Origin of the sequence: Micromonospora sp. C51, from assembly GCF_018070435.1 — a bacterium.
Classification (GTDB): Bacteria; Actinomycetota; Actinomycetes; order Mycobacteriales; family Micromonosporaceae; genus Micromonospora; species Micromonospora sediminimaris.
The window spans coordinates 230132-286877 of the sequence record NZ_JAGPXQ010000002.1; the positions used below are offsets into that span (position 1 = coordinate 230132).

Genomic DNA, 56746 nt, shown 5'->3' on the forward strand with positions numbered 1-56746 from the left:
CAGGACGATGACCGGCACCTGGACGCTGACGACGAGCGCGAGGCAGAGCCGTGGCCGGACCCGACGCAGGCACAGCAGCATCGCCTGCCCGCTGCACAGGGCGATGACCAGCCAGACCCGCGCCGGGCCGAAGGTGAGCCCCTGCGCCGGTGCCACGAACCGGAACAACAGCGTCATGACCAGGAACGTCAGCACGGTGAGCAGCGCCGCGAGCAGGCAGTCCCGCGCGAACCGACCGGTCACCCCGACCCGGGTCAGCCGCTCGTCGAACCAGCGGGTCAGCCGGGGCGGGCCCGGGACGTCGACGGCGTCCGTGACGGTGCCGCTGTGGTCGGACATGCGATGGCCGTCCTCGCTCCGGTTCGTTTCGGTCAGTAGGAGATGCTAGGGGCCAGCAGCATGAACTCGACGGCGAACCAACCCGTGCCGGCCAGCGCGAGCAGCACCGCCACGCTGCCGGTGATCCGGTGCCAGCCGGTCCGGCGTCGGATGTCGTCGATCAGCCGGACGGCGGCGGGCAGCACCCCGAGCAGGCCGATCAGCTGCATCAGCTGCACCACCCGCAGGCTGGTCGCGGAGACATCCCGCAGGCCCATGATGCTGACCAGGCTCACCGTCCAGCCGGCGAGGGCGAGCAACGTGCCGGCGACGGCGACCCGGGTGAGGATCCGCGCGGTTCGGCCGGCCCGATCCCGGGGCGCGCGGCCGAGGCGGCGGCGGACGATGGCGCGTACCGGCCACGAGAGGGCCACGAGCAGCAGGACCGCGGTGGATGCGACGAGCACCGTCAGCACCAGTGCCGAGTCGCGTTCGGCCGGCACCGGCAGCAGCGCGAACGCGGAGTCGAAGCTGATCGCCTCCACCTGTCCGTCGGTCACCCGCATCGCCACGGTGCGCTGCCCGCCGACCTCGCGCCACACCCACGGCGAGACCTCCTCGTACAGCGCGGGGGAGTCGGACAGCGGCGCGGGCTCGAACAGCAGCCGGTCGCCGTCGGTGACGCTGACCGTGGTACGCCCGGTCAGACCCATCATGGTCAGGAAGTTGCTCCGCACCGCCCGCGAACTCTCGTACGTCCCGGCGGCCAGCGCGGCGTGCTCGGCGGCGGTGGCCGGGTCGACACCTGCGACCGGTTGCGTGCCCGCGACCTGTTGCGTGGCCTCGGCGGGGAAGTAGCGGTCGGCGAAGCCGTTCAACACGGCCTGCCGGAGTTCGTGACTGTCCAGCGCACCCTCCCCGGTGCTGTTCAGCGAGAGGTAGATGCCGGTCCGGTCGTCGGGGTAGAGCTGGAGGTGGGAGTGGAAGTAGAGGGTGTCGCCGCCGTGGCCGAGGATGCGGTGCCCGTTGCGGCTCTCGTCGAAGTAGCCGAGGGTCATCCGAGGGCCCTCGGCGAGCGTGCCGAGTGACGTGGCGTCGAGTGCCGGGCGCTGCATGAGTTCCCGCGTGGGCGCGTCGAGCAGCGGTGCCTCACCCACCTGCTCGCCCAGTTGGGCGAGCATGAACCGGGCCATGTCCGTCGCCGGGGCACTGAGCGCGCCGGCCGGGGGAGTGCTCACGATCTCGAACGGCGCTGCGGGCGCCCCGGCGCGTTCGTACCCGTTGGACATTCGATCGCTCAGGTGCGCGGGCAACGGCTGCTCGAAGGTGGACGATGCCATGCCGGCGCGGGCCAGCACGTTGCTGGCGACGTACTCCTCGAAACGGATGCCGCTGGCCCGCTCGACGAGGTAGCCGGCGAGCGCGTTGCCGTAGTTGGAGTAGGCCGGCACCGTGCCCGGCTCGTAGATCTGCTCCGGTGGGTCGTTGATCAGGGCGGTCCGCAGGTCGACGTCGGTCCCGGTGGTGCCGATGAGGCCGGCGATCCGCTCCTCGAACCCGGCGGTGTGGGTGAGCAGGTGCCGGAGGGTGACGTCCCGCGGGTAGCGGCGGGGCACGGTGAAATCGAGGTACTCGCCGATGTCGGTGTCCAGCTGGAGCTTGCCGCTCTGCACGAGTTGCAGTGCCGCGGTGGCGGTGACCAGCTTGGATACCGATCCCACCCGGAACAGGTGCCGGTCGGGATCGACCGGGACCGCATCCGCGTCACCGCCACCGGTGTCGGCGTGTCCATATCCCCGGGCGGTGAGAGTCTCGCCGTCCCGGACCACGGCGACGCTCGCGCCGGCTACGCCGGTACGCGCCAGTGCGGCCGGCAGCAGCCCGTCGAGCCAGGCGTTGACGTTCGCGCCGGTCAAGGCGGCGGGCTCGGCCGATGTACCCGGGACGGCCGAGCCGGGTGGTGCCGGGTCGCTCTGCGACGTGCCGCACCCCGCCACCGTCGCGGCGACGGCGACCGCCGTGGCCAGGGCCGCGCCGACTCGTACGCGGCGCGATTGGGATCGGGTCGAGCGAGGTCGGGTAACGGTTTTGTGGATCATGGTCCGCAGCCACCTTTCGGGCCGCACGGGTGTCCGGAATGCTTCCGTACGGCGTCACCCGGGGCCTGGTGCCAGCCTGCGTGAGCGCCGTCGGCGCGACATCTGGCGCAGGACGGCATTCGACTTACGGCCTGAGTCGCAACCCGGGGCGCTGCCGCATACCCGTGCGGCCCGCCGGGTACGTCGATCAACGAGGACGGCCAGGGGACGGTGTGCCGACCGTACGGCCAGGATGGGGAGCGGGAAATGTCGATGCGAAAGTGGTCTGCCGGAGTGGGGCTGGCGGCGCTGGCCGTGGGGGTCGCAGGTTGCGGTGGTACCAGTGCCACCGACGAGGTGTCCGCGTCGCCGACGGCCACCAGGACGCCGATCGCCGAGGCCACCACCGGGGAGGTGCCCATGCCCACGGCGTCGGTGCCGGCCAGCCCGGTGCCGACCGCCACCCCGGCGGTGTTGTCCGGTACCCGCCAGGTCACCATCACCCGGGTCGACGGCTTCGAGGCGGGACTGTCGTTGACCGACGACGGCCGCCTGGCCGAGGTGGACGACGACAGCGGTCGGCAGTTGTTCGTGCCGACCCCACTGAGCGGGCAGAACTTTCTGATCCGGTCCTATCGGGGTGCGGGCGGCGGCCCGGGCACCGGTGAGCCGGTCTGCTGGCAGGTCCGCAACCCGGGCGGCAGCCGACCGCTGGTGGTGGAGGGTGCCGCCTGCCGCGAGGACGAGCCGCGACAGCAGTTCACCATCTCCGCCGCGGACGCGGACGAGGGGTTTTTGATCAGCAACAACTCGGCGTACCTGCGGACGTCGCGGGAGTCCGGGTTGATTCTGGAGGAGTTGGGCGACGCGCCACCGACAAGCAGCTTCCGGTTCAACGACAACGGGCCGGCACCCGACCGAGATTGATCACCCTGCCGGGCGGCTCCGCGCCGCGTCCGCGCGATTCCCACCTCCGTCAGGGTCGCTGCGGAGGCGGTCCAACTCGGCGAGGTACATCGCCTGCATCCGGTCGTAGTGCCGAACCAGTAGGCCGACCTCCTCGACGCTGTACCCCTCGACGAGCCGCTCCGCCCGTTCGGCGAACCGCTCGTACGGTCGCGCCAGCTCGGCGATCCGCTCGGGCCGCAGGGCGACGATCACCCGCCGCCGGTCCGCCGGATCGCGCTCGGCCGTCACGTAGCCCGCCTGCTGGAGCCGGCGGAGCATGCTGGTCACCGCTCCGGTGGTGAGGTTGGTCCGCTCGGCGACCTGACCTGCGGTGGCGGAGCCGACGTCCGCCAGGTAGTCCAGGCACTCCAGGTCGCTCACGGTGAGGCCCAGCCGTTCCGCGATGGCGTACCGGAACACCATGGACAGCCGCGACGTCTCCCGCCCGGCGCGCATGAGGTCGGCGATCGCGGCGGCACGGGCCGGCTCGTGGGACACGACTGTCATCATGCCTCCGGCACGGTGACCCGGTGCAACCGAGGTAACACCCGGGTCAGCACCCAGTGCGGTGCGGCGGCGCCCCCGGTCAGGCGGCGCATCAGCCGAGCGGCGGTGTCGACGGCGCGGAAGGCGTACGGCACCATCTCGTTCTGGTACCTGGCGATCGCCACCTCCACCGGGGTGCCGTTCGTCCGAGCCTCGACCAGCCGCCGACCGAGCAGGGCGGCGTCGCGCAGCGCGGTGTTGCCGCCCTGCGCACCGAACGGCGGCATGGTGTGCACCGCGTCGCCCATCATCGTCGCCCGGGGTACCGCCCACTGGTGCGGGCGCTGGCCGGTGGCGAAGAGGTTGAGCACCGTGGCGTCCAACTCGGCCGTGTCGACCAGCCGCCGGACGAGCGGGTGGAAGTCGGCACTCATCTGGGCGGCCAGTCTCCACAGCGTCGGCAGGTGTCCGCGCACGCCGATGGGCACCTCCTCCCGCCGCAGCAGCAGTGCCCACATGACGTAGTCGTCGCCGGTGGGGGCGTAGCTGCCCGGGGCCAGTCGGGCGAAAGCCTCGCGCGGGCGTTCTCCGAACCGCATGGGGGTGAAGAAGAAGGCGCAGCCGGGCCGGTCGGCGATGGCCAGGACCCCGCTGGTGCGCAGCGCGTCCGGGATGACGCTCTCGCCGTTGTGCCGCAGGGGCGACCGGCCGTAGATGCCCACCATCGGGGTGTCGGTCGGGTGCGCGTCCGGCATGAGCTGCGCGCGCAGCGCCGAGCCGACGCCGTCCGCGCCCACCACGACGGTCGCCGGGGCGGTCCCGCCGTCGGAGAACCGCAGCCGTAGCCGGGCCGGGTCGTCGCTGTCCACCGCGACGGCCGTCTTGCCGTAGTGGATGCGCCCGTCCAGCCCGGACTGCAGGATCGACCGCAGGGTCAGCCGGTCGACCTGGCGGGTCGCGTACGGCTCGTCCTTGAAGGTGATGGTGAACGCGTCGCGCAGCCGGCTGTCGGTGAAGCGCAGCTGCCCGCCGGGTTCGTCGCCGGTGGACAGCGCCAGGCGGTACAGCGGGCGGGGCAGGCTCTCGCGCAGGGCCGCCAGCCCGTACCGGTCGAGGATGATCCGGTAGCCCTGCCGCCGGACGAAGGGGCCCGTGTCCTGCTCGTAGACGTGCACGTCGACGCCGGCGCGCATCAGGTACTGGGCGAGGCAGAGGCCGGAGAGGCCGGCGCCGGCGATCGCCACCGAGAAGTCAGTCGATCCGCTCATGCCATTATCTTAATGACTAAGATAATTTGGGCAAGGGCTGCCGGTCTGCGGTGCCCGCTGCGTCAGTGACCGATCAGCTCGACGGTGACGGCGGCGGTGTCGCCCGGGTCGAGATCCGCGGCGGCGCGGACGGCACGCTTGACCGGCAGCACGTAACAGCCGCGCGCGCTGTCGACGCCTGTCATCACACCCGGGACCGGCAGCGCCCTGTTCCAGCGCCCCCGGACGGACGGCTGCGGCGACAGCCGTCCTCACCGCATCGGGTGGCGTTCGGCGAACCGCCACACGATCTCGCTGGCGTCGGGACCCGCGTGATCGGTGTACCTGCCGTCGCCCTCCGGGCCCGGCCAGGCGTGCCCCATGCCCTGGACGAGGTACGACTCGACGATCGACGAGCCGTCCGACGCGGTGATCGTCGTATGCGTGTACGCGTGTCGTCCCGCGGCGGCCGGCACGGACGTGGTCTCCTCGGTTCGGCCGAGGCTGTCGTTGGGCTGCCCGTCGTCGATGAGATCACCCACCGCGGTCCAGTGCGCGGCGAGTCGGGTGGCGACCAGGGGCGGCACGACATCGTCCTGCTCGCCCTGGATGATCAGCAGCGGCACCCGCCGGGCCCGCTCGCCCATCTGCGCCCACGCCTGCCGCGCCGTGTCCAGCGGTGAGGTCGAGTCCGGGTCGTCCGGGTCGACCTGGTTGAGCCCGTACTCGCCGCCGGCGACCGAGGTCACCGTGGCGAAGACGTCGGGATAGGTCGCGCCGAGGATGACGGCGGTGCCCGCCCCGGAGGACGCGCCGGCCACGTGCACCTGCGCCGGATCCGCGTCGTACTTCTCGACCACCTCGCGGGCGACACCGGCCAGCAGCGCGGGTTCTCCGGTGTGCCGCTGCTGCTGGCGAGGGTCGGCCGAGTTCCAGCAGGCGATCACGTTGCGAGTGATCAACTGCGTGGGGTAGACGACGATGAAGCCTTCCCGGTCGGCCAGGCTGTTGAACTGCGTGGTGGCCTTCATCGAGTTCCACCCGTAGCCGGTCATCGCGCAACCGTGGATCGCCATGACGACCGGCAGCCGGGCGGTCCCGTCATGCTGGGGCGGGAGATGAACCTGGTAACGCTGCGAACCAGCGGGGCCCTGGTAGACGTGGTTGCGGTCGCCCTCGCCCATCTGCCAGGGCAGGCCGAGCTGGAGAGCGGCGACGCCGAGACTGACGACGGCCACGACGGTGACGAAGATGCTGGAGACGATCCCCAGCCACCGCCGCCGGGGACGACGAGAATCGGCGTCGGCATTCGTCGCGGCCTCGTTGGCAGGCGTGATGGACATGTACCCAGCAAAGCGCGGACGCGGCCAACATGTCAGTGGCGTGGTGTCATGACCGCATGTGACACAGCGTCACTGGTCGTGGCCGCTGGACGATCACGACGACGCGCAGCAGCCCGCCGTGATCGGCCTCGGTGTCCGGTTCGTGTCCATCAGTGCCACCTGAGGCCACCTCGGTCACCGTCGCTGGCGGGGGGCGGTTCGACGGCAGGTCGCAGTCCGTCACTCGCTGGCGTCGCGCTCGTCGGGCGCGCCGGCCAGGCGTCGCTTGTCGGGCTTGCCGGCGGCCGTGACCGGTGCCTCGGCGATGAAGGTGATCTTCCGGGGGCTGCTGGGCTCGCCGAGCTGCTGGCGGACCAACTCGCGCAGCACGTCCGGATCCGGCTGCCGGCCCTGGGCGGGGACCACGAAGGCGTGCACCGCCTCGCCGGTCTCCTCGTCGGGTGCGGCCACCACGTACGCCTCGGCGACGTCGTCGCAGCTGGCCAGGACACGTTCGATCGGGCCGGCGTACTGGAGGTCGGCGTTGACGATGATGACGTCCCGGGCCCGTCCCAGCAGGTAGAGGTAGCCGTCGCGGTCCAGCCGGCCGAGGTCACGGGTGCGTACCCAGCCGTCGGTGAAGACCTCGGCGGTCTCTGCCGGGTCGTTCCAGTAACCACTGGCCTGGGACGGGGTGCGGACGAAGACCTCCCCTTCGACCCCGGCCGTGACCGGCCGGCCGTCGGTGTCGCGGACCTGCACCTCGACGGCGGTTGGTGGACGACCCACCGAGGCGAGCAGGGCCGGTACGGCGAGCATCTCCGCCGGAGTCAGCATGGAGATCATGCCGGTCTCGGTCTGGCCGTAGCCGTGGTAGACGACCGGCCCGAGCACGGAGAGCGCCTCGGCGAGTCGGGCCGGATGCAGGGGGGCGCCGGAGACCAGCAGGGCGCGTAGCGTGCCGAGGTCGGCCGGTGCGGCGCGCTGGGCGGCGACCAGCTGCGCCAGCCGGGGCACGGTGATCACGCTGGCGGTCGCCCGGTGCCGGACCAGCGCGTCGGGGAAGAACGGCGCACCGGCACGAGGTGGCTCGGCGATCACCATGGTGCCGCCGGCGGCCAGGGTGAGAACGCCGTACTCCAGCATCACCTGGCTGTTCAGCGAGCCGAAGACCAGGTAGCGGTCGAGGTGGCCGGCGAGGTCGCGGACCGCCGGCGGCCACCGGTCCGGGTGCGCCGCCCAGGCGGCGTCGAGGGACCCGTACGTCTGGAGGCAGCCCTTGGGGTTGCCGGTGCTGCCGCTGGTGTAGACGACCCGGGCGATGTGGTCCGGATGCCCGGCCGGGACCGGTGGTGTGACGTCGGCCCGGGTGGCGGTCAGGTCGGGTGTCCCGTCGACCGGGCCGATGCCGAGCAGGGCAAGGTCGGCGCTGGCCGACCGCAGCTGCGGGGTCGCGGTCGAGCGGTCGACGAGCACCGCGGCGATCCGGTGGCCGAGCAGGTGCCGGAGGTGATCGGGGGGGAGTCCGGGGCGGACCCCGGCGACCCGGGCACCGACCACCTGGGCCGCGACGATGGCGGCGAACGCCTCCGGCGACACGTCGAGCGCCACCGCCACCCCAGCGCCCGGGCCGATTCCCGCCGCCTGTAGACCTGCGGCGATCCGGGCGATCAGCTCGGACATCTCGTCGGCGCCGACGGTGCGCGGGCCGTGTTCGAAGACCGGCCGGGCCCGCCCGCTGCCCAGCAGGTCGAGGATCGCCTGCGGATAGCCCGGTCCGGCTCCCGCCGTCACCCGGCTGCTCCGGCGGCCGGAGCGACGCCGGCCAGGGACTCCTTGACGAAGACCGCCAGCGGCTGCTGGTGCACGGTGGGCAGGTTCCACTCGTTCTCCAGGTTCTCCGCCAGGTGGTGCACGGCCACCACCTCCCCGTCCCGGTAGTGCCGCACGACCGGGTGCAGGTACGTGGCCCGGTGCGCGGCATGGGCGTCGTTCTCCGCCACCCGGGTCACCGAGATGTCGAACGGGTCGACGGAATCGTGGTCCGGCCCGTACTCGAGGGTGACGGCGAGCGCCCCGCCGCCGCCCAGCCCGCCGTCGGCGAGGTACGCCATCGGCACCTCCTCGTGGTAGTAGGCGGTGTCGTCGCGTACCGTCACCACGTCGCCGAGCACCCCGAACTGCTGCCAGAGCGCCGAGGAACGGTTGACCCGGGCGATGATCGCGTCGGTGATCGCCTCGGGGGTCGCCTCCAGTCGGGCGGTCGGCCACTGCGTGTCGTGGTAGCGGGAGGCGAGGATGCGGTGCAGCGCCCGTACCCCGTACCGGAAACCGTGGATGAAGCCGCTCGTCGATCGTTTGAAGTCGCGCTGCTGGGTGAGGGTGCCGGCGAAGTAGAGGTCGGAGACCGTGGTCGACTCGTACGCCGGGGTCTGCTCCGGGAAGCGGTCGTCGATCACCAGCCGGGGCCGGCAGCTCTCGTCGAAGATGCTCGCGTCGAAACGGAATCCGGTGCAGGCGATCACCCGGTCGTAGTGGATCTCCCGGATCGCCTCGACGGAGCGGGCGTACCGGAAGCGGACCAGGTAGCCGCCCTCGGGCCGGCGGTGGATGCTTTCCACCGTGCCGTCCAGCACGGCGTTCTGCGACTTCAACTGGTAGCTGTCGAGGAAGTTGTTGTTCACCGCCCGTAGGTGCCCGACGTAGTGTGACTGCCAGGCGAACCGGACCGAGCGGGGCCCGGCCAGGTGCACCACGGCGGCGGTCTCCATCAGCGCGTCGGCGGTCTCGAAGCCGGAGTTTCCCTTACCGATGATCATGACGCGTTGGTTGACGAAGTCGGCCGGGTCGACACTGACCGTGTCGTACCGTTCGGCGTTTTCGATCCCGTCGATGGCCGGCACGTACAGCTGCGAGACACCGGTTGCGACGACCAGCCGGCGTCCCCGCCAGGTGTGGCCGTCGGCGTCGAGGGCGTGGAAGCCGTCGCCGTCGCGGCCGATGCGGACCACCCGGGTCTGGTAGCGGACCCGCACCCCGGTCGCCGTGGCGAAGTCGGCGAGGTAGCGCAGCAGGTCGTCGGCGGCCGGGAAGTACCGCTGGCTGTACCGGCTGAACAGCAGCTCCGGATCGTCGCTGAGCAGCGAGTTCCAGTCCATCCGCAGGTTGAACTCCGGATCGTCGGAGCCGGTGTGAATCTTGTTGATGGAGATCAGCTTGCGGTGTCGCGGATAGCTGCGGAAGAAGGAGCCGGGCGCGTTACCGGCTTCCAGGACGACGTAGTCATGACCGTCGCGTTCGAGCAACGCGCCGAGTTGCAGTCCCGCCGGCCCCGCACCGATGATCAGATAATCGTGCGTCATGTGCCCGGACGGTAGCGACGGGTCATCAGAGATAACTCAGACCGCTCTGAGAATCCGCGGCTACGGTCGGCCCGATGACGACCCACACCGCGCCCGACGCGGTCAGCCCGATCGACCTGGACCGCCCGCTGCGGGTGGCCGACCTGCGCCGGGCCGCCACCGAGGTCACCGTGGACATCGCCGCCGAGGTACGCGACCGGGTACGGCGCTCCCGCGACCACCTGCGCGCGGTCCTCGGTGACAACCGTCAGGTCTACGGTGCCACCACCGGGTTCGGCGCGCTCGTCGGGTTCGCCGGCCGGGACGACGACGCGGACCAGTGCGACAACACCCTCGCCCACCTCGGCGCCGGCCAGGGCCCGGACATCGACCCGGAGGTGGTCCGGGCGGCGATGCTGGTCCGGGTGTGGTCGTTGGGCCAGGGCACCTCCGGCGTCTCGCTGCGGGTCGTCGAGGGACTCGCCGCGATGTTCGGTACGACGTTCGTGCCGGCGATGCCCCGTCTCGGGTCGGTCGGGGCCAGCGGTGACCTCATCCCGCTCGCCTACGCCACCCAGTCGCTGCGGGGCCGGGGCTGGGCCTATCTGGACGGTGACCGGAGGCCCGCCGCCGAGGCGCTCGCCACGGCCGGGCTGACACCGCTCCTCCTGGACGGACGCGACGCGCTCGCGCTGGTGAACGGCACCTCGCTGACCACCGCCGCCACCGCGCTCGCGCTGGACGACATCCGCCGCGCGCACCGGGCCGCCCAACTGTTGAGCTGCCTCCTCGTCGACGTGCTCGGCTGCGACCCCGGCCAGTTCCTGCATCCCCGGCTGCTGGCCGCGTACGGGCATCCCGGCGCGGTGGACGTCGGCGTCCGGATGCGGGAGTGCCTTGCCGGCGCGGTGCCGTCGGGTGGACGCCCGCTCCAGGAGGCGTACAGCATCCGCTGCACCCCGCAGCTGCTCGGCGCGGCTGAGGACGCGTTGCGGTACGTCGACGGCGTGGTGGAGTCGGATCTGCGCAGCGTCAGCGACAACCCGCTGTTCTTCCCCGACGACGATCTGGTGCTGCACGGCGGCAACTTCTTCGGCCAGCCGGCGGCCTTCGCCGCCGACGTCCTGGCGACCGTGGCGGCCCAGCTCGGCAACCTCGTCGAGCGCCAGCTCGACCTCCTGGTCGACCCGGTCCGCAACGGCGGGCTGCCGCCGATGCTCGCGGCCGGTCCGGGACGGCAGCACGGGCTACAGGGCGCCCAGCTCGCCGCGACCGCGATGGTCGCGGAGATCCGCCGGCAGGCCACCCCGGCCGGGATGCAGAGCCTGCCAACGAATCTGCACAATCAGGACGTCGTGCCGTTCGGCACCCAGGCCGCGCTGCGCGCCGTGGACCAGGCGCGGTTGCTGCGGCTGATCTGCGGAACGCTTGCGGTCGGGCTGCGTCAGGCGGTCCACGTCGGTGCGCGTACCCCGACCGCACCGGCCTGCGGCGCGGTGCTGGAGCGGCTCGCGGAGATCGTGCCGGCGATCGACCCGGACCGGCCGCTCGACGCCGATGTCCGCCGCGCCGCCGACCTGCTCGACCTGCTGACCGAGCCACCACAGTGACCGGCATCGGCGGCGTCGCCGGCCCGGATCGTCGGCTGATTTTTCTCTGAGTTCGCCTTCGTACCGTCGCCTGGTGACCGCAGAGATGCTCGACTATCTGATCATCGGGGCGGGGCCGGCCGGACTTCAGCTGGGGGCGCTCCTCGAACGGGACGGCCGGCGGGACTACCTGGTGCTGGAGTCAGCCGACATCCCCGGTGCCTTCTTCACCCGATTCCCCCGACACCGTCAACTCATCTCGATCAACAAGCCGCACACCGGATCCGACGATCCGGAGCTGAACCTGCGGCTGGACTGGAACTCGCTGCTCAGCGACGACCCGGAGCTGCGGTTCACCCGCTACACCGAGCGCTACTTCCCGGACGCCGAGGTGATGGTCCGCTACCTCGCCGACTACGCGGCGGCCACCGGGGTTCGGGTCCGCTACCGCAGCCGGGTGGTCCGGGTCGCCCGGTCCGACGACGGTGGCTTCGCGGTCACCGACCAGGAGGGTACGACCTACCGGGCGCGTCGGGTCGTCGTGGCGACCGGTGTCTCGCAGCCGTACGTCGCGCCGATTCCCGGCATCGAGCTGGTGGAGCGGTACGACGAGATGCCGGTCGATCCGCACGACTTCCTCGACCAGCGGGTGCTGATCATCGGCAAGGGCAACTCCGCTTTCGAGACCGCGGACAGCCTGATGGAGACCACCACCCTGGTCCACGTGGCCGGGCCGAGTCCGGTCCGGATGGCGTGGCGGACCCACTACGTCGGGCACCTGCGCGCGGTGAACAACAACTTCCTGGACACCTACCAGCTCAAGTCGGCGAACGCGATCCTGGACGGGCACGTGCGCGCCATCGAGCGGGACGGCGACGGCTACCGGGTGACCTTCGGCTTCTCCCGAGCCAACGAGGTCACCAAGGAGTTGCGCTACGACCGGGTGCTGGCCTGCACCGGATTCCGCTTCGACGCGTCGATCTTCGCCGACGACTGTCGACCGACGCTGGTGATCAACGATCGCTTCCCGGCCCAGACCCCCGCCTTCGAGTCGGTGAACGTTCCGGGTCTGTTCTTCGCCGGCACGCTGACTCAGGAGCGCGACTTCAAGAAGTCGACGAACGGCTTCATCCACGGTTTCCGGTACGGCGTCCGGGCACTGCACCGCATCCTGGAACACCGCTACCACGACAATCCGTGGCCGGTGGAGAAGCTCGACGCCACCGCCGAGGCGGCGGCCGACGCGATCATCGAGCGGGTCAACCGTTCCTCCGGCCTCTGGCAGCAGTTCGCGGTGCTCGCCGATGTGCTCACCGTGGCCGGGTCGGGTGCCCGCTACCACGAGGAACTGCCCGTCGACTACATCGGGCAGGCCGGGCTGGCCACCACCGATCATCCGGTCGAGCACACTTTCGTCGTCACCCTTGAGTACGGCCCCGACCACGACCAGGTCGACCCGTTCGACATCTCGGTCAGCCGGATCGCCCAGGATGTGCCCGGCCAGGCCCACGACGCGGCGTACCTGCATCCGGTGGTGCGCCACCACCGCGGCGGCCAGCTGACGGCGGTGCACCACCTGGCGGAGAACCTGGAGAACCAGTGGGACAAGCCGCAGGTGCACCGGGCGCCGCTGGTCGCCTTCCTGCGCCGCTGCCTGACGACCGCTGTGGGCTGACGCGATGCCATCGGTGCCTGCGCAGGTGACCCCGTCGCGCACCGCAATGGCCGACCCGGGCCCCCTGCACCGTCTCGGCGACCTGGAAGCCGAGGCGCGGCTGCGGCTCGATCCGGTGCACCGGGACTTCTTCGCCGGCGGCGCCGGGGACGAGCGGACCCTACGGGCCAACGAGACGGCCTTCGACGCGTACCGGCTCCTGCCCCGGGTGCTGCGGGGCGGCGGTGAGCGCGACCTGCGGACCGAGCTGCTCGGCGAGACCCTGCCCATGCCGGTGCTGGTCGCTCCGACCGCCTTTCACCGGCTGGCGCACCCGGAGGGGGAAGTGGCGACGGCCCGGGCGGTGGGGGCGGTCGGCACCGTACTGGTGGTGAGCATGGCCTCCACCACGCCGATCGAGGCGGTGGCCGACGCGATCGAGCCGTCGGACCGGTCGGCGCGGCTGTGGTTCCAGCTCTATCCACAGCCGGATCTCGGCTTCACCGCCTCGGTGGTCAGCCGGGCGGAGGCGGCCGGATGTCGCGCCCTGGTGGTCACGGTCGACTCGCCGGTCTTCGGCCGCCGCGACCGCGACCTGCGCAACGGCTTCCTCGACCTGCCGCCCGGCTACGTCTGCGAGAACATGCGCGATCCGGAGACCGGTCGGGTCCGGGACATCGTCATGGACGCCACCCTCGACTGGGCCCGGATCGACTGGCTGCGGGCGACGACCCGGCTGCCCATCGTGCTGAAGGGGATCCTGCACCCCGCCGACGCCCGCCTCGCGGTCGCGCACGGCGTGGACGCCGTGCTGGTCTCCAACCACGGCGGGCGGCAGCTCGACGGGGTGCCGGCGAGCATCGACGCCCTGCCGGCGGTCGTGGAGGCGGTCGAGGGTCGCATACCCGTCCTGCTCGACGGCGGGATCCGCCGGGGGACCGACATCCTCACCGCGCTGGCGCTCGGGGCGGTCGCGGTCGGGGTCGGTCGACCGGTGCTCTGGGCGCTGGCGGCCCGGGGCGAGCGCGGCGTCAGACAGCTGCTCGACCTGCTCCGCGCCGAGTTGGCCCGGGCCATGACGCTCGCCGGTGCGGTCCGTCCCGCCGACCTCACCCGCGAAATGATCCTCGACCGGGTGCCGCGATGACCCACCCGCTGGTGCTGCTGGGCTGCCTGGCCGGCCTGCTGGCCGTGGGATGGCTGCTGCCGCGGCGGTTACCACCGGCGGTGATCCGGCTCCGCGAGTGGATCTTCAAGCGGGTGAACGGCGCCGAGGGAATTCCGGTGCCCGGCCCCCGGATCGGGCCCGAGCACTTCGCTCGGATCTACTCCCATCCGGCGGCCAGCGGGCGCAGCCGGGGCGCCGGCATCTCCGACCTCTTCTGGTACTGGCTGGCACCCGGCCCGCAGATGCATCAGGAACACCTGGAGCCGGGGGAGCGTTACCGCACGGTCGCCCGGACGACCAGGCGGGTGGTCGCGGTGTCGCATCGACGCTCGACCGAGTTGGCCGGTGCGGCGACTCGACGGATCCTCGACGAACTGCCGGCCGGTCGGATCCGCCATGTCCGGCTGCGGGACCTGATGATGCCGATCTGGGCGGAGGTCTACTACGAACTCGTCTTCGGCGCCGCGTGCCCGCCGGACGTCCGGGCGCTGATCGTGGCCAACGCCGACGACGTCGTCACCGCGCTCAAGTGCTGCGGGCTTCGGCACCTGGACCGGCGCGATCGGCTCACCCGCTATCTGCGAGCCCGGGTCGAGGCCGGTAGCGCACCGGTGACGCTGCCGGAGCCCTTCACCGCCGAGGAGACCGCGTGGTATCTCCAGGGCACCTTCTTCAACACCGCGGTGGTGCAGATGTCGGAGGCGATGGCGCATCTCCTGCTCGCCGTGGCGCAACACCCGACGGTGCAGCGGGAACTGGTCGCCGCCCTCGACGACTCCGACGGTGACGCCGCCCTGGACCGGGTGATCGACGAGACACTGCGGGTGCATCCGCTGTTCGGGGTGGCGCACCGGATCACGTCCGGCCCGATCGAGGTGGACGCCGGGCTCACCATCCCGCCCGGCTCGGTGCTGCTCTTCAACTACCTGGCCTACCAGCGCAGCGGACCGGCGGCCGACGACACCTTCGCGCCGGATCGCTGGCTCACCCTGGAGCGCGGCGACGCGCACTTCGTCCCGTTCGGTGTCACCGCCAACCGGGCATGCCCGGCCCGCGGCGTCGCGCCGGTGATGATGCGCGCGGTGACCCGGGAGGTGCTGCGCCGGTACGCCCTGGTCTCCACCGTGCGCCACACCCGGTCGCTGCCGAACCGCGGACCCTGCTTCCTCGTCCCGACCGACGCTCGACCGCCGGCCCGGGCCCGACTGTCGGTGATGCGGTGGGGCGACCGCTGGTCCGACGTGGGGCGCAGCCTCGTCCAACTGGCGCTCGGCACCTGGATGGTGCTCGACGCCCGACGTCAGCGCCTCTGCGCGACCTACTTCGAGCAGGTCCGGCGATGACCACGGATGGTCGATCGGGCTGGCTGCGATCGCCGATCGAGACAACATAGAGACATTGATCACAATCGATGCCGAGGATCGGTGTGGGATTCTCGACATGTGCTACAGGTAAGCGGGGTATCACCAGACGTACACCGGCTGCTTCTGGTCGAGGACGACGCGGAACTCGCGGACATGCTCACCGAGGTACTTGCCGACGAGGGATACCAGGTCGACGTGGCTCGGGACGGACAACGGGGGTTGCACCTCGGGCTCACCCGACCCTACGACGTGATGGTGATCGATCGGCTGCTGCCGGCGCTCGACGGGCTCAACCTGCTGACCCGGCTGCGCTCCCGCGCGATCGGTGCCCGCGCGTTGCTGCTCACCGCGCTCGGCACCGTCGACGACCGGGTGGCCGGCCTGAACGCGGGTGCCGACGACTACCTGATCAAGCCGTTCGACCTGGACGAACTGAGTGCCCGGCTCCGGGCGCTCTGCAGACGTACCTCGGACGGCGCCGAGGCGCTGCCGATCGGCAGCGGTCGGCTCGACCTCGGCCTGCGTGACGTGGTGCTGGCGGACGGCACCCGGGTGGCGCTCTCCGCCCGGGAGTTCGAACTGCTCCGCGTGCTCGCCCTACGCCCCCGGGCGGTGCACACGCGCGCCGAGCTGCGTCGCCGGGTCTTCGACGAGGCGGCGGCGACCTCCATCGTCGACACCTATGTGTACTACCTGCGGCGCAAGCTCGGCCGGACGGCGGTCCGCACCGTGCACGGCCTCGGCTACCGGATCGGTGAGCTGTGACGCCGTGGCGGAGGCTGCGCCGGCCGGCGCAGCCTGGCCTCTCCTGGATGGCGGCCGAGCGCGTTGTGGTGGCCCGGGCCCGTCGCCGGGTCGGCGTGCTGGTCGGGCTCGCGGTGACCGTCCTGGTCACGGCGGTCGGCGTGCTCGCCTACGGCATGCTGGTCCGTGACCAGGAGCGCCAGATCAAACGCGAACTCGCCTACACCGCCAGCCGTAGCGACCCGTCCGGTCCACCCGGCTGCACCTGGCTGTTCCTGCTCCGCGACGGCGAGATCAGCGGCGGTACGGTGCCGGCGCCGCCCGGGTTCCCGCTGGCGACGGCGATGACCACCACGGCCAGCACCGGAGTCCCGGCGGAAACCACGATCACGCGCAACGGCACGGTCTACTTCGTCCTGACCGAGACCCGCGGCGAGGACGTCGTGCAGGCGATCTTCGACGCCCGGTACCAACTCGCCGACCGGCGTCACCTGCTCGTCGCGCTCACCGTCGCGGAACTGCTCGGGCTGGTCGTCGCCGTCGCCAGCGGTTGCGTGGTGGGCCGGCTCGCCGTCGCGCCGCTGGCCGACTCCCTCGCCCGGCAGCGCCGATTCATCGCCGACGTCAGCCACGAACTGCGTACGCCCATCGCGCAGGTGCACACCCGGGCGCAACTGCTGGCGCGGCGGGCCGGCGCCGCGGGCATGCCCGTCGAGTACCAGTCGGAGCTGAACCGCCTGACCGGCACCACCAGACGACTCGGCGAGGTCGTCAACGACCTGCTGCTCTCCGCCCGGCTGGCTGCCACCCCGGGTGACCGGCCGGCCGCCGACCCGGTGGACCTGGCCACTCTCGCCGAGGCCGCGGTGCTCGCCGAGAACGACCGGGCCGGCGAACAGGGGGTGGCGCTCACCCTCAGCCGCCCGGACGTGCCGGTGCCGGTAGCCGGGGTGGAGTCGGCGCTGCGGCGGGTGATCAGCGAACTGCTGACCAACGCCCTCACCCACACCCCGGCCGGCGGACGGATCGACGTGACGGTGCGTCTGCCCGCCCCCGACGTGGCGGAGTTGATCGTCGCCGACACCGGCAACGGCTTCGACCCGGCCGACCGCATCTTCGACCGGTTCTACAGCGGCGCGGGCCCGGAGAAGCGGCACACCGGGCTCGGCCTGGCGCTGCTTCGGGAGGTGGTCACCGGGCACGGGGGCAGCATCGACGCCCGCAGCCATCCCGGTCGGGGCGCCCGGTTCGCCGTCCGGCTGCCGGCCGGGACGAGCCCGCAACCGGCCGTGTCGACGCTCGCGTCGGTCTCCGGCGACGCCTGAGCGGGGAGGGCCTGTGACGCGGTCGGGACGTGCGGAGCGAGAGCTGACCGGCCGGTGTCACTGGGGGCGCGCGGTGGCCTCCGGGGTCTCGGCGATCTGCCGGGTCACGTGGCAGGCAACCTCGCGCAGGACGTCGATCTGGTTCGCGGTGAGGCCGTCGATGACAAAGTGACGGACGGCGGCGACGTGTCCGGGGGCTGCGGCCACGACAAGATCCCACCCGTCGTCGGTGAGCGTGGCCACGGTGTAGCGGGGGCTGTCCGGGTCGGGTGCGCGGCGGAGCAGTCCCCGCTGTTCGAGCCGCTTGACGACGTTCGACAGTCGGGACAGCGAGCAGCTGATCTGGCTGGCCAGGTCACTGAGCCGCAGGGTGCGTTCGGGCGCCATGGACAGGCCGCTGAGCACGAAGTAGTCGAACAGCGTGAGGTGGTTGTCGCGCAGGAGTTGGGCGTCGAGGACGCTCGGCAGATTGAACATGAGTTTGGCCAGGGCAAGCCAGGCGTCGCGCTCGTGGTCGGTCAACCACCGAGGTTCCTCAGCCATCCCACAAGCGTACGTCCCGGCCCGACCTGCCCGAGTGGGGGACGTCCCAGCTCAGCCGGTTGACTCGGGGGCGTCGGTGTCGAGCAGGGGAGCGAGGGTCTCCCAGTTGGCGCGGGTGGCCTCCGCCGCACCGGCGACATCTCCGGCCTCGCACCGGGCGATGATCAGGTCGTGCTGTGCGACCGACTCTCGGCCGCTGAGTGAGGAGAAACGCAGTCGTTCCAGGCGACGCAGCACCGGGGTGAACTGTTCGAGCACGTCGCGTAGGGCCTGGTTGGCGCTGGCCTGCACGGCAACGGCGTGGAAGTCGTCGTCGTCGGCGATGGCCGCGTCCACGTCGTTGCGCCGCAGCGCCTCGGCGAACCGGGCGTTGGCCGCGCGCATGACGTCGATCTCGTCGGCGGAGAGGTTGGGCAGGGCCTCGCGGACGGCCAGTTCGTGCATGGCGGCGGTGACCGACTGGGCGTTTCGGGCGGCGCGGACGTCCAGCGGGCTGACCATCGTGTATCGGCCGGGTCTGGTCTGCACCAGACCTGCCTGCTCCAGGCGGGCCAGGGCCTCCCGGACCGGGGTGCGGCTCACGCCGAGCCACTCGACCAGGTCGTTGTCGTGGAGGCGTTCGCCGGGGGCCAGCGTGCCGCCGACGATGGCGTCGCGGATCGCCCGGTAGGCCTCGTCGCGAAGAAGTGACCGGGGAGCGAGCCCGGGCCCCCGTGGAACAGGCATGCAATATGTTGCACACCGGCTGCTTTCGCTGTCAACCGGGCCCGCCTCGCACGCTCCGCCTCCGACAATCGGTACCTTCCTCGCCGAAGCCGGCCGGTGGTCACCGGGTCGTCACGCCCCGGTCGATGAACTGGGCGCGGACCCGGTCGAGTAGTTCGGGCGTGGGTGGCTCGGTGTCGGCGCAGGCAAACGGCAGCCCCAACTCGCGGTACTTGTGCGCGCCGAGCCGGTGGAACGGCAGCACCTCCACCCGCTGCACGGTGGGCAGCGTGGCGACGAAGTCGGCGACGCCGGCCACGTTGGCCGGGTCGTCGGTGAGGCCGGGCACCAGGACGAAGCGGATCCAGATCGGGGTGCCCCGCTCGGCGAGGCGGCGGGCGAAGCGCAGCGTCGGTGCGACCGTACCGGTCCGGGTGACCCGGCGGTAGGTCGCCGGATCCCAGCTCTTGACGTCCAACAGCACGAGGTCGGTCGCGTCGAGCAGCTCCGGGGTGGCGCGGTCGCCCAGGAAACCGCTGGTGTCCAGGGCGGTGTGCAGGCCCATGTCCGCACATCGTTGCAGCACGGCCGCGGTGAACCGGGCCTGTTGCAGTGGCTCACCGCCGCTGAGCGTGACGCCACCACCGGCCACCTTGATGAAGCGTTCGTACCGCCGGATCTCGGTGACCAGGTCGTCCACGGTCATGGCCCGTCCGCTGCGCTGGTACCAGGTGTCGGGGCTGTGGCAGAAGCGGCAGCGCAACGGGCAGCCGGCGAGGAACGCGACGAAGCGGGTACCGGGCCCGTCGACTCCGGTCGAGATGTCGAAGGAGTGGACGGACCCGACCACCGCGCCCGCGGGCACGAGGTGCGGGCGTGACGGCCAGACCTGCGGCGTCATCACAGCCGGCCGTGGAAGGTGCGGGAGATGACGTCGCGCTGCTGCTCGCGGGTCAACCGGACGAAGTTCACCGCGTACCCGGAGACCCGGATGGTGAGCTGCGGGTACCGCTCCGGGTGCGCCATGGCGTCTTCGAGGGTGGCCCGGTCGAGGACGTTGACGTTGAGGTGGAAGCCGCCCGCGTCGGCGTAACCGTCGAGCACTCCCACGAGATTGTCGACCTGCTCGTCGCGGGTGCGGCCGAGCCCGTCCGGGGTGACCGTGGTGGTGAGCGAGATGCCGTCGCGGGCGCTGGCGTACGGCAGCTTCGCCACTGACAGCGCCGCCGCGACGAGGCCGTGCGTGTCCCGGCCGTTCATCGGGTTCGCGCCGGGCGCGAACGGCTCGCCGGCCCGACGACCGTCCGGGGTGTTGCCGGTGTGTTTGCCGTAGACCACGTTCGAGGTGATGGTGAGCACCGACAGGCTCGGCTCGGCACCCCGGTACGTCGGCTGCGCCCGTACCTTGTCCATGAAACGCTGCACCAGGTCGACGGCGATGGCGTCGGCGCGGTCGTCGTTGTTGCCGAAGGCCGGGTAGTCGCCGTCGACGGTGAAGTCGGTGACCAGGCCGGTGTCGTCGCGCAGCACCTTGACCTGGGCATGGCGGATCGCCGACAGGCTGTCCACGGCGACGGAGAGCCCGGCGATTCCGGTGGCGAGGAAGCGGTGCACCGGGTGGTCGTGCAGCGCCATCTCCAGCCGCTCGTAGGCGTACTTGTCGTGCATGTAGTGGATGACGTTGAGCGCGCGTACGTAGGTGCGGGCGAGCCAGTCGAGGGTCCGGTCGAACGCGGCCAGGACGGCGTCGTAGTCCAGCACGTCGTCGGTGACCGGCGGCGTCGCGGGCGCGACCTGCTCGCCGGTGATCTCGTCCCGACCGCCGTTGATCGCGTAGAGCAGGGCCTTGGCGAGGTTGGCGCGGGCGCCGAAGTACTGCATGTCCTTGCCGACGCGCATCGCCGACACGCAGCAGGCGATCGCGGTGTCGTCGGAGTACACCGGCCGGATCAGGTCGTCGTTCTCGTACTGGATGGCGCTGGTGTCCAGCGACACCTGCGCGCAGAAGCGTTTGAAACCGGTGGGAAGGTCGGCCGACCAGAGGACGGTCAGGTTCGGCTCGGGTGCCGGACCGAGGTTGTAGAGGGTCTTCAGGTACCGGAAGCTGGTGCGGGTCACCAGCGGTCGACCGTCCGCGCCGATCCCACCGATCGCCTCGGTGACCCAGGTGGGGTCGCCGGAGAACAACTCGTCGTACTCGGGGGTACGCAGGAAGCGGATGATCCGCAGCTTGATCACGAAGTCGTCGATCAGCTCCTGGGCGGCGGACTCGGTGAGCCGGCCCTCGGCGAGGTCGCGGTCCAGGTACACGTCGATGAAGGTCGACGTGCGACCCAGCGACATGGCGGCGCCGTTCTGTTCCTTGGTGGCGGCCAGGTAGGCGAAGTAGAGCCACTGGATCGCCTCGCGGCCGGTCGTCGCGGGCGCGCTGATGTCGTAGCCGTAGCCGGCGGCCATCTCCTTCAGCTCGCCGAGGGCGCGGATCTGCTCGGCCAGCTCCTCACGGTCGCGGATGACGTCCTCGGTGCAGGGGCGGTCGTCCAGGGACGCCTTGATCGCCTGGCGCTCGGCGACGAGGCGGTCGACGCCGTAGAGCGCGACCCGCCGGTAGTCGCCGATGATCCGACCGCGGCCGTAGGCGTCGGGAAGTCCGGTGACGATGTGTGAGCGCCGCGCGGCCAGCACGTCGGCGGGGTAGGCGTCGAAGACCCCGGCGTTGTGGGTCTTGCGGTAGGTGGTGAAGATGCGGCGCACCTGCGGGTCCAGCGCGAAGCCGTACGCGGCGAGCCCGTTCTCCACCATCCGGAGCCCACCGTTGGGCATGATCGCCCGGCGCAGCGGCGCGTCGGTCTGCAGCCCGACGATCAGCTCGTGATCCCGGTCGATCCAGCCGGGCGCGTGCGAGGTGATCGTGGCGGGGGTGTACGGGTCCACGTCGTAGATCCCGCGCTCGCGTTCGGTGACGAACAGCTCGCGTAGCTGATTCCACAGCTGGGTGGTGCGGGGGGTCGGCCCGGCGAGGAACCGGGCGTCGCCGTGGTACGGGGTGACGTTGTCGCGGACGAACGCGGCGACGTCGACGGCGTCGCGCCAGGCGTCGCCGTGGAAGCCGCGCCACGGGTCGGACCGTACCGTCGCGCGTTGGTCGGGTCGGGCCGCCGGGCTGTGCTGCTGGGCCATGTCTCCTCCTGGAAGCTCTCTTCGAGCCTCTCGCGGGGGCGGCCGGGCGGTCAGGGGCGAAAGACCCGGGCGGTCCGGGCCGCTGGACACCGGCGCGGGCCGGGTACGGCGGCGACGATCAGGGTGTGACCGGGCGACGTGACCCGGCATCGACGATCGGAGTGATCCGGATGACCGCCGCCACCGCGACGAGCCTCCTGCCACCCTCGGCCCCGCCGCCGCAGCGCGGGGCGGCCAGCACGCCCGGGACGGCCATCGACACCTTGGTCGGCAATGGACTCAAGGCGCTTGACGACTACGCCGCGTTCGACCAGGAGAGCGTCGACCGGATCGTGGCGAAGGCCTCGGTGGCGGCGCTGAGCCGGCACGCCGAGCTGGCCCGGATGGCGGTGGACGAGACCGGCCGGGGGGTTTTCGAGGACAAGGCGGTCAAGAACATCTTCGCGTGTGAGCATGTCACCAATCACATGGCGGCCCTGAAGACGGTCGGGGTCATCTCCCGTGACGAGATCAACGGCATCGTCGAGATCGCCGAGCCGGTCGGCGTGGTCTGCGCCGTCACCCCGGTCACCAATCCCACGTCGACGACCATCTTCAAGGCGCTGCTCGGTCTGAAGACCCGCAACCCGATGATCTTCGCCTTTCACCCGGCCGCCCAGCGGTGCAGCGTCGAGGCGGCCCGGGTGGTCCGGGACGCCGCCGTCGCGGCGGGCGCACCCGAGCACTGCATCCAGTGGGTCGAGCAGCCTTCCGTCGAGGCCACCGGCGCGCTGATGAAGCACCCCGGGGTCGCCACCATCCTGGCCACCGGTGGCAACGGGATGGTGCGGGCCGCGTACTCGTCCGGAAAGCCGGCCCTCGGCGTGGGCGCCGGCAACGTGCCGGCGTACGTCCATCGCGGTGCGAAGCTGCGCCGGGCGGTGCATGACATCGTGCTGTCGAAGTCGTTCGACAACGGCATGATCTGCGCCTCCGAGCAGGCCGTGATCATCGATGCCGAGGTGTATCCGGCGGCGATGGCCGAGTTCCAGCGACTGCACGCCTATCTGGCCGCTCCCGACGAGAAGCGTCGGATCGAGGAGCTGATCTTCGGGCCCGCCGCCGGTGGCACCGATTGCGCGGGTGCGCGGCTCAACCCGGAGGTCGTCGGCCAGAGCGCGGTGTGGATCGCCGAGCGCGCCGGCCTGACGGTGCCGGCCGACACGTCGGTGATCCTGGTGGAGGTGGACCAGGTCGGTCCGGCCGAACCACTCACCCGGGAGAAGCTCTGCCCCGTCCTGGCGGTGCTGCGCGCCGAGTCCACCGAGGACGGCATCCGGCACGCCGAGCAGATGGTCGAGCTGAACGGCCTCGGGCACAGCGCGGTCATCCACACCGAGGACGCGCACCTCGTCGAGGAGTACGGGCGGCGGGTCAAGGCGGTCCGCGTCATCTGGAACGCTCCCGCGTCGCAGGGCGGCATCGGTGACATGTACAACGCTTTCCTGCCGTCGTTGACCCTGGGCTGCGGTAGCTACGGGCGCAACTCGGTGTCGAACAACGTCACCGCGGTCGACCTGCTCAACGTCAAGCGGATCGGCCGCCGGAGCAACAACCTGCAATGGTTCAAGGTTCCACCGAAGATCTACTTCGAGCCGAACGCGATCCGCTACCTGGCCGACATGCCCGACCTGCACCGGGTCACCGTGGTCACCGACCACACCATGACCCGGCTGGGGTACGTCGACCGGCTGATCACCGTCCTGCAGCGGCGTCCCGAGCGGGTGGCGTTGCAGATCATCGACGACGTCGAGCCGGAGCCGAGCGTCGGCACGGTGGACCGGGGCGCGGAGCTGATGCGGTCCTTCCGACCCGACACCATCATCGCCTTGGGTGGCGGCTCGGCGATGGACGCCGCCAAGGTGATGTGGCTGCGCTACGAGCATCCGGAGGTGGTCTTCGCCGACATGCGGGAGAAGTTCTTCGACATCCGTAAGCGGGCGTTCAAGTTTCCGACGCTGGGGGAGCGGGCCCGACTGGTCTGCATCCCCACCACCTCCGGCACGGGCGCCGAGGTGACGCCGTTCGCGGTCATCACCGACACCGCCACCGGCAAGAAGTTCCCCCTCGCCGACTACGCCCTGACGCCGAGCGTGGCCATCGTCGACCCGGTGCTCGCCGCCGACCTGCCGCCCACCATCACGGCCGACAGCGGCTTCGACGCGCTGACCCACGCCACCGAGTCGTACGTCTCCGTCTACGCCAACGACTTCACCGACGGGCTCGCGTTGCAGGCCATCAAGCTGATCTTCACCTATCTGGAGCGCGCGGTGCGTGACGGCGCGGCCGACGCCGAGGCCCGGGAGAAGATGCACAACGCGGGAACCATCGCCGGCATGGCCTTCGGCAGCGCCTTCCTGGGCATCGTGCACGCCATGTCGCACACGCTCGGTGCCACCTTCCACGTGGCGCACGGGCGCACCAACGCGATCCTGATGCCGCACGTCATCCGCTACAACGGCACCATGCCGGCGAAGCTGACCGGGTGGCCCAAGTACGAGGACTACCGGGCGCCGGAGCGGTTCCAGGACATCGCCCGGATGTTGGGCCTGCCGGCGGCCACCGCGCAGGAGGGGGTCGAGTCGTACGCCGCCGCGGTGGAGCGGCTGCGCGACGCCGTCGGCATCGAGCCGTCCTTCCAGGCTGTCGGTGTCGACGAGGAGACCTTCCTCGCGGCACTGCCGCAACAGGCGCTCAACGCGTACGAGGACCAGTGCGCTCCGGCCAACCCGCGGATGCCGATGCTCGACGACATGCAGCACCTCATGCGAGCCGCGTACCACGGCAGGTGACCACCGTCGCCGGTCGCGGCGGGCGGGCTCTCGGTGCTGACCGAGGAGACCCCGGCTAGCCATCGCAAATGACAACCGTTATCGTCTGGTGGTCGGGGATCCCCTGAACATCGGGAGTGCGCGGTGGGACATCTGCTGGTGGTCGAGAGCTGGGTCGGTGCGATGAGCACCCTGCTGCCCCGGGCGATCCGGGAAGCCGGACATCGGTTCACCTTCCTGACCAGGAACCTGCACCACTACCTGGGCCGGGGCAGCGGCGACGGAGTGCACCCGCTGCTCACCGCGGACAACGTGATCACCGCCGAGACCAACGACCCGGACCTGCTGCTGCCCCAGGTCCAGCGGCTGCACGAGGTACTGCGCTTCGACGGTGTCATCACCTCCTGCGACTACTACCTCGGCACCGTTGCCCGGCTGGCCGCACACCTGGGTCTGCCGGGTGCCCGGCCGCAAGCCGTCGAGTACGCCTGCCGCAAGGACCTGGCGCGGCAACGGATGCAGGCGGCCGGCCTGTCCGGCCCGGGGTTCGCCATCACCGAGGACTGGCCGGGTGCCGAGGCCGCCGCGCGTACGCTGGGCTTCCCGCTGGTCATCAAGCCGGTCGACCTGTGTGCCGGAATGTTCGTCCGGCTGGTGGCCGACCGGACCGAACTGCGCGAGGCGTTCGACGCCCTCGACGCGTTCCCGGTCAACGCCCGTGGCCAGCAGCGCTCACCGCAGGTGCTGCTGGAAGAGGTGCTGGTCGGGCCGGAGGTCAGCGTCGAGACCGTCACCGTCGACGGCACGACGACGGTGCTCGGCGTGACGGACAAGAGCCTGGCCGGCGAGCCGTGGTTCGTCGAGACGGGGCACATGTTCCCCGCCGCGCTCGACGCCGCGACGGTCACTGCGGTGTGCGACACGGGCCTCGCCGCCCTCGCCGCGGTCGGGTTCGACCGGGGAGTGGCGCACACCGAGCTGCGGCTGACGGCCGCCGGGCCGCGGGTGGTGGAGATCAATCCGCGCCCGGCGGGCAACCAGATCACCGAGTTGGTGCGGCGGGCGACCGGGGTGGATCTGCCCATGGTGTACGCGCAGCTCGCCCTCGGTGAACAACCGGACATCACAGTGACCGACACCGGCGTGCGCAGCGCGGCCATCTCGTTCCTGCTGCCGCCCCGCGCCGGAACCGTCGCCGGAATCGACGGCGCGGCCACGCTGGCCGCAGCGCCCGACGTGGTCGACTGGGCGGTGAAGCCGGCCGGGCACCGCACCGGCGACGCGGTGAGCAACAACACCTACCTCGGCCATGTCATGACGGTGGACACCACCGGCCTCGGCGCCCGCGTCCGCGCCGAGGAACTGGTCGGGGGCCTGAGTGTGCGATACGCCGACGAGATGGCCGGAGCGCTGGCGTGACGACACCGATGCCGGTCGACACCGGGGAGCCGTTCATGTCGGTGACGGACCTGATCGACGCCGTCAGCGCGGCCCGATTCGGTCCCGATCCGGCCACCGAGCAGGTAAGCGTCGCGTTCACCACCCGGCAGGGTGCCCGGCACGCTGGACGCGGTCGCCGCTACCGCAACCACGTGTTGAGTCTGCGGGTGGGCGCCACCGTCGGTTCCTGTTCGACGGAGCCGGCTGAACTGACCGACGACGTCGCGTACGACTGCGTGGGGCGCAGCGTCGCGGAACTGCTCACCCACCCGGTGCCGGCGGTCCGCGTCGCGGCCCTGGACGCCTACCTCGCCGCTGCCCGTCCGCACGCGCTCGCTGCCGACGACACGGTCACCATCCCCGCCGGCACCTCGCTGGCCAAGTCGACCGCCAGAGCCGCCGCGGTGGTGGACCTGATGCCGGTGGCGCGGGGGCAGCACGTCCTGGTCGTCGGCGTGGTCAACTCCCTGCTCGGCCAACTGCGCCGCCGCGGCATCGGCTACCTGCCCTGCGATCTGGCGGGCGGCAGCACCGAGTGGGACGAGCCGTGCCTGCCGGACGCCGCCGCCCTGCTGGAACGCTGCGACGCGTTGCTGGTGTCCGGCATGACGCTGGGCAACGGCACCTTCGAGCCACTGCTGCGGCACGCCCGCGCCACCGGCAAACCGATGGTGGCCTTCGCGCAGACCGGCAGCGCCGTCCTGCCGTGCTTTCTCGGGGCCGGGCTCAGCGCCGTGTCCGCCGAACCGTACCCGTTCTTCTGGCTCGACGGCGGACCGACCACTGTCTACCGCTATCGTGCCGCCGCAGGGTCGCCATGCTGACCGGCGCCGCGCCGAGAACGTGCGCACCACACCTGCTGGACCTGCTGGGGCGCTCCCCGGTGGCGTACGTCGACACCCCGCTGCCGCACCCGCACGGCGGCTTCCACGCCAAGGTGGAGTATCTGAACCCCGGCGGCATGAAAGCACGCGCCGCGGTGGCCATGCTCCAGGCCGCCCGGCAGCGCGGTGACCTTCGGCCGGGAGCCACCGTGGTGGAGTCCACAAGCGGCACCCTCGGGATCGGTCTGGCGTTCGCCGGGCAGGCCCTCGGCCACCCGGTCATCCTGGTGGTGGACCGCGACATCGAACGACCGATGCGGGCGCTGCTGACCGCGTACGGGGCGGTGGTCGAGGTGGCCGAGCAGCCGCACCCGGTCGGCGGTTGGCAGCAGGCCCGCCTGGACCGACTGCGCGAGGTCTTGGCGCGCACTCCGAACGCCTACTGGCCCGATCAGTACCACAACCCGGACAACGCCGCCGGCTACCACACCCTCGCCGCCGAACTGACCGGGCAGGTCGAGGCCGTCGACGTGCTGGTGTGCAGCGTCGGCACCGGTGGGCACAGCGCCGGCCTGGCCCGGGCGTTGCGGCGGCACTGGCCCCGGATGCGGCTCGTCGGCGTCGACACCGTCGGCTCGACGATCTTCGGTCAGCCCGCGCGGCCACGGCTGATGCGCGGTCTGGGCAGCAGCATCTTTCCCCGCAATGTCGACTACACCGCCTTCGACGAGGTGCACTGGATCGGCCCGGTGGAGGCGGTGGACACCTGCCGCCGGCTGGCACGCTCGGCGTTCGTGACCGGCGGGTGGAGCACCGGCGCCGTGGCCCGGGTCGCCGCGTGGATCAGCCGCATGCAGCCCGGCGCTCGGGTGGTCACCATCTTTCCGGACGGTCCGCACCGTTACCTCGACTCGATCTTCGACGACGCGTTCTGCGCCGCCCACGGGCTGTTCGCCCCCGCACCGGGCCACCCGATCGAGATCCCGTACCCGGATGCCGTCGAGGTCACCCGGTGGAGTCGCTGTCGGACCGTCCTCGACCCGCTGCGCCGCCTGGCGGTGCCGGCATGAGGCTCGGCTGGCGCAGCTATCCGCTGCGGCTCCGCGAGCCGCTGCGGATCTCCCGCTCGACGATGCCGGGCCGCGACGCCGTCCAGGTCGAGCTGTCCCACGACGGCGTCACCGGCCACGGCGAGGTCGTCACGAGCGTCTACTACGGCCTCGACCTGGCCGCCATCCTCGACCTGCTGGCCGGGCTCAGGGACCGGGTGCGCGGCTACGGCGAACCCGAGACGCTGGTGGCGGACCTGCCCGCGTTCGCCGCTGAGCTGCCCGCCGGAGTGCTGGCGGCCCTGGACGCCGCCGTCCACGATCTGGTGGGCCGGCGCGCCGGATTGCCGGTGCATCGGTGGCTCGGCCGGCCGGGTTTCTCCCCGGTGCCCACGGCTCACACCATCGGCCTGGTCGCCCCCGAGGACGCGGCCACCGCCGCTCGGGCGCTGGGGCGGCGCGGCTTCCAGTTCGTCAAGGTCAAGTGCGGCGACGCCGCTGACCCGGCCCGCATCGCCGCCGTACGCGCTGCCGCGCCGCGGGCCCGGCTCCTCCTCGACCCCAACGGCGCCTGGACCGCCGAGCAGACCGTGCGGCTGCTCGACACCATGCGCCCGTACCGCATCGACGCCGTCGAACAACCCATCGCGCCCGGAACACCGCAGCTGCTCGCCTGGATCAGCGCGCGCACCGACGTGCCGGTCATCGCCGACGAGGACGCCGCCACGGTGGCGCACCTCGACGCCCTCGCGGGCACGGTCGCCGGCATCAACATCAAGCTCGCGAAGTGTGGCGGCATCCACGTCGCACAGCAGCTCGCGGCCACGGCCCGCGCGTACGGCATGGATCTGATGCTGGGCTGCCTGGTGGCCAGCTCGCTGGGCATCGCACCAGCGGTGCACCTCACCGGCGACGCCCGCTGGATCGACCTGGACGGGCACCTGCTGCTCGCCGACGATCCGTGGACCGGTATCGACGGCCACGACGGTGTCCTGCGGCTGACCGACGAACCCGGTCTCGGCGTGCGGGCGGCCGGATGAGCACGTGGGCCACCCTGCGCAGCTTCCCGCTGCCGATCCGACTGCTGGTGGTCAACCAGCTCGGCGTCAACATCGGCTTCTACCTGCTGCTGCCCTACCTCGCCGGCTACCTGGCCGACGACGTCGGTCTGTCCGCCGCCGTGATCGGCGTCGTGCTCGGTGTGCGGAACCTCAGTCAGCAGGGCCTGTTCCTGCTGGGTGGCTCGGCCGCCGACCGGCTCGGTGCCCGCAGCGTCATCATCACCGGCTGCGCCCTGCGCGCCGTCGGCTTCGGACTGTTCGCCCTCAGCACCTCGTTGCCGCTGCTGCTGGCCGCGTCGATCCTGTCCGGGCTGGCCGGGGCGCTGTTCAACCCGGCGGTGCGCAGCTATGTGGCGCAGGCCGCCGCCGACCGGCGCGCCGAGGCGTTCGCGTTGTTCAACGTGTTCGCAAGCGCGGGCGCGCTGCTCGGTCCACTGCTGGGCTCGGCGCTGTTGCTTGTCGATTTCCGGGTCGCCGCGTTGACCGCCGCGGCGGTGTTCACCGGGCTCACCGTGGCGCAGGCGATCTGGTTGCCCGCCCAATCGGTCACGTCCAGCGCGGCAACCGTCTGGCAGGACTGGCGCACCGGCATCGCCGACCGCCGGTTCCTGGCGTTCAGTGTGGCGCTGGCCGGCATGTTCGCGTTGCAGACCCAGCTGTACCTGATCCTGCCGGTGCAGGCGGAACACGTCACCGGGCAGCCCGTGGCGGTCGCGGTGCTGTTCGTCGTCTCCACCGTCGTGACGCTCAGCCTGCAACTGCCCCTGACCGGCTGGCTGCATCGCCGGGTCAGCCGCGGCACGAGCATCGCCGCAGGTATGGCCGTGATGGGAGCCGGTTTCCTGCTGCCGCTGCTGCGGGTGGAATCGGCGCCACCGGCGCTGCGGCTGCTGCCGGTAATGTCCGCTGCTGTCCTGCTCACCCTCGGGGTGATGATCACCCAGCCGTTCGTTCTGGAGCTGATCCCCGCCTTCGCCGGGCCGGGACTGACCGGCACCTACTTCGGTTTGTTCTACCTGGTGTCCGGGATTCTCGCCGCCGGGTGCACCGCCGCGGTCGGCGCGGCGGTGGGCAGCTCCGCGGGTGCCGGTGTACCCGCAGCGGCGTGGCTGCTGACCGCTGGTGTCGGGCTGGCATCGGCGGGTGCGGTGTGGCTGCTGCGTCGTGGCGGCCTGCTCACGCCGGCACCGGCACCGGCGGGCGTGTCATGAGCGGAGAGAATTTCCTCACCGACAACCCGGAGCTGTACGAACAACAGTTTCCTGACCCGGGCCACGTCGCCGCCCGGTTCGTCGATGACCTCGTACGTCGATTCGCCGACCGCACCGTCGCCGCGCCCCGGCTGCTCGACGTCGGTTGTGGCACCGGTCGCGACGCCGGGCACCTCGCCACCCTCGGTTACACCGCCACCGGACTGGACACGTCGGTGCCGATGCTGACCTACGCGCAGCGTCGCCATCCCCGAGTCCGGTTCGTGTACGCCGACCTGCGCACCTTCGACCTGACCGGCCACTTCGACGTCATCACCTGCCTGGACAGCGCGTTGCTGTACTGCCACCACAACGCCGACCTGACCGCGTTCCTGCAGCGCTGCCACCGGCACCTGCGCCCCGGTGGGCTGCTGCTGGCGGAGATGCGCAACGGCGCCTTCTTCCTCGGCAACACCGAACTCCTCGACGGTGCCCACACCCGCAGCGTGACCTGGCACGACGTCACGTACACCTCCGCGACGCGGCTGTGGATCGACCACCGTGAGCAGCTGCTGCGCCGCGAACGTGTCTGGACCTGGCCGGACTGCCCGCAACCGCTGGTGCAGACCTCGGCGTGGCGGCTGCTGTTCCCCGCCGAACTGCGGCACCTGCTCGACACCGCCGGCTTCGACGTGGTGGCCCTGTTCGACACCCCCGGGCCGCGGACCGACCCGCCCTGGCATCCGGCAGCCGCGCTGTCTGACGTCCTGTCCGGCGACCGCCTGCACCTGGTCGCCCGCCGCCGCAACGAGGCGGCCTAACTCGCACCTGTGTATCGAAAGGACATCCCCATGATTCACCCTCCGGTCACCGCGCCACGCGTATCTCGCCGTGGCCTGCTCGGCGGCGCCGCCGCCGTCTCCGCCGCCCTGCTCACCGGCTGTGGCCCGGGTCAGGACTCGGCCGCCACCTCGTCCGGGCAGCCCCAGCGTGGCGGCCGGCTGCGGGTGGCGTTCGCCGGCGGCGGTGTCAACGAGACGTTGGACCCCCACCTGGCGAACCTGTTCAACGAGGCATCGCGCGCCAAGGCGATGTTCGACAAGCTCGCCGACTACGGTCCGGACGTCTCCATCCAGCTGCGCCTCGCCGAACGCTGGGAGCCCAGCAGCGACCTCACCCGCTGGCGGATCACCCTGCGCCAGGCCACCTTCCACGACGGCAAGCCGGTCCGCTCCGCCGACGTGCTCTACAGCTATTCCAGGATCACCGACCCGAAGAAGGCGTTCCGCGCCAAGGCCAGTCTCGGCCTGCTCGACCTGCCCAACAGCCGGGCCGTCGACGACCGCACCCTGGAGTTGGCTCTCAAGCAGCCCTTCGCCGAGTTCCCCAACGCCCTGGCCGCGTTCGGCGCGTACATCGTCCCCGAGGGCGCCGACAGCTTCGAGCGGCCCGTCGGTTCCGGACCGTTCACCTTCGACTCCTGGCAGCCCGGCCGATCGCTGCTGCTCAAGCGGTACGACGGCTACTGGGAGGGCGCCGCGCACCTCGACGAGTTGGAGTATCTGATCAGCAACGAGGAGTCGGCCCGAGTCAACGCCCTGCTCGCCGGCCAGGTCGACTACGCGCACGACATCACCCCCACCACCGCCCGTACCCACGCCGACGGCGGCCGGATGACCGTCACCCGGATGCCGAACAGCACCATGCAGTCGTTCGCCATGAAGGTCGACCGGCCGCCGTTCGACAACCGCGACCTGCGCGAAGCCATGTTCCTGCTCACCGACCGCCAACAGCTGGTCGACACTGTCCTGGCCGGTTCCGGCCAGGTCGGCAACGACCTGTTCGGCAAGGGCTACCAGTACTACGCCGACGACATCGCCCAGCGCACCCGCGACCTCGACCGGGCCCGGTTCCTCATCGACAAGGCCGGCGCCAAGGGGCTGCGGATCCCGCTCGACACCGCGTCGGTGGCCAGCGGTTTCGTCGAGGCCGCCAGCGTCTTCGCCGAACAGGCCAAGCAGGCCGGGCTCGTCATCGAAACCGCGATGGGCAACAAGGACACCTACTGGAAGGACATCCTCAACTCCGGTGTGCTGGCCTCGTACCGCTCCGGCGCCATGCCCATCGAAACGCACATCTCGCAGCGGCTGCTGACCAACTCCACCACCAACGCCACCCGATGGGCCCGCCCCGAGTTCGACGCCCGCTACGCCAAGGCCGTCTCCAGCGCCGACGAGGCGACCCGCCGGCAGGCGTACGGCGACATGCAGCGCACCCTGCACGCCGAGGGCGGATTCCTGATCTGGGGCTTCGCGGACTTCCTCGTCGCCACCGCGCCTCGCGTCGGTGGGGTCTCCTCCGACGCCCCGGCCAACACTCTCGACTGGGCCCGTTTCGACAAGGTCTGGCTGGGGTGAGTCTGCCCCGTTACGCGGCCGGTCGGCTGCTGCTCGGCCTCGGGCAGGTCGCCGGGATCACCACCATCGTGTTCGTGCTCACCGAGGCGTTGCCCGGTGACGCCGCCGTGGTGATCGCCGGCGACCAGCCCGACCCGGCCCGCATCGCCGCGATCCGGGCACAACTGGACCTCGACCGACCGGCCTGGCAGCGCTACCTCGACTGGCTGACCGACCTGATCCGCGGTGACCTCGGCGTCTCGCTGATCTCGCAGCGGCCGATCGTCGAACGCCTCGCCGACAGCGCGGCGGCAACGCTGCTGTTGGCGGCGGTGACCCTCCTCGTGCTGGTACCGCTTGCCATCGCGCTGGGCATGCTGGCGGCCCGCCGGGAAGGGGGACGACTGGACCGGACGGTGTCCGCGGTGTCGGTCGCGCTGTACGCGGTACCCGAATTCGCCCTGGCGATCCTGCTCATCGCCGTCTTCGGCGTCCAACTCGGCTGGCTGCCACCCACCGCGTTCGGCGCCGACCTGCTCGCCCGGCCGTCCGTGCTCGTGCTGCCGTTGCTGGTGCTGCTCGCTCGGCCGATCTGCACCATCAGCCGGCTGACCCGCGCCGGCATGCTCGACGCCCTGCGCGGCGAGCACGTGCGCCACGCCCGACGGCTCGGCATCACCGGCAGCCGGCTGTGGCTCCGCCACGCCCTGCCCGGCGCGCTGGCACCCGTGGTGCAGCAACTCGCCCGCACCACCGACTGGCTGCTCGGCGGCGTCATCGTCGTCGAGGCGGTGTTCGTGATCCCGGGCCTCGGCACCGCCCTGGTCGACGCCGTGTCCACCCGGGACATCCCGACCGTGCAGGCGTTGTGCGTCCTGGTAGCCGTCACCACCGTGGTGGTGAACCTGGCCGCCGACCTGGTGGCGTTCCGTCTCGCACCCCGGATCGGAGTCGTCAGGTGAGGCGGCTGCGCGCCCTGACCGGGGCGCTGCTGCTCGCGGTGCCGCTCGCGCTGGCCGTCTTCGGCCCGCTGCTGGCCGGCGAGCCGGGCGACCGCACGTTCCCGTTCTCCGACGACGGTCTGCTGGGCACCGACTTCGTCGGCCGCGACGTGGGGCGGCAGATCCTGCTCGGCGGCCGGTCCGTCGTCGTGGTCGCCGTCTGCGCGACGCTGCTGGCGTACCTCGTCGGTGTGCCGGTCGGGCTGCTGGCCGCCGCCACCCGCCGCCGGTGGGTCGACGAGCTGCTCATGCGCCCTCTCGACCTGATGCTGGCGGTGCCGTCGCTGTTGCTGCTGATCCTGCTGGCGGCCACCGCGCCGCCCGGGCCCCTCACCCTGGTCGGGATCGTCGCGCTTATCGGGTTGCCGGAGATCGCCCGGATCACCCGGGCCGCCGCGCTGCCGCTGGCCCACGGTCCGGCGATGGAGGCGATGCGCCTCTACCGCGAGACGTGGTGGCGGCGCGGTCCCGGCTACATCGGTACCGGCATCCGGCGGATTCTGCTTGCCGACGCCGGAGTCCGGTTCATCGGCGCCATCTACCTGGTGGCCACCGCGAGTTTCCTGGGCATCGGCGTGGCACCTGACGCTGCGGACTGGGCCGTCATGGTGGACCGCAATCGCACCGGCCTGTTCCTCCAACCCTGGGCGGTCGCCGTGCCGGCCGCGCTGATCATCTGCCTGGCTGTCGGGTTCAACCTGGTCACCGACCGGATGCTGAGCACACCTGCCGTCCCCAGCCCCGCACCACCGCCCGTACCAGCCACGACCGGCGACCGCCCGCACCCGCCCAACGCCCTTCTTCGGGTGCGGGAGCTGTCGGCCGCGACCGTCGACCGGACGTTGGTCGACGGCGTCTCGTTCAGCCTGTCGGCCGGCGAGATCCTCGCTGTGATCGGCGCATCCGGCAGTGGCAAGACCACCACCGCCCGGGCCCTGCTCGGCGAGGTCGCCCCCGGCGTCACCCTCACCGGCACCATCACCCTGGCCGGCCGGCCGGTCACGACCGCCAACCCGCCCAGGCCCGGCACCGTCGGCTATGTGCCCCAGCAACCCGGCGCCGCCCTCAACCCGGTACGCCGCATCGGCGCGGTGCTCCATGAGATTGCCCGGCACCAGGCACCGGGCGACAGCCGTAGCGCCCAGCGGAGCGCGGTGACGGCGACCCTCGAACGCGTCAGCCTGCCGACCGACAGGCGGTTCCTGCGCCGCTTCCCGCACCAGCTTTCCGGCGGTCAGCAACAACGCCTCGTCATCGCCCACGCTCTGCTGGCCCACGCGGTACTGCTCATCGCCGACGAGCCCACCACCGGCCAGGACGCGATCACCCGAAACGCTGTCGCCCGGGAACTGACGAAACTCGCCCGCGACGGTATCGCCGTCATCCTGCTCAGCCACGACCTGCACCTCGTACGAGCCGTCGCCGACCAGATCCTCGTGCTGCACCGAGGCGCCACCGTCGAATCCGGTCCGGCCGCCGAAGTGCTCGCCGTGTCACGGCACCGGCACACCCAGCAACTGCTCGCGACGCCGCCGGCCGGGTCACCGGCGGTGGTCGGCGAGGACCGGCCGCTGCTGCGTGTCGCCGGCCTGAACGCCGCTCACCGCGACGGCGGTCGGCACCGCGCCGTGCTCCGCGACGTCAGCCTGACCGTCGCCGCCGGAGAGTGCCTGGCGGTGGTCGGCCGGTCCGGAAGTGGCAAGACCACGCTCGCCCGCTGCATCGCCGGCCTGCACCCCGCCCGCACCGGCCAGGTGATCCTCGCCGAGCACCGCCTCGCGGCACACCTCGACCAGCGTCAGCCCCACGAACTCGGGGCGGTCCAGTACGTGTTCCAGGACGCCCGTGCCAGCTTCAACCCCTACCGGCCGGTCCTCGACCAGATCGCCGGGCCGGCGCGACGCCTGCGGGACGCCGCGCCGGACCAGGCCCGTCACACCGCCCTGCACCTGCTCGAACGGGTGGGTCTCACCGAACACACCGTGATCCAACGTCCTGACCGGCTCTCCGGCGGCGAACTGCACCGCGCGGCGCTCGCTCGTGCTCTCGCCAGCGAGCCCCGCGTCCTCATCTGCGACGAGACGACCGCCGGGCTCGACAGCGTCACCCGGCACGGCATCCTCACGCTTCTCGACGAGCTGCGACGCACTCTCGGACTGACCGTGGTCATGATCAGCCACGACCGGGACGTCGTGGCTCACCTCGCCGACCACGTCGTCGTTCTCGACGACGGAACCGTCGTCGACAGCGGACCGGCCGACGCCCTGCTCAACCACGCACACCACCCGCTGACCCGCGCGCTTCTGAACACCGACCCGGCGACCGCCGCGGCACCGTCGAACCCATGACCGGAGGCACCATGCAGCAGTACCGACGCAACGTCGGCCCGTACGACGTCCAGCCGGCCGACCAACGGCACCTCGACGGAGCGCGCGGCGTCATGCTCGACACCTTCTACCGCGACTTCGGCTACGGCTACCGGCCCGACTGGCACCGGGACGTCATCGACCTCGACGGCTCCTACCTCACGCCGCAGCATCACGCCCTGTTCGTCGCGACCAAGGGCGACGAGGTCGTCGGCACCACCGCGGTGCGGGCCGGTGGGCCCAAGAGCCCACCACACCCGCGTTTCCTCGCCCAGCGTTACCCGGACGAGACCACCGCGCAGCTGTTCCGGGTCTACGTCCGGCCGGAACACCGACGCTACGGCCTCGCCCGGGCACTCGTCGGCCTCGCCGTCGATTTCGTCACTCAGCAAGCGCATTACCGGGCGCTCTACCTGCACACGGATCCGCGCATCGACGGTGCCGAACCGTTCTGGCGGAGCCTGGCCACGCCGATCCACGACCCGCGTGACGGCGGCGACGACATCTACCAGACCGTCCACTTCGAGATCGCGCTGCCCGGCCGCCCCCGTTAGCGACCGGGCGGACCTCGTCGCGCTACAACGAGCGGTCAGCGGCGGCCCGTGCCGGGCCCGATTCCACCTCCAGCAGTTGCCGGCGCTTGTTGTTGCCGAGCCACCGGTGCGATCCGGGCTTGCGGGCCTCGTTCGTGAGGTGACCAACGGCGAACCGGTAGGTGAGAGCCTTGAGTCGCGCGCCGAAGCGGCCTCCGACGAACATCCTGTTCGCGGTGTCGTCCCGGCCCGCCAGTTGGTAGATGCCGGCATGTGTGCCCAGGCCGACACACATGGCGCCGAAGAAGACACTCGCCGGCTCGGGGGGCGTACCCGCGATGCGCCGCAGTACCGTGTCCGCGGCGTGCGCGCCGAGGCAGCTCGCCGTGTACGCGCTCATTCGGTACGGCACGCCCGACGGCGCCGCCGAGTCCCCGGCCGCGATGATGCGCTCGTCGTCGACGCTGGTCAGCGTCTCGTCGGTGATCAGGCGGCCGATGGCGTCGGTCCGCAACCCGCTGCGCGTGGCCAGATCCGGCACCCCGAAGCCCGCGGTCCAGATGGTGATCGCGCTCGGCAGCGTACGACTGTCACCGAGCCGCACGGCGTCCCGCGTGACCTCGGTGACCTCGGTGCCGGGACCGGCCAGGACGTCCACGCCGATCCTGGTGAGCGACCTGCCGGCGGCGCGTCGGGCCCGCGGGTGCAGGTACGCGCCGAGCGTACCCCCGCAGGCCAGACTGACCCGGTGCCCCCGCTCGGCCAGCTCGGCGGCGGTTTCGATGCCGGTCGGCCCGGCACCGACGACCGTCACCGGGGTCGCGGGGCCCTGGTCGTCGAGGATCGAGCGCAGCCGCTGCGCTGCCTCGAGGGTGGCCATCGGGTAGGCGAACTCGGCGGCGCCGGGAACGCGTGAAGCGGCGCTCGCGCTGCCCACCGCGTAGACCAGATAGTCGTAGCCGAGGCTGCCGGCGCCCAGCAGAGTCACACTGCGCTGAGCCGCGTCGATCGCGGTGACGGTGTCCTGGACCAGCCGCACGTCTTCGGCCAGCACCTGCCGGTACGGCACGACCGCGTCGTGGACACCGGCGACCACGTGGTGCAGCCGGAGCCGGATGACGAAGTCCGGCCGCGGATTCACCATGGTCACGGTGACGTCGTCGCGCTGCGTCAGGCGATTGGCCGCCATCACGCCGGCGAATCCGCCGCCGACCACTACCACCCTGGTGTTCCCTGCCATGTCTGACTCCCTTCGCGGACGGGTTCAACCACCAAGACACCGGCAGCGCCACAGGTGTGACTAGCCGTGGCTCACCTCACTTCCTGCCGCCGCCATCCGACTGGTCGGCGGCGCTGAAATGACGTGATCCCCTGACGGATCGCCAGGCCGTCAGGGGATCACCGAGGAACAGATACGTCAGGGCACCGCCACCGCCGCGTCGTTGTTGCCCGGCATCCGGGTCACGCTGGGCAACAGCGGATCGGTAGCTGCCGCACGGCTGGTCGCCTCGTCGGGCGGGCAGATCGCGGTTTGCAGCAACGTGTACCAGGCAATGTCGATCGGGTGCGGATCGGGCAGGCCGATCTGGTAGTGGCTGAGGTTGATCCCGGAGGACACCTGGCGGGCGCCGTCCCGGCTGTGCATCGAGTACGTCAGGTGACCGATGACCGCGCCGTCATGGCCCCAGAATTCGCCGCACGGGGTGGGTAGCGAGTAGATGCCGAGACCGTAGCTGCCGGCGTCGGGCTGCTCCGGCAGCATCGGCACCCCGGTGAGCATCTCGTCGAGGGTGGTCGGGCTGAGCAGGTCACCGCTGAGCAGCGCCCGGAAGAAGGTGTTCAGGTCTGCCGTGGTGGCGATCATCTCGCCGGCCGTCCAGGCCCAGCTCATGTTGAACTCGCTGAGGTCGCGTACGCCGAACGGGGCGAAGTAGGCACCACTGTGCGGGCCGCGGATCCTCGGGTCGGCGCCGGGGAAGGACGTTCCGGTGAGTTTCAGCGGCCGCAGGATGCGCCGCTGCACCTCGGCCGCCGCGTCCTTGCCGGTGATCTTTTCGATCAGCAGGCCGGCCAGGACGTAGTTGGTGTTCGAGTAGCTGAACCGGGCGCCGGGAGCGTTGGTCGGCGGCATGGCCAGGCCGATGGCGACCAGGTCCGCCGGAGCGTACGTGGTGACCTGCATCTGGTTGATCGCCGCGTACGAGTCGAGCAGGGCGTTGGTGTAGTTGCCGATGCCGCTGGTGTGGTTCAGCAGCATCCGGACGGTGACCTGGTCGCCGAGCTCACCCGGCACGACGTCGGGTAGCCACTGCCCGATCGGGTCGTCGAGGCTCAACCGGTCCTCGTCAACGAGTTGGAGCACGGTGGTGGCGACGAACGTCTTGGTGACGCTGCCGATCCGGTGCCGCAGTTGCGGCTGCATCGGCCGAGGTCTGGTCAGGAACGCCTGGCCGGCGGCGTCACGCCAGTCGCGCCGGCCATCGCGCACGGCGACCAGGACGCCTGGGGCGCCGGCTTCGGGTACCGCGGCGAGTGCGGTGCGCAGCTCGGCGCGGTCCAGCCCACCGGCGGATGGCCCGGCTGGCGGACGCGGCTGCGCTGCGGCGGAGGCGGGTACGACAGCGATCGTGGTTGCCAGCGCCACGCTGGACGCCACGATCTTCAGTGTCCGAAATGTACGTGACATACAGACATACTCACCGGGTCTGTCCCTGGTCACATCCTGCTCAGGCGGGAGATCCGGCTCCCGCTGCGGTACGAAGGAGAGTCAACCGATCGACGCACGGCTGTCCGAAGCCGGCTGCCGGGTTCGACTCCTCGGCTTGGGTGACGGTGGCCGGGCGCCGGCTTCTGCCGACGTCAGGCCCAGGCAGGCGGGGTTTGGCGACTGCGACGACGGGGGTAGAGAGCGTCCGCTCGTCACCCAACCCCCGAAGGAGACGGTCATGTCGGTGCAGGCGTTCCTCTATGTCGTCGCGGTCATCCTGCTCGTGCTCGCCGCGTTGCCCCTGCCTACCCGGGGCGTCTCGCTCGCGCTGCTCGGCGCGGCGTGCGCCCTGCTGGCCTACGCCTGGCCGGTGATCACCGGTTAGGAACGAACTCAGCGTGCTCGTCCGAGGAGCCCTGCCATCGCTCTCTCTCGCTATGGCAGGGCTCCTGCCGTTGTCGCCGCCCCTGGTGCACGCAGCGGGCGGGGCGGTCAGGCGCGCTGACCGACGGGGACGGAGTCGCCATGGTCAGGAGCAGTCGACAGTGAGTCCGGCGGCGGTGAGCATCGGCCCCCAGTCGGCGCCGCGGTGGGGGAGTTGGCGGACACCCGGTGACTGTCGAGCTGGCATGCTCTGGAAGGTGTCGGGACTGATCGGGGGAACCGCCGGGCGCCGGGAAGGGACCATCATGTGCACCGAGTTGGCGGACATCCTGGCTGCGGCAGCCCAGGGGCAGTTCCCGGCGCCGGACGGGGGCGTCACCGTGGTGCCACAGCCGAGCAGTCGTGACGCCGGAGTGGTCGCCTTCACCGCCCACTCGGTGGTCTTCACCGACGAGGACCCGGTGTGGGTGCGCCGCATCCTGGCGAGTCTCGACTGCGACCCCCTGGCGGCCGCGATGAATCCGGCCTTTCTATGCGCGCTGCTCGACCGCACCCGGCGCGCCATGGACACGATCGACCTCCTGACCGTGGCGAGCCCGCTGGCCGGTGAGCCTCCGCTGGACCTGACAGAGGTGGGCAACGCGGATCATCCACGTCGGATCAGGGCCGGTAAGCGCCGTGATGAGCTGCGCGTCTGGGCGGCCGACGGCGGAATCGTCATCCTCGGCCGCGGTGTGGCAGGTCGCTGGGAGACGGCGATCGAGGTCGACGAAGGTCATCGAAGCCGGGGCCTCGGGCGGGCACTGGCGACCGCCGCCCGGCACCTGGTGCCCGACGGCCAGCCCGTCTGGGCGCAGCAGGCCGCCGGCAACGCACGCAGCGTCCGCGCTTTCCAGGCGGCTGGCTTCCGGCCGGTGGGAGCCGAAGCGCTCCTGACCGAGAGCGGTGGTGCGGGTCGGGGTGGACGCGTCAGCTCAACCTGAAGGCGACGTTGTCGACGTCGAAGGTCGTGACGCCGTTGCCGGCCGTCTCGCTGCCGAGGAAGCTGACCGTCGCGGTGCGTTCGGTCGCCGCGGTCCCGGACGACATGGTGTACTGCCGCCACTCTGCTCCTCCGTCGAAGGCCAGGGAGAACCGGGTCTTCGGGGGGATGCCGGTGACTGCCAGCCCGACGTTCAGGTAATCGCCACGGCGGGTTTCGGTGGTGGTGGTCCGGACCCAGAAGCGGACCGTCAGGTCGCAGTTGGCCGGGACCGTGACGGTGGTGCGCAGCAGGTCGGTACGGGTCACGTCCAACCCGGCGAAGGTGGCGTACGCCCGGCCGGTGCGCGCGGGCCGGGTCGTGTCGCCGAGCACGACGATGCGGGGGCCGGCCTCCCAGCCATCGGTGCCCCGCTCGAACCCGGGGTTGGGATGGATCTGGCCGGTGCAGGTTGGGTCGGCTGCCGGCTGGTCGGCGGGCGCGCTGCCGGGGGTCAGGAGCAGCAGGGCCGCAGCGAGTGTGGTGGTGACGAGGGCCTTCATCAGTTCTCCCCGTAGCAAAGGCATTCGAGACGGTCAATCGACCATGCGTCACCGGGGTTGGCGCGTCAAGCCCGTCCCACCCCTGGGGCCGGCGGATCCGGCAGCCTACAGTCGGATCATGAGCACCGACGCAGGATCGCGGCTCCGGTTCCCTCGGCCGCGGTCGTGACACCCGCGCCATCGGCCGGGCCCGGGACGACAGCACCCGCCGCCGGTCGCGTACGCGCCGTCTACCCCGGCAGCTTCCATCCCTTCACCGCCGGGCATGTGAACGTGGTGCGGCGTGCACGTGACCTCTTCGACGAAGTGGTCGTGCTGGTCGCCGTCAACAGCGACAAGCGTCCAGACGTCGGCGAGGAGGAGCGAGCCGCCGCCGTCCGGGCTGCCCTGCCGGTCGAGTGGACCTCCGTCACCGTGGTCGCCTGGAGCGGGTTGACCTCCGAATACTGCCGTAGTCATGACGTGGCGGTGATCGTGCGCGGCGTGCGGAACACCAGCGACCTTCAGGCCGAGCACCGACTCGCCGCGATGAACCAGTCGCTCGGTGTCCCCACGGTGTTTCTGCCTGCGCAACCCGAACTGACCAGGTTGTCCTCGACAGCGGTACGCACGCTGGGAAGCTGACCCGCCTCGGCGGCGCCGACCGACCCTGGTGATGAGTTGTCGCGCCCGCATCCGTCATACCTACGACGGAACACCGCGAGACGGAAGGATGACGTGATGGGTGCGGACACGCGGCCGAAGGAGCTGGGTGTGGGCGGTCTGGATGAGATCGACGAGTCGGCGTTCACGGGGCTGGCGCAGCGGCACCGGCGCGAGCTGCACGTGCATTGTTACCGGATGCTCGGGTCGTTCGAGGATGCCGAGGACACCGTCCAGGAGACGTTCCTGCGTGCCTGGCGGCGGCGGGAGACCTTCGCGGGGCGCTCGTCGTTCCGGGCCTGGTTGTATCGGATCGCCACCAACGCCTGCCTGGACCTGCTGGCCAAGTGCCGCCCGGAGCCGGCGACCGGCGGGGAGGCGCGGTGGTTGCAGCCCTACCCGGACCGGCTGCTCGACGAGTTGGCCGCGGGCGTCGCGGACGAGCCGGAGGTCGTCGCCGTCGCGCGGGAGACGATCGAGTTGGCGTACCTGGTCGCGGTCCAGCACCTGGCGCCGCGCCCACGGGCGGTGCTGATCCTGCGGGACGTCCTCGGTTGGCCGGCGAAGGACGTCGCGGAGCTGCTCGGCGACTCGGTCAACTCCGTGAACAGCGCGTTGCAGCGGGCCCGCGCGGGCATGCGGGAGCATCTGCCCGCCGAGCGGCAGGACTGGACCGGCGGCGAGGAGGACGCCGGGACACGGGAGCTGGTGCGCCGCTACACCGACGCCAGCGTGGCCACGGACATCGACCGGCTCGCCGCGCTGCTGCGCGACGACGTCCGCTGCTCGATGCCGCCCACCCCGGGCCTGCACGTCGGCCGCGAGGCGGTGGTGACCGACTGGGTCAACAGCGGCTTCGTGGGCATGACGGGCCTGCGTGCCGTCGAGACCCGGGTGAACCGGCAGCCCGCAGTCGCCTTCTACCACTGGCGGGAGCGCGAGGGCACGTACCTACCGCTGACGATCGACGTGCTACGGGTCACCGGCGGGGCGATCAGCGAGATCATCACGTTCCACGACGACCAGTTCCCGCGGCTCGGGCTACCGGAACGCCTGCTGGCCGACGGCACCGACTGACCACTCGACCTCACCGGACCGGACAGACCGTAGGTTTCGCCGACCGTCGCATCCGGGTAGCGGAGGGCGCATGAATCGCAATCTCGCGAAGGGTCTGCAGGTTGCGTGGGATCTGCCGGAGTTTCGCGGCGGGTTGCGACACCTCATCGATCTCGACGAGGTGTCGGTGCTGCTGGCCACGCTGTCCGTTCCAGAACCTGACCGCGAGGTGGAGCGCGGTGCGTTGCTGCTGCTGCGGTCCGGTCTGGAGGCGGTTGAGGTGCGTGAGGCGGTGTTGCTGCTGCTGGAGCGGGACGAGGTACGCCGGCCGCTCGTCGCGGCGGTGGAGCCGCTGGTGGACCGGCCGGGTCAGGCTGCGGCCATCGCCTCGGCGGCCGAGGATCCTGCGGTACGACGCGAGGTGCGGGCGGTGCTGGACAGCGCCCGGGTGCGCGAGCTGATCTGGCAGGCGATCGACAGCCAGGTCAGCCACGACCGGCTCGGACTGATCCGGCAAACGGCGCTGCTGTTCGTGCGGCACTCGAGCGTACGGCGTCTTGCCTGGGCCCTGCGCCGACACGGCGTGCTGCGCGAACTACGTCGCAAGCCGTGATCTACGGCGGTTGCCGGGCGGCCGACCGGCGACCCGATAATTCGAAGGCGTCGCGGCGGTGTGCGACGCTAGCGTGCCACCTCGTGGGCAGCCCGAATCTCCGCACCGAGCGTCTTGAGCTTCGTTCCGTACGGGACGAGGACATCGATCGCATCCTGGAGTTCCGCAACCTGCCGGAGGTCACCCGCTGGCTCGTGCGCACCGAGGTCGACCCGGCGTCCTTCCGGGCGGCGTGGCAGCGCGCGGCGGAGGATCCTGACGACCACAGCAGGGCGGTGGTGCTCGGCGGGGTGGTGATCGGGACCGTCTCGCTCGACGTGATCGACGGCATGGGGCAACCCGGCATGCCGGCGCGGACCGAAGCCCAGCTCGGCTACGTTTTCGACCCGGCGTACGGCGGTCAGGGTTACGCGACCGAGGCGGTCACCGCGATGGTGGCGTACGCGTTCGAGCGGCTGGGCGTGCGAAGGATCACCGCCGGCTGCTTCGCGGACAACCTCGCCTCCGTGCGGATCCTCGAGAGGATCGGCATGCGTCGTGAGCAGCACGGTGTCGGTGACTCCTGGCACGCCGAGCTGGGCTGGGTGGACGGCTACACGTACGCCCTGCTCGCCGAGACCTGGCGGCAGGTGTCGGGGTCAGGTGCGGCGGAGGTACCCCGACCGGCGCGGAGTCGGTGACCCGGTCGGGCCGGGCCGAGCTACCCACGCTCGGCCCAGCCCGGCTGGTCATCGGGTGAACCGGTTGGCGGCCTCGCCTTCCAGATGGCCTGGTGGGAGGCGGCGTCCGCAGATCACGAGCAGGAGATCCTGGGCCAGCCCGCGCACCGGCGTTCCGCTGCCGTGGCACCAGTCGAGGTCGGTTGCCCGCAGCGCCACCCCGGTCAGGTCGGTGCCGAAGAACGCGATGTTCCTGGGTGCCAGCCCAGCGAGGACCATAGCCATCCGGTCCGGCGGAATCCGCCGGTCCAACCCGAGGCTGACGGTGATGTCGAGCCCGTGGATGACGTCGTGGGACAGGGCTCCGAGCGCACCACCGCCCGGCGGCTTCCAGGGATGGGCGACGTTGTCGCGGAGCGTCGCCAGGAGTTCTGCGCTGGTCATGCGGGTCGCGTCACGCCGTGCGCACCGATCGGCCATCCGGTTGACACGGCCGCCTGCCTTCACCAGCTCCACGAGCGTCCGGCCGAGTGAGGTGCGGAACGGCATCGTCGTGTGGGCGACGACCTCGCGTACCCGCCAGCCGGCGCACAGGGTCGGCGCGTCCCACTGGTCTGGTCGAAGGGTGGCGAGCAGCTCCACCTGCTCGCTCCGTTCTGCGGTCACCGCCGCTCGGATGTCTTCTTCAGTCACTGTCAGCCCTTCATCGTCGCGGTCCGTCTGCAAAGGGACGTGCTGCATGACATACGGACGGAGCGCGGGAATCTCATCGGTCGGTCCGTGTCGTTCCCGATGCGTAGGGTCGGGAGGATGTTCGAGACGTCGACCGACGAGGGTGCCGAGCTGGAGCGGTTCCGCACGGAACTCACCGGCTACTGCTACCGGATGCTCGGCTCCGGTTTCGAGGCCGAGGACGCGGTGCAGGAGACGCTGGTGCGGGCGTGGCGGTCCTACGACCGTTACGACGAGCGACGAGCATCGCTGCGCACCTGGCTGTACCGCATCGCCACGAACGTCTGCCTCGACATGCTCCGCAGCGCGCAGCGCCGGGTTCTGGCCATCGACCTGGGCCCCGCTGCCCAGGCCGGCGCCGCCCTGGGCCCGCCGGTGGCGGATCAGCGGTGGATCCAGCCGATTCCGGACGGCCGTGCCCTACCGGCGACCGACAGCCCGGAGGAACTGGCCGTCCAGCGCGAGACCATCCGGCTGGCGTTCGTCGCGGTGCTCCAACACCTGCCGCCCCGGCAACGCGCCGTACTGATCCTGCGCGACGTGTTGTGCTGGCCGGTAGGGGAGGTTGCACAGCTGCTGGAGACCACCATGGCCGCGGTGAACAGCTCGCTGCAACGGGCCCGGGCGACGCTGCGGGAGAACGGACCCACACCCGGCGATCCGTGGCGACCCGCCGACCCGGCCCACCGGGATCTGCTCGACCGCTACTGCACCGCGTTCGAACGCCATGACGTCGCCACGCTGGTGTCGCTGCTGCACAAGGACGCCACGATGTCGATGCCGCCGTTCGCGTGGTGGCTGCGCGGCCGAGACGATATCCATCTGGCGTTGCTGGACCCGCAGGCGTCCTGCTCGGGCGCCCGGCTGTGGCCGGTGCAGGCGAACGGATCACCGGCGTTCTGGCAGACGCGCCCGGACCCGGCCGGGGACCACCGGCCGTTCGCGCTCGTGCTGCTCGATGTGGCCGACGGGCTGATCACCGATATCGTCACGTACCTCGACGTCGACCGGCTGGTGCCGCTGTTCGGGATCCCGCAGCCGGCCCGGTGGTAGGTGGGTCCGTCGATCGGCGGGCGGTCGGACCGTGGCGCGGGCTCGCCTCAGGTGGCGGGCAGGCGTACCTCGAACCGGCAGCCGCGGTCGGTGTTGCGTACGTTGACCCGGCCACCGTGCGCCTCGACGAGTCCGCGCACGATGGCCAGGCCGAGTCCACCGCCACCGCCTGAGTCGGCCGCACCGGGGGTGCGGGCTCGTTCACCTCGGAACGCCACGTCGAAGACCCGGTCCAGGTCCTCGCCGGGGATGCCGCCGCAGGTGTCGGAGACGGCCAGCCAGACGTTGTCGGTCTCGTGGCCGGCGGCGATGTGCACGCTGCCGTCCTCCGGTGTGTAACGGACGGAGTTGATCAGCAGGTTGCTGACGATCCGGGCGAGTTCGCGTTCGCCGGCCCGCACGTTGGGCCAGCCGCTGTCGGCAGCCACCAGGTGGATCCGGCGGCGGGCGGCCAGCGGCGCGACCCCGGCGATCGCGTCGGACACCACGTCACGCAACGGCACGGTGGTGGGCATGAGCCGCAGCGCGCCGGCGTTGATCCGGGACAGCTCGAACAGGTCGTCGACGAGCTGAGCCATCCGGTCGGTCTCCACCCGGATCCGCCGGTGGTACTCGTCGACGACGGCCGGGTCGTGGATGATGCCGTCCTCAAGGGCTTCGGCCATGGCCCGCAGCCCGGCCAGCGGGGTACGCAGGTCGTGTGACACCCAGGCGACGAGTTCGCGGCGGCCGGCCTCCAGCCGCCGTTCGCGTTCCCGGGCAGCGCGGGCCCAGACCGCCGCAGCGGCCAGCCGGCTGCCGAAAACGGCGCCGACGGCGAGGCTGATCACCGCGGAGGCGCTGACCGTGACGAGAACGACCCACAGGTCGTGCGCGGACAGGAACATCGCCTGCGCGACCGTGGCGACTCCGGCGACCACCGCGAGGACGGTGACCGTGAGCAGCACCAGGATGTGCACGAGAATCGATCGGCCGCGCAGCAGCCGGAGCGCTGCGGCACCGGCCAGGCCGACGACGCCTCCGGCGGCGAGGGCGTAGAGCCCGATGAGCAGCGTGTCGGTCACTGGCCGGCGTCCTCGTCGAGTGGGTCGTAACGGTATCCGACACCCCAGACGGTGCGGATACGCTGCGGGTCGGCCGGGTCGTGCTCGATCTTCTCGCGCAACCGACGGACGTGGACGGTGACCGTCGACTGGTCGCCGAACTGCCATCCCCAGACCTTGTCCAGCAGGTCGCTGCGCGACCACGCTCGGCCCGGATGACGCATGAAGAAGATCAGGAGATCTATTTCCCGGGCGGTCAACGACAGCGGTGTTCCACCCATGGTGGCGACGCGGCGGGCGGCGTCCACGCTCAGCGCCGCGTCGGTCAGCTTCGCCGAGACGGTGGGGTGGGCGGTCTGCGCGGCGGTGCGGCGCAGCACGGAGCGGATCCGCAGCACGAGTTCGCGGGGGGAGAAGGGCTTGGTGACATAGTCGTCGGCGCCGACTTCGAGCCCGAGCACCCGGTCGGCCTCCTCACCGAGCGCGGTGAGCATGACCACCGGCAGGTCGGGCAGCTGCCGCCGGATCCGGCGACAGACTTCGAGACCGTCGATGCCGGGCATCATGAGGTCGAGTACGACGAGGTCGGGTCGCTGGGCGGCGATCGCGGCAAGGCCGTCGGCGCCGTCGGCGGCCAGCTGGACCTCGCAGCCGGCCTGCTCCAGGTAACGTCGGACGACGTCACTGACCGTCGGGTCGTCGTCGACCACCAGCACCCGGTGTCCCATCCTGACCAGGCTATCGACCGGGGGTCACGGGCGACCCTCGGCGGGTCTTTCGGATTCCTTACGGTCCGCCGCCGCGCGTCGCCGCACCACGCAGGCCAGCAGCGTGGTGCCGGCGACGGCGAGCAGGACGGCGACCAGATTGCGGCCGTACGGCAGCGGCAGCACCGAGGTGTTGTCGGCCGAGCGTCCGAATCCCAGGGCGAGGGGCAGTCCCACCACGCTGACCGCTGCGGCGGTGATCGCCGCGGTGCGGACCGTCGTCCGGCACCGTGGCGGAACGCGGGTGAGCGCGACGCCGACGGCGAGCACCGCCGCCATCCAGACGACGTCGTGGCCCACCAGCACGGCGGTCAGGAAGAGCAGCACCCCGCCCGGCGTCACGTCGGCGTCGGTGAGGGCGCCGACGACGGCGTACGCCATGAGCAGGCAGCCGCCGACGACCAACCCGGTCCGGGTCTTCACGGTGTCCCCGCAACGGTGATCCGGCTGATCCACTTGGTCTGCAGCACGCCGGGCCGGTTGGGTGCGATCAGCCGCGCCGGATAGCCGTGGTCGATGTGCAGGGGCTCGCCGCCCAACCGCAGCGCGACCAGGGTCAGCGGATCTTCAACGTGTTCCGGTGGCACCGTGCAGGCCCGGTATCGCCCGCCCACCTGCAGTGACTCGACCAGGGCCGGCGCGCGTCGAGGATCGGCACCCACGAGCGCGACCAGATCGCCCAACCGTACGCCGGTCCACGTCCCGACCGCGCTCCAGCCCTCCACGCAGGCGATCGGCAGTTCCGCGGTGTACTGCGGAAGTCGATAGAGGGCGGCGAGGTCCAGGCTGACGCTGCGGACCGGTCCGATAACCCACAGCCGGTACCCCGGGTCGAGGGCGGCGCCCCGCACTCCGGCGCCGGCCGCGGTCCGGTTCACCGGAAGGCCCTGCGGTCCCGTACCGGGGTGACGTGGGGCGAGCACCGCGAGACCGGCCAACGGTCGGATCGTCTGCCCGACCGTGGTCAGGGTGATCAGCCCGGACGCGGCGGCGACGCCGCCGAGCAGGGCACGCCGGTTCAGGCCGTCCTGCCGTGGCTCAGGGACCATCGGGCGGGCGAGCGCGGCGCGGACCGCCGGCAGGTGTACGCCGATGTGCACCAGGAGCCCGCCGACCGCCAGCCAGGCCACCCAGTAGTGCCCGGCGGTGAAGAAGAACGGCATCGGCGCGTACCAGCGGGAGATGTTGAGTACGCCGCTGACCAGCAGGAACAGTGCTGCGGCGACCAGCAGGCCAGTGCCCGCGCGTTCGGCGGCGTGCGCGATCGAGCGGGCCGGCGGCCAGCTGAACAGGCGCGGGTACACCGACCACAGCTTGGCGCCGAGCAGCGGAATCGAGGCGAGCCCGGTCGCCACGTGCAGACCCTGCGTGAAGCGGTAGAGCCCGACCGGGCGGGCCGGCCACCAGAACCAACCCGGCGGGTGCTGGATCAGGTGGCTGAGCAGACCGGTGGCGAAGCAGATGCCGAAGGCCACGCCGAGGGTGACGCCGAGCTGACTGGTCAGCCGGGTCGACCGTAACCGGGACCGGAACCGCCCGGGGCGCAGCGGTCCGCGCCGCAGCGCCACCGGTGGTGCCGGCAACGGCGTCAGGCACCACCGGGCGAGGCGGCGCAGCACCGCCGCGCGGCCGGTCACCGGGGTGTCAGGGTGGCGAACCACCGACCTGCCTCCGTCCAGGTGTCGAGCACGCGCATCGCGGTGGCGTCGGCCAGCTCGGGAAGCTCGTCGACGGGTACGCAGGCCCAGGGCAGCACGCGGTCGGCGTCGTCCGGGGTCTGCACCGTCGCGGTCCCGGACCAGGCCGGTGTGCCGGCCGGTGCCAGCTCCGCATGGAGGTGTCCGTCGGCGGCCAGCAGTTGACGGCAACGGCGAAGCAGCCGGTACGGGTCACCGCCGATGCCGATGTTGCCGTCGGCCAGCAGCAGGTGCCGCCAGCGCCCGGCACCGGGCACCGGACCGAATACGTCGCGGTGCAGGGCGGGCGCGCCACGACGGCGGGCCAGCCGAACCGCGCTGGCGCTGACGTCGATGCCGAGGGCCGGCCGGCCGGCGTGCACGAGGGCGCTGGTGAGCCGGCCGGGGCCGCAGCCGACGTCGAGGGTGTGGCCGGTGCAGCACTCGATCAGCGCGTCGTCTCCGTCGATCACGTCCCGGCACCAGGTGGCCGGGTCGAATCGGTAGACACCGCCGCTGGCGTGCCGGACCGTGAAGGCGGCCGGGATGCCCGCTGCGGCCCGGTCGATCGCGGTGTCGAAGACCGCGACGGCGTTCACCGGGCGACCGGTGCCGGACGTGGCACCTCGGCGGCGACGGCGCGGGCGAACCGGCTGTCCGGCGGGCACACCCTCGCCACGGCACGGGCGTCGGCGGCGGTGTCCACGTCGGACAGGCAGGGCAGCAGGCGTACCCGCAGGCCGCGCCGACGCAACGCCACCACGGTGGATCGGCCGGTGGTTGCCGTGGAGGTGGCGATGGTACGCAGCACGACGGCGTGGCCGGGGTCGCGCAGCCCCAACGTCCACCATCCGCCGTCGGTGGCCGGGCCGAGCACCGCGTCCGGGCCGCCCGCTGTGGCGAGCAGCTCTCCGGCCTCGTCGAGGTGATCGACGAGGAGTTGTGGGGTGTCCATGCCGATCAGCACGGCGGGTGTGCCGGGTGTGCGGGCGTCGGCGAACGCGTTGGCGAGACGGTCGCCGAGCGAGTCGCCGCGTTGGGGGAGCGTCGCCCAACCCGGCGGGGCGGGGTGGTCGCCGTCGAGGACGAGAACGCGGGAACCGGCCGCGGCGGTGGTGACGGTGTCGAGGGTGTCGGCCAGCGCGGCGGCGGCGACCCGGGCAGCCTGCTCGGGGGTGCAGGGTGGGCAGAGCCGCGTCTTGACCCGCCCGGGTGTCGGCGCCTTGGCCAGCACCAGGATCTGGGCGGCGCTCACCGGGCCAGCACCGCGCTCATGTCGCGGATGGCACGGGCGGTGCCGAGCACGGTGCCGGTCACCTTCGAGCGGGTGCCGGCCGCCCTCGGGCGGTAGTCGACGTCGATCTCGACGACCCGCCAACCGGCCCGGTCCGCCGAGATCAGCAGCTCCAACGGGTAGCCGAACCGTCGGTCGCGCAGCCCCAGCGCCAGCAGGTCGTCGCGGTGTACCGCCCGCATCGGGCCGATGTCGTGCACGGCCAGGCCGGTGGTGCGGCGCAGCCGGTGGGCGAGGACGGCGTTGGCGGCCCGGGCGTGCAGCGGCCACACGCCCCGTCCGACCGGACGGCGTCGGCCGGTGGCCAGCTGCGCCTGACCGGAGCGCACGTACGCGGCCAGCCGGGGCAGTTGCGCCGGGTCGAAGGAGCCGTCGGCGTCCATCACGCACACCACCCCGTCGGCGGGCTGGGCCGCCACGACACCGGCGTGCACGGCGGCGCCGTAGCCGGGCTCGGCAACGCTGATCACCTCGGCGCCGTGGGCGCGAGCCACCTCGGCCGAGTCGTCGGTCGAGCCGTTGTCCACCACGATCGGCCGGTAGCCGGCCGGCATCCGGGCCAGCAGGCCGGGCAGTGCCGGTGCCTCGTTCCGGCAGGGAAGAACCACATCGGTCATGTCGCGGACGCTAATCAGGATCGAGCGGGGCAGGTATTACCAGCCGATGATGAAGTCTTACGAGACGCTGACGGCTGCCCGTCACGGCCGCCGACGGTGCCCGGCTGGTTCTAGCGTCGGCGCGTGACCCACGTACTCGTCACCGGCGGAGCCGGTTTCATCGGGACCCATGTCGTCGCCGCGCTGCACCGGGTCGGTCATCGGGTGTCCGTCGTGGACGCCGGCCATCCGGGTGCGCACCGCGCGCCCCTACCGGACGCCGTGGCCGGCGCCCCGCTGCGCCGGGTCGACCTGCGTGACCGGGCCGCCGTCGCCGACGCCCTGAGCGGCGTCGACGTGGTCGTGCACCAGGCGGCCATGGTCGGGCTCGGCGTGGACCTCGACGACCTGCCCGAGTACGTCGGCTGCAACGATCTCGGCACCGCCGTGCTCCTGGCCGAGATGGCCCGCGCGGGTATCCACCGGCTCGTGCTGGCCAGCTCGATGGTCGTCTACGGCGAGGGCGCCTACACCTGCGTCCGGCACGGTGCGGTACGCCCCGCTCCACGCGCTGCCACCGACCTGGCCGCCCGGCGATTCGAGCCCGCCTGCTCCGACTGCGGCACCGCTCTGGAGCCGGGACTCGTCGACGAGGACGCGCCACTGGACCCGCGCAGCGTGTACGCCGCCACCAAGGTCGCCCAGGAACACCTCACGGCGGCCTGGTGCCGGCAGACCGGTGGCACCGTGGTGGCGTTGCGGTACCACAACGTCTACGGGCCCGGCATGCCGCGCGACACGCCGTACAGCGGCGTCGCGGCGATCTTCCGGTCCGCGTTGGCGGCGGGCCGGGCCCCGCGCGTGTTCGAGGACGGCCGCCAGCGACGCGACTTCGTCCACGTCGACGACGTGGCGGCGGCCAACCTCGCGGCGGTGACGGCCACCGGGAACCGCACCGGCTGGCGGGCCTACAACGTCGCCTCCGGCCATCCGGCCAGCATCGGGGAGATGGCCGCCGAACTCGCCCGGGCCGCCGGCGGTCCCACGCCGGTGGTCACCGGCGAGTTCCGGCTCGGCGACGTGCGCCACGTGGTCGCCTCACCGGCCCGTGCCCAGGCCGAACTCGGATTCCGCGCGGCGGTCCGCCTGGCCGACGGAGTCCGGCAGTTCGCCCAGGCACCACTGCGCGGATGAGCACGACGCTCCTGGCCCGGCTGCGGCGCACCACCGCACGCGCCGACCTGATCGCCGTCGGGGTCGCCGTCGGGTTGTTCGTCGCCGCCGCCGGTGTCGGCGGTCTGCTCCACCTGCTGGGACATCCGGTGCACGCCAGCGCGGCGCCGCTGTTCGCGCAGTGGCGGCCGCACGTCGGCCCCGGCACCCCGCTGGCGGTGGGGTTGGCGGTCCTGGTCTGCTGGCGCGGAGCCGCCCTGGCGGCCCGGCTGCCGTGGCGGCGGCTGCTCGTCCTGTCCTACGCCACCGCGGTGGCCTGGACGCTGTCACTGGCGCTGATCGACGGCTGGCAACGCGGCATCGCGGGCCGGCTGACCACCCACCACGAGTATCTGCACGAGGTGCCCGGCGTCACCGACATCCCCGCCATGCTGGGCGCCTTCACCTCCCGGATCCTCGACTTCCAGCCGGACTCCTGGACCACCCATGTGTCCGGCCACCCGCCGGGAGCGCGGCTGGTGGTCGTCTGGCTGGACCGGGTCGGGTTGGGCGGGGGCGGCTGGGCGGGGACGCTGTGCATCCTGACGGCGGCGCTCACCGCCGTCGCCGTGCCGTACACCGTGCGGCTGCTCGGCACCGACGACGCGGCGCGGGCGGTGCTGCCGTTCGCGGCGTTGTTCCCGGGAGCGGTCTGGTCCGGAGTGTCCGCCGACGGGCTGTTCGCCGGGGTGACCGCCATCGGCGTCGCCCTGCTGGCGTACGGCCTCACCCGGGGCAGCGCGGTCGGCGCGCTCGGCGGCGGCGCGCTGCTGGGTTTCGGCTGTTACCTCTCCTACGGGCTGGTGCTGATGGTCCCGATCGTGCTGGCCGTGGTGATCCTGGGCCACCGGCACCGGCCCGCCGCCTGGTGGGCGCTCGGGGGTGCGGCACTCGTGGTGGGCGCGTTCACGGCCGCCGGCTTCGACTGGCTGACCGGCTATCACCTGGTCATCGAGCGCTACTACCAGGGCATCGCCAGTCGGCGCGCCTACGGCTACTGGGTCTGGGCCAACCTGGCGATCCTCACCGTCACCGCCGGCCCGGCGGCTGCCGTCATCCTCCGCCGCGCGGCGATCGCCGGATGGCAGGCGGTCTCGTCGCTGCGGCCGGGCAGCGGTCTGCCGCGACCGCAGCAGGGCAGTGTCGGGTACGCCGCCTGGCTGCTGCCCGTTGCCGCGGCGGCGGCGATCGTCGCCGCGGATCTGTCCGGCTACAGCAAGGCCGAGGTCGAACGGATCTGGCTGCCCTTCACCTGGTGGCTCATGGCGGGCGCTGCCCTGATTCCCGCCCGCGGCCGCCGTACCTGGCTCGCCGTGCAGGCAGCGGTGGCGCTCGCGATCAATCACCTGCTCCTGACGACGTGGTAGGCCGGCACCCGGCCGGTAGAAACTGGAGGTGAGCGTGTCCCCATCCGCAGAACTCGCCGTCATTGGTGGCTCGGGTCTCTACGCGCTGCTCGACGGCGCCACCGAACACGTCGTCCAGACGCCGTTCGGTGCGCCATCCGACGCGGTGACGATCGCCGACGTCGGCGGCCGTGCGGTGGCGTTCCTCCCTCGACACGGCCGCGACCACCGGCACCCTGCGCACCGGATTCCCTACCGGGCCAACCTGTGGGCGCTGCGGTCGCTCGGGGTACGCCAGATACTCGCGCCGTGCGCCGTCGGTGGCCTGCGGCCGGAACTCGGGCCCGGCACGTTCGTGGTACCCGATCAGCTCATCGACCGGACCAGCGGCCGGGTGCAGACGTACTACGAGCAGGGCGCGGTGCACGTCTCCTTCGCCGACCCGTACTGCCCGGTCGGTCGGCGTACCCTGCTGACGGCTGCCACCGGCCGGTCGGTGCCCGCGCACGACGGTGGAACCATGGTGGTGGTCGAGGGGCCGCGATTCTCCACCCGCGCCGAATCCCGGTGGTACGCGACGGTCGGCGGCGCGGTCATCAACATGACCGGCCACCCGGAGGCGATTCTCGCCCGGGAGATGGCTCTCTGCTACAGCTCGATCGCCCTGGTGACCGATCTGGACGCCGGCGTGGAGAGCGGCCACGGGGTGACCCAGCAGGAGGTGTTCCGGGTTTTCGGCGAGAACACCGAGCGGCTGCGCGGGCTGCTGCTCGACGCGGTCGCCGCGCTTCCGGTCGAGCGGGACTGTCCCTGTCCGCACAGCCTGGACGGCATCACCCTTCCGATCGAGCTGCCCTGACCCGCGGCCCAACGGCGGAAACCGCGTCCGTCCGGCTCAGCCGGCCTTCTCCCGCCCGTGGCGGAGGCCGGCTGAGCCGGACGTGCCGCTGACCGGGTGACTCCGGGCCGAGGCGATCAGTTCCATCCGAACACCTCGGGACCGGTGCTCGGGTCGGTGAAGCGAAGTCGGTGGACCGCGGGCATCGGCATCTGCCGCACCGTGGCCCAGCTGACCGGCACGCCGAAGCCGGCCAACGCCCGGCAGATGAAGGTGCCGTGGCTGCCGACGAGAACCACCCGGCCGGCGTGGTGCCGGGCGAGTGCCCGCAGGGCGGCGACGGCACGGATGCTGAGCTGCTCGAGGCTCTCCCCGCCCGGGCGTGCGTAGGAGAGGTCCGTCCAACTCCTGACGTAGTGCGACTCCCATACCTCGGTGAAGGCGAGGCCGTCGTCCCACTCGCGCAGCTCGGTCCGGGTGCGTACGGGCAGGCCGAGCGCGTCGGCGGTCGGTTGGACGGTCTGGATCGCGCGCCGGTACGGGCTGGACCAGACCGCCGCCGGTCGTGGCTCGGTGAGCGCGGGCACCAACTCCTGCGCCTGCCGCAGCCCGTCCCTGGTCAGCGGGCGGGTGAAGTCGTCCGGACCGTCGGCGGTCGGCGGGACGGACCGGGCGTGCCGGACCAGCACGATCTCGGTCGGTGTCGGGATGCCGCTCAAGCCCGACCCCACAGGTCGTGGGGGCTCCTGCCGGGTCGGAAGCCGTGCGCCTGGGCCAGCTGCGCGGCCTCCCGGAAGCCGTGTCCGACGAAGGCCGGCAGGTGCGCGTCGCTGCCGAAGGTGATCGCGTCGCCACCTTCCTCGTGCCACCAGCTGAGCACGGTCGCGTGCAACGGCAGCCGGGTGTTGACCTCCAGTGCCCGACCGGACAGCGCGGTCACCCGCAACGTCTCGCGGAACTCGTCTTCGACGACTGTGGGATCGAAGGGGCCGACGTGGTCGGTCGGCCAGGAGCGGACCGGATAGTCGATGTGCGCCACCACGGAGAACATGTCGCTGGTCGTGACCATGGTCGCCACGTCGGCGAGGTACGCGCGGACCAGCTCGTAGGGATCCCGGTGCGGGTAGATCGCCCAAGGTTCGGCGAAGCCTCCCTGATCGGCAAGGGTGTGCAGGGAACCGAGGAGGCGGTCGAACCGGCCGGTGGCCAGCACCCGGGCGATCTGATCGGCGTGGCGATGGGGCTCACCCAGCTCCAGACCGCTGAGGATGCGCAGCTGGGGGAACCGTTCCCGGCAGCGTTCCACCGCTTGCAGATATCCGGCGGCGTCGAACGCGGGCGGCGTCAGTATCCCGTCCGCGTCGGCGAGCGAGGTGTGGTGGTCCGAGACGTACGGGCCCTCGGTCGCGACCCGCCACGCGGTGTGGTCCAGGTGTTCGGTGAATGCGATCGCCGGCAACCCGAGTTCGATGGCTCGCACGCACGACCCTTCCATGTCGCCGACCGGGGTGTCCCACGACCACTCGCTGTGCACATGACTGTCCGGGGGTAACGGCATCAGAAACCTCCGCTGTGACCGTACCCCTGCTGCCGTGTCCATCCATCGACGACGTTGTCGCCTTCTTGTCGTGCACAACGCCGAGAACGCCGCCGACCTCGCGGCGTCGCTGCGGTGAGCCGGTGGCCGGCGGCCACCCGTCGACGGGCAGATGCGGTCGCCCGCGACGGCATCGATCCCGTGGTCGTGCGGACCCCGGCCGCTGTCAGACAGTGCCGAGCCGGCGTGCCGAGCGGGGCGCCGGACGCGTCGGCCGGCCCACCCGGGCGACGTGCAACAGCCGGTCCGGTGCGACGTCCAGCAGCGCACCGAGCGCCGTCCGGGTGGCGTCGACGTCGATCAGCTGGCTCAGCGGATGCGCCGC

The 56746-nt window shown here is 71.6% G+C and carries 54 protein-coding genes (2 of these 54 cut by a window edge); 28 read left to right on the forward strand and 26 right to left on the reverse strand.

Annotated elements, in window-relative coordinates:
• Both KBX50_RS03945 and KBX50_RS03950 read right to left on the reverse strand, forming a co-directional pair.
• Positions 1 to 339: the beginning of a sensor histidine kinase gene (locus KBX50_RS03945; protein WP_210934741.1), read on the reverse strand. The gene continues 1032 nt to the left of window position 1, outside the view; the window shows 339 of its 1371 coding nt (coding positions 1-339); it begins with the start codon at positions 337 to 339; its stop codon lies beyond the left edge, outside the window.
• Between the two features lie 32 nt (positions 340 to 371).
• Entirely contained in the window at positions 372 to 2417 is a 2046-nt protein-coding gene (locus KBX50_RS03950; protein WP_210934743.1) for a serine hydrolase, read from the reverse strand.
• Positions 2418 to 2663: 246 nt separating this feature from the next.
• Here KBX50_RS03950 and KBX50_RS03955 point away from each other — a divergent pair, with 246 nt between their 5' ends.
• Positions 2664 to 3323 carry a hypothetical protein gene (locus KBX50_RS03955; RefSeq protein ID WP_210934745.1) on the forward strand — a complete coding sequence of 220 codons (660 nt, stop codon included), beginning with the start codon at positions 2664 to 2666 and terminating at the stop codon, positions 3321 to 3323.
• Here KBX50_RS03955 and KBX50_RS03960 read toward each other — a convergent pair whose 3' ends face one another.
• The 6 genes from KBX50_RS03960 to KBX50_RS03985 all read right to left on the reverse strand — a co-directional run bounded on the left by KBX50_RS03960 (position 3324) and on the right by KBX50_RS03985 (position 9761).
• Positions 3324 to 3851 carry a MarR family winged helix-turn-helix transcriptional regulator gene (locus tag KBX50_RS03960; RefSeq protein ID WP_247673071.1) on the reverse strand — a complete coding sequence of 176 codons (528 nt, stop codon included), beginning with the start codon at positions 3849 to 3851 and terminating at the stop codon, positions 3324 to 3326. It lies immediately after the preceding gene.
• Positions 3851 to 5098: an NAD(P)/FAD-dependent oxidoreductase gene (locus KBX50_RS03965; protein WP_210934749.1), complete on the reverse strand. Its 1248-nt coding sequence runs from the start codon at positions 5096 to 5098 to the stop codon at positions 3851 to 3853. Before KBX50_RS03965 ends, KBX50_RS03960 begins: the two co-directional genes overlap by 1 nt.
• Positions 5099 to 5160: 62 nt before the next feature.
• Positions 5161 to 5283 carry a DUF1905 domain-containing protein gene (locus KBX50_RS03970; protein ID WP_210934751.1) on the reverse strand — a complete coding sequence of 41 codons (123 nt, stop codon included), beginning with the start codon at positions 5281 to 5283 and terminating at the stop codon, positions 5161 to 5163.
• A 66-nt stretch (positions 5284 to 5349) separates the two neighbouring features.
• Positions 5350 to 6420 carry a PHB depolymerase family esterase gene (locus tag KBX50_RS03975; protein WP_210934753.1) on the reverse strand — a complete coding sequence of 357 codons (1071 nt, stop codon included), beginning with the start codon at positions 6418 to 6420 and terminating at the stop codon, positions 5350 to 5352.
• A gap of 219 nt (positions 6421 to 6639) precedes the next feature.
• Positions 6640 to 8193 (reverse strand): AMP-binding protein, encoded by a 1554-nt coding sequence (locus KBX50_RS03980; protein WP_307870831.1) that lies wholly within the window; start codon positions 8191 to 8193, stop codon positions 6640 to 6642.
• Complete coding sequence (locus KBX50_RS03985) at positions 8190 to 9761, reverse strand: NAD(P)-binding domain-containing protein (RefSeq protein WP_210934754.1); 1572 nt, start codon at positions 9759 to 9761, stop codon at positions 8190 to 8192. The genes KBX50_RS03980 and KBX50_RS03985 overlap by 4 nt, the downstream gene beginning before the upstream one ends.
• Before the next feature lie 74 nt (positions 9762 to 9835).
• Here KBX50_RS03985 and KBX50_RS03990 point away from each other — a divergent pair, with 74 nt between their 5' ends.
• The 6 genes from KBX50_RS03990 (at position 9836) to KBX50_RS04015 (ending at position 17584) form a co-directional block, all read left to right on the forward strand.
• Positions 9836 to 11350 (forward strand): aromatic amino acid ammonia-lyase, encoded by a 1515-nt coding sequence (locus KBX50_RS03990; protein ID WP_247673072.1) that lies wholly within the window; start codon positions 9836 to 9838, stop codon positions 11348 to 11350.
• A gap of 73 nt (positions 11351 to 11423) precedes the next feature.
• Positions 11424 to 13004, forward strand: a complete 1581-nt coding sequence (locus tag KBX50_RS03995) for an FAD-dependent oxidoreductase (protein ID WP_307870832.1) — start codon at positions 11424 to 11426, stop codon at positions 13002 to 13004.
• A 4-nt stretch (positions 13005 to 13008) separates the two neighbouring features.
• Positions 13009 to 14130: an alpha-hydroxy acid oxidase gene (locus KBX50_RS04000; RefSeq protein ID WP_247673073.1), complete on the forward strand. Its 1122-nt coding sequence runs from the start codon at positions 13009 to 13011 to the stop codon at positions 14128 to 14130.
• Positions 14127 to 15494, forward strand: coding sequence for a cytochrome P450 (locus tag KBX50_RS04005; protein ID WP_210934755.1), 1368 nt, complete (start codon positions 14127 to 14129; stop codon positions 15492 to 15494). The genes KBX50_RS04000 and KBX50_RS04005 overlap by 4 nt, the downstream gene beginning before the upstream one ends.
• Positions 15495 to 15668: 174 nt before the next feature.
• Positions 15669 to 16280 (forward strand): response regulator transcription factor, encoded by a 612-nt coding sequence (locus tag KBX50_RS04010; protein ID WP_247673134.1) that lies wholly within the window; start codon positions 15669 to 15671, stop codon positions 16278 to 16280.
• A gap of 47 nt (positions 16281 to 16327) precedes the next feature.
• Entirely contained in the window at positions 16328 to 17584 is a 1257-nt protein-coding gene (locus KBX50_RS04015) for a HAMP domain-containing sensor histidine kinase (protein ID WP_210934756.1), read from the forward strand.
• A 57-nt stretch (positions 17585 to 17641) separates the two neighbouring features.
• Here KBX50_RS04015 and KBX50_RS04020 read toward each other — a convergent pair whose 3' ends face one another.
• The 4 genes from KBX50_RS04020 to pflB all read right to left on the reverse strand — a co-directional run bounded on the left by KBX50_RS04020 (position 17642) and on the right by pflB (position 22012).
• Positions 17642 to 18127 (reverse strand): MarR family winged helix-turn-helix transcriptional regulator, encoded by a 486-nt coding sequence (locus KBX50_RS04020; RefSeq protein ID WP_247673074.1) that lies wholly within the window; start codon positions 18125 to 18127, stop codon positions 17642 to 17644.
• A gap of 51 nt (positions 18128 to 18178) precedes the next feature.
• Positions 18179 to 18853: a GntR family transcriptional regulator gene (locus KBX50_RS04025; protein ID WP_210934757.1), complete on the reverse strand. Its 675-nt coding sequence runs from the start codon at positions 18851 to 18853 to the stop codon at positions 18179 to 18181.
• 100 nt (positions 18854 to 18953) lie between these two features.
• Positions 18954 to 19733, reverse strand: coding sequence for a pyruvate formate-lyase-activating protein (gene pflA, locus KBX50_RS04030; protein ID WP_210934758.1), 780 nt, complete (start codon positions 19731 to 19733; stop codon positions 18954 to 18956).
• Complete coding sequence (pflB, locus tag KBX50_RS04035; RefSeq protein WP_210934760.1) at positions 19733 to 22012, reverse strand: formate C-acetyltransferase; 2280 nt, start codon at positions 22010 to 22012, stop codon at positions 19733 to 19735. The genes pflA and pflB overlap by 1 nt, the downstream gene beginning before the upstream one ends.
• Positions 22013 to 22137: 125 nt before the next feature.
• On the opposite strand from pflB, the gene adhE reads away from it, so the two are divergent.
• The 11 genes from adhE (at position 22138) to KBX50_RS04095 (ending at position 36703) form a co-directional block, all read left to right on the forward strand.
• Entirely contained in the window at positions 22138 to 24843 is a 2706-nt protein-coding gene (adhE, locus tag KBX50_RS04040) for a bifunctional acetaldehyde-CoA/alcohol dehydrogenase (RefSeq protein ID WP_307870833.1), read from the forward strand.
• A gap of 123 nt (positions 24844 to 24966) precedes the next feature.
• Positions 24967 to 26241, forward strand: a complete 1275-nt coding sequence (locus tag KBX50_RS04045; RefSeq protein WP_210934762.1) for an ATP-grasp domain-containing protein — start codon at positions 24967 to 24969, stop codon at positions 26239 to 26241.
• Entirely contained in the window at positions 26238 to 27086 is an 849-nt protein-coding gene (locus tag KBX50_RS04050; protein WP_307870834.1) for a Rossmann-like domain-containing protein, read from the forward strand. Before KBX50_RS04045 ends, KBX50_RS04050 begins: the two co-directional genes overlap by 4 nt.
• Positions 27080 to 28156: a PLP-dependent cysteine synthase family protein gene (locus KBX50_RS04055; RefSeq protein ID WP_210934764.1), complete on the forward strand. Its 1077-nt coding sequence runs from the start codon at positions 27080 to 27082 to the stop codon at positions 28154 to 28156. Before KBX50_RS04050 ends, KBX50_RS04055 begins: the two co-directional genes overlap by 7 nt.
• The gene (locus tag KBX50_RS04060) at positions 28153 to 29175 is read left to right on the forward strand and encodes a mandelate racemase/muconate lactonizing enzyme family protein (RefSeq protein WP_210934766.1); all 1023 of its coding nucleotides are present in this window, start codon (positions 28153 to 28155) and stop codon (positions 29173 to 29175) included. The genes KBX50_RS04055 and KBX50_RS04060 overlap by 4 nt, the downstream gene beginning before the upstream one ends.
• Positions 29172 to 30407, forward strand: coding sequence for an MFS transporter (locus tag KBX50_RS04065; protein ID WP_210934768.1), 1236 nt, complete (start codon positions 29172 to 29174; stop codon positions 30405 to 30407). Before KBX50_RS04060 ends, KBX50_RS04065 begins: the two co-directional genes overlap by 4 nt.
• Entirely contained in the window at positions 30404 to 31207 is an 804-nt protein-coding gene (locus KBX50_RS04070) for a bifunctional 2-polyprenyl-6-hydroxyphenol methylase/3-demethylubiquinol 3-O-methyltransferase UbiG (RefSeq protein WP_210934769.1), read from the forward strand. The genes KBX50_RS04065 and KBX50_RS04070 overlap by 4 nt, the downstream gene beginning before the upstream one ends.
• A 30-nt stretch (positions 31208 to 31237) precedes the next feature.
• On the forward strand, positions 31238 to 32803 hold the full coding sequence (locus tag KBX50_RS04075; protein ID WP_247673075.1) for an ABC transporter substrate-binding protein: 1566 nt from the start codon (positions 31238 to 31240) through the stop codon (positions 32801 to 32803).
• Positions 32800 to 33744, forward strand: a complete 945-nt coding sequence (locus KBX50_RS04080) for an ABC transporter permease (protein WP_210934770.1) — start codon at positions 32800 to 32802, stop codon at positions 33742 to 33744. Before KBX50_RS04075 ends, KBX50_RS04080 begins: the two co-directional genes overlap by 4 nt.
• Complete coding sequence (locus KBX50_RS04090) at positions 33741 to 36131, forward strand: ATP-binding cassette domain-containing protein (RefSeq protein WP_307870835.1); 2391 nt, start codon at positions 33741 to 33743, stop codon at positions 36129 to 36131. Before KBX50_RS04080 ends, KBX50_RS04090 begins: the two co-directional genes overlap by 4 nt.
• Positions 36128 to 36703, forward strand: a complete 576-nt coding sequence (locus KBX50_RS04095) for a GNAT family N-acetyltransferase (RefSeq protein WP_210934771.1) — start codon at positions 36128 to 36130, stop codon at positions 36701 to 36703. The genes KBX50_RS04090 and KBX50_RS04095 overlap by 4 nt, the downstream gene beginning before the upstream one ends.
• A 22-nt stretch (positions 36704 to 36725) precedes the next feature.
• Here the strand turns inward: KBX50_RS04095 and KBX50_RS04100 are convergent, their stop codons facing one another.
• Both KBX50_RS04100 and KBX50_RS04105 read right to left on the reverse strand, forming a co-directional pair.
• On the reverse strand, positions 36726 to 37922 hold the full coding sequence (locus KBX50_RS04100; protein WP_210934772.1) for an NAD(P)/FAD-dependent oxidoreductase: 1197 nt from the start codon (positions 37920 to 37922) through the stop codon (positions 36726 to 36728).
• A gap of 177 nt (positions 37923 to 38099) precedes the next feature.
• A complete protein-coding gene (locus KBX50_RS04105) occupies positions 38100 to 39338 on the reverse strand; it encodes a serine hydrolase domain-containing protein (RefSeq protein ID WP_307870851.1) in 1239 nt (412 codons plus the stop codon).
• A 289-nt stretch (positions 39339 to 39627) separates the two neighbouring features.
• Here KBX50_RS04105 and KBX50_RS04110 point away from each other — a divergent pair, with 289 nt between their 5' ends.
• Positions 39628 to 39774 (forward strand): hypothetical protein, encoded by a 147-nt coding sequence (locus KBX50_RS04110; protein ID WP_210934774.1) that lies wholly within the window; start codon positions 39628 to 39630, stop codon positions 39772 to 39774.
• A 304-nt stretch (positions 39775 to 40078) separates the two neighbouring features.
• Complete coding sequence (locus KBX50_RS04115; protein WP_210935121.1) at positions 40079 to 40756, forward strand: GNAT family N-acetyltransferase; 678 nt, start codon at positions 40079 to 40081, stop codon at positions 40754 to 40756.
• Here the strand turns inward: KBX50_RS04115 and KBX50_RS04120 are convergent.
• Positions 40743 to 41297: a hypothetical protein gene (locus tag KBX50_RS04120; RefSeq protein WP_210934775.1), complete on the reverse strand. Its 555-nt coding sequence runs from the start codon at positions 41295 to 41297 to the stop codon at positions 40743 to 40745. The two genes, KBX50_RS04115 and KBX50_RS04120, sit on opposite strands and share 14 nt — an antisense overlap.
• Positions 41298 to 41462: 165 nt before the next feature.
• On the opposite strand from KBX50_RS04120, the gene coaD reads away from it, so the two are divergent.
• The 4 genes from coaD (at position 41463) to KBX50_RS04140 (ending at position 44288) form a co-directional block, all read left to right on the forward strand.
• Positions 41463 to 41921, forward strand: coding sequence for a pantetheine-phosphate adenylyltransferase (coaD, locus tag KBX50_RS04125; RefSeq protein WP_210934777.1), 459 nt, complete (start codon positions 41463 to 41465; stop codon positions 41919 to 41921).
• Between the two features lie 93 nt (positions 41922 to 42014).
• Positions 42015 to 43016 (forward strand): RNA polymerase subunit sigma-70, encoded by a 1002-nt coding sequence (locus KBX50_RS04130; RefSeq protein WP_374224568.1) that lies wholly within the window; start codon positions 42015 to 42017, stop codon positions 43014 to 43016.
• Positions 43017 to 43086: 70 nt separating this feature from the next.
• Entirely contained in the window at positions 43087 to 43608 is a 522-nt protein-coding gene (locus KBX50_RS04135; protein ID WP_210934779.1) for a hypothetical protein, read from the forward strand.
• Between the two features lie 83 nt (positions 43609 to 43691).
• Positions 43692 to 44288 (forward strand): GNAT family N-acetyltransferase, encoded by a 597-nt coding sequence (locus KBX50_RS04140; RefSeq protein ID WP_210934780.1) that lies wholly within the window; start codon positions 43692 to 43694, stop codon positions 44286 to 44288.
• 48 nt (positions 44289 to 44336) lie between these two features.
• On the opposite strand, the gene KBX50_RS04145 is transcribed toward KBX50_RS04140, so the two are convergent.
• Entirely contained in the window at positions 44337 to 44933 is a 597-nt protein-coding gene (locus KBX50_RS04145) for a maleylpyruvate isomerase family mycothiol-dependent enzyme (RefSeq protein ID WP_307870836.1), read from the reverse strand.
• Positions 44934 to 45077: 144 nt separating this feature from the next.
• On the opposite strand from KBX50_RS04145, the gene KBX50_RS04150 reads away from it, so the two are divergent.
• A complete protein-coding gene (locus tag KBX50_RS04150) occupies positions 45078 to 46052 on the forward strand; it encodes a sigma-70 family RNA polymerase sigma factor (RefSeq protein ID WP_210934782.1) in 975 nt (324 codons plus the stop codon).
• Between the two features lie 47 nt (positions 46053 to 46099).
• Here the strand turns inward: KBX50_RS04150 and KBX50_RS04155 are convergent, their stop codons facing one another.
• The 7 genes from KBX50_RS04155 to KBX50_RS04180 are packed head-to-tail and all read right to left on the reverse strand — an operon-like array spanning position 46100 to position 51449.
• Entirely contained in the window at positions 46100 to 47116 is a 1017-nt protein-coding gene (locus tag KBX50_RS04155) for a sensor histidine kinase KdpD (RefSeq protein ID WP_210934783.1), read from the reverse strand.
• Complete coding sequence (locus KBX50_RS04160; RefSeq protein WP_210934785.1) at positions 47113 to 47823, reverse strand: response regulator transcription factor; 711 nt, start codon at positions 47821 to 47823, stop codon at positions 47113 to 47115. The genes KBX50_RS04155 and KBX50_RS04160 overlap by 4 nt, the downstream gene beginning before the upstream one ends.
• A 24-nt stretch (positions 47824 to 47847) precedes the next feature.
• Entirely contained in the window at positions 47848 to 48285 is a 438-nt protein-coding gene (locus KBX50_RS04165) for a hypothetical protein (protein ID WP_210934787.1), read from the reverse strand.
• Complete coding sequence (locus tag KBX50_RS04170; RefSeq protein WP_307870837.1) at positions 48282 to 49523, reverse strand: molybdopterin-dependent oxidoreductase; 1242 nt, start codon at positions 49521 to 49523, stop codon at positions 48282 to 48284. Before KBX50_RS04170 ends, KBX50_RS04165 begins: the two co-directional genes overlap by 4 nt.
• A complete protein-coding gene (locus KBX50_RS32640) occupies positions 49496 to 50137 on the reverse strand; it encodes a class I SAM-dependent methyltransferase (protein WP_307870838.1) in 642 nt (213 codons plus the stop codon). The genes KBX50_RS04170 and KBX50_RS32640 overlap by 28 nt, the downstream gene beginning before the upstream one ends.
• Positions 50134 to 50793, reverse strand: a complete 660-nt coding sequence (locus KBX50_RS32645; RefSeq protein ID WP_307870839.1) for a TIGR04282 family arsenosugar biosynthesis glycosyltransferase — start codon at positions 50791 to 50793, stop codon at positions 50134 to 50136. The genes KBX50_RS32640 and KBX50_RS32645 overlap by 4 nt, the downstream gene beginning before the upstream one ends.
• Positions 50790 to 51449 (reverse strand): glycosyltransferase family 2 protein, encoded by a 660-nt coding sequence (locus tag KBX50_RS04180; protein WP_210934791.1) that lies wholly within the window; start codon positions 51447 to 51449, stop codon positions 50790 to 50792. Before KBX50_RS04180 ends, KBX50_RS32645 begins: the two co-directional genes overlap by 4 nt.
• A gap of 123 nt (positions 51450 to 51572) precedes the next feature.
• Here KBX50_RS04180 and KBX50_RS04185 point away from each other — a divergent pair, with 123 nt between their 5' ends.
• From KBX50_RS04185 to KBX50_RS04195, 3 genes are read left to right on the forward strand one after another with little or no spacing between them, the layout of a single operon-like run.
• Positions 51573 to 52622, forward strand: a complete 1050-nt coding sequence (locus KBX50_RS04185) for an NAD-dependent epimerase/dehydratase family protein (protein WP_210934793.1) — start codon at positions 51573 to 51575, stop codon at positions 52620 to 52622.
• Positions 52619 to 54007 (forward strand): hypothetical protein, encoded by a 1389-nt coding sequence (locus tag KBX50_RS04190; protein ID WP_210934795.1) that lies wholly within the window; start codon positions 52619 to 52621, stop codon positions 54005 to 54007. The genes KBX50_RS04185 and KBX50_RS04190 overlap by 4 nt, the downstream gene beginning before the upstream one ends.
• Before the next feature lie 34 nt (positions 54008 to 54041).
• Positions 54042 to 54845 (forward strand): S-methyl-5'-thioadenosine phosphorylase, encoded by an 804-nt coding sequence (locus tag KBX50_RS04195; protein WP_210935125.1) that lies wholly within the window; start codon positions 54042 to 54044, stop codon positions 54843 to 54845.
• 116 nt (positions 54846 to 54961) lie between these two features.
• Here KBX50_RS04195 and KBX50_RS04200 read toward each other — a convergent pair whose 3' ends face one another.
• The 3 genes from KBX50_RS04200 to KBX50_RS04210 form a co-directional block, all read right to left on the reverse strand.
• Positions 54962 to 55543, reverse strand: coding sequence for a histidine phosphatase family protein (locus KBX50_RS04200; RefSeq protein ID WP_210934797.1), 582 nt, complete (start codon positions 55541 to 55543; stop codon positions 54962 to 54964).
• Entirely contained in the window at positions 55540 to 56382 is an 843-nt protein-coding gene (locus KBX50_RS04205; protein WP_210934799.1) for a PHP domain-containing protein, read from the reverse strand. The genes KBX50_RS04200 and KBX50_RS04205 overlap by 4 nt, the downstream gene beginning before the upstream one ends.
• 205 nt (positions 56383 to 56587) lie before the next feature.
• Positions 56588 to 56746 carry the 3' portion of a nitroreductase gene (locus KBX50_RS04210; RefSeq protein ID WP_210934800.1) on the reverse strand. Its footprint extends 807 nt past the window's final position, so only the last 159 of its 966 coding nucleotides appear in the window; its start codon lies off the right edge, out of view; it ends in the stop codon at positions 56588 to 56590.

Excerpts from the sequence above, each read along its gene's own strand:
- KBX50_RS04120 (WP_210934775.1), bottom strand. The coding sequence starts at position 41,297 with ATGAAGGCCCTCGTCACCACCACACTCGCTGCGGCCCTGCTGCTCCTG.
- KBX50_RS04065 (WP_210934768.1), top strand. The coding sequence starts at position 29,172 with ATGAGCACGTGGGCCACCCTGCGCAGCTTCCCGCTGCCGATCCGACTG.
- KBX50_RS03990 (WP_247673072.1), top strand. The coding sequence starts at position 9,836 with ATGACGACCCACACCGCGCCCGACGCGGTCAGCCCGATCGACCTGGAC.
- KBX50_RS04070 (WP_210934769.1), top strand. The coding sequence starts at position 30,404 with ATGAGCGGAGAGAATTTCCTCACCGACAACCCGGAGCTGTACGAACAA.
- KBX50_RS04075 (WP_247673075.1), top strand. The coding sequence starts at position 31,238 with ATGATTCACCCTCCGGTCACCGCGCCACGCGTATCTCGCCGTGGCCTG.
- KBX50_RS04015 (WP_210934756.1), top strand. The coding sequence starts at position 16,328 with ATGGCGGCCGAGCGCGTTGTGGTGGCCCGGGCCCGTCGCCGGGTCGGC.
- KBX50_RS04000 (WP_247673073.1), top strand. The coding sequence starts at position 13,009 with ATGCCATCGGTGCCTGCGCAGGTGACCCCGTCGCGCACCGCAATGGCC.
- KBX50_RS03985 (WP_210934754.1), bottom strand. The coding sequence starts at position 9,761 with ATGACGCACGATTATCTGATCATCGGTGCGGGGCCGGCGGGACTGCAA.
- KBX50_RS03955 (WP_210934745.1), top strand. The coding sequence starts at position 2,664 with ATGTCGATGCGAAAGTGGTCTGCCGGAGTGGGGCTGGCGGCGCTGGCC.
- KBX50_RS04055 (WP_210934764.1), top strand. The coding sequence starts at position 27,080 with ATGCTGACCGGCGCCGCGCCGAGAACGTGCGCACCACACCTGCTGGAC.
- KBX50_RS04005 (WP_210934755.1), top strand. The coding sequence starts at position 14,127 with ATGACCCACCCGCTGGTGCTGCTGGGCTGCCTGGCCGGCCTGCTGGCC.
- KBX50_RS04115 (WP_210935121.1), top strand. The coding sequence starts at position 40,079 with ATGTGCACCGAGTTGGCGGACATCCTGGCTGCGGCAGCCCAGGGGCAG.
- KBX50_RS04025 (WP_210934757.1), bottom strand. The coding sequence starts at position 18,853 with ATGCCTGTTCCACGGGGGCCCGGGCTCGCTCCCCGGTCACTTCTTCGC.
- KBX50_RS03970 (WP_210934751.1), bottom strand. The coding sequence starts at position 5,283 with ATGACAGGCGTCGACAGCGCGCGCGGCTGTTACGTGCTGCCGGTCAAG.
- KBX50_RS04110 (WP_210934774.1), top strand. The coding sequence starts at position 39,628 with ATGTCGGTGCAGGCGTTCCTCTATGTCGTCGCGGTCATCCTGCTCGTG.
- KBX50_RS04100 (WP_210934772.1), bottom strand. The coding sequence starts at position 37,922 with ATGGCAGGGAACACCAGGGTGGTAGTGGTCGGCGGCGGATTCGCCGGC.
- KBX50_RS04020 (WP_247673074.1), bottom strand. The coding sequence starts at position 18,127 with ATGGCTGAGGAACCTCGGTGGTTGACCGACCACGAGCGCGACGCCTGG.
- KBX50_RS03960 (WP_247673071.1), bottom strand. The coding sequence starts at position 3,851 with ATGACAGTCGTGTCCCACGAGCCGGCCCGTGCCGCCGCGATCGCCGAC.
- pflA (WP_210934758.1), bottom strand. The coding sequence starts at position 19,733 with ATGACGCCGCAGGTCTGGCCGTCACGCCCGCACCTCGTGCCCGCGGGC.
- pflB (WP_210934760.1), bottom strand. The coding sequence starts at position 22,012 with ATGGCCCAGCAGCACAGCCCGGCGGCCCGACCCGACCAACGCGCGACG.
- KBX50_RS03965 (WP_210934749.1), bottom strand. The coding sequence starts at position 5,098 with ATGAGCGGATCGACTGACTTCTCGGTGGCGATCGCCGGCGCCGGCCTC.
- KBX50_RS04095 (WP_210934771.1), top strand. The coding sequence starts at position 36,128 with ATGACCGGAGGCACCATGCAGCAGTACCGACGCAACGTCGGCCCGTAC.
- KBX50_RS04160 (WP_210934785.1), bottom strand. The coding sequence starts at position 47,823 with ATGGGACACCGGGTGCTGGTGGTCGACGACGACCCGACGGTCAGTGAC.
- KBX50_RS04010 (WP_247673134.1), top strand. The coding sequence starts at position 15,669 with ATGCTCACCGAGGTACTTGCCGACGAGGGATACCAGGTCGACGTGGCT.
- KBX50_RS04150 (WP_210934782.1), top strand. The coding sequence starts at position 45,078 with ATGTTCGAGACGTCGACCGACGAGGGTGCCGAGCTGGAGCGGTTCCGC.
- KBX50_RS04205 (WP_210934799.1), bottom strand. The coding sequence starts at position 56,382 with ATGCCGTTACCCCCGGACAGTCATGTGCACAGCGAGTGGTCGTGGGAC.
- KBX50_RS03975 (WP_210934753.1), bottom strand. The coding sequence starts at position 6,420 with ATGTCCATCACGCCTGCCAACGAGGCCGCGACGAATGCCGACGCCGAT.
- KBX50_RS03950 (WP_210934743.1), bottom strand. The coding sequence starts at position 2,417 with ATGATCCACAAAACCGTTACCCGACCTCGCTCGACCCGATCCCAATCG.
- KBX50_RS04190 (WP_210934795.1), top strand. The coding sequence starts at position 52,619 with ATGAGCACGACGCTCCTGGCCCGGCTGCGGCGCACCACCGCACGCGCC.
- KBX50_RS04180 (WP_210934791.1), bottom strand. The coding sequence starts at position 51,449 with ATGACCGATGTGGTTCTTCCCTGCCGGAACGAGGCACCGGCACTGCCC.
- KBX50_RS04135 (WP_210934779.1), top strand. The coding sequence starts at position 43,087 with ATGAATCGCAATCTCGCGAAGGGTCTGCAGGTTGCGTGGGATCTGCCG.
- KBX50_RS04060 (WP_210934766.1), top strand. The coding sequence starts at position 28,153 with ATGAGGCTCGGCTGGCGCAGCTATCCGCTGCGGCTCCGCGAGCCGCTG.